This window comes from Kitasatospora sp. NPDC036755 (assembly GCF_040636595.1).
GTDB lineage: Bacteria > Actinomycetota > Actinomycetes > Streptomycetales > Streptomycetaceae > Kitasatospora.
In genome coordinates, this window is record NZ_JBEZUT010000007.1 from 1 (window position 1) to 54,592 (window position 54,592).

At 73.6% G+C, this 54,592-nt stretch carries 42 protein-coding genes; 27 read left to right on the forward strand and 15 right to left on the reverse strand.

The window, feature by feature from the left end; all coding sequences use genetic code 11:
• Window positions 1-312: 312 nt before the first annotated feature.
• Window positions 313-2,508, reverse strand: coding sequence for a RecQ family ATP-dependent DNA helicase (locus AB0E96_RS02195; protein ID WP_359817441.1), 2,196 nt, complete (start codon window positions 2,506-2,508; stop codon window positions 313-315).
• A 228-nt stretch (window positions 2,509-2,736) separates the two neighbouring features.
• Here AB0E96_RS02195 and AB0E96_RS02200 point away from each other — a divergent pair, with 228 nt between their 5' ends.
• Window positions 2,737-4,302, forward strand: a complete 1,566-nt coding sequence (locus tag AB0E96_RS02200; protein ID WP_359817443.1) for a DUF4192 domain-containing protein — start codon at window positions 2,737-2,739, stop codon at window positions 4,300-4,302.
• A 34-nt stretch (window positions 4,303-4,336) separates the two neighbouring features.
• On the opposite strand, the gene AB0E96_RS02205 is transcribed toward AB0E96_RS02200, so the two are convergent.
• Window positions 4,337-5,650: an alpha/beta fold hydrolase gene (locus AB0E96_RS02205; protein WP_359817445.1), complete on the reverse strand. Its 1,314-nt coding sequence runs from the start codon at window positions 5,648-5,650 to the stop codon at window positions 4,337-4,339.
• A 769-nt stretch (window positions 5,651-6,419) separates the two neighbouring features.
• On the opposite strand from AB0E96_RS02205, the gene AB0E96_RS02210 reads away from it, so the two are divergent.
• From AB0E96_RS02210 to AB0E96_RS02245, 8 genes are all read left to right on the forward strand, one after another.
• Window positions 6,420-8,543 carry a glycogen debranching N-terminal domain-containing protein gene (locus AB0E96_RS02210; RefSeq protein WP_359817511.1) on the forward strand — a complete coding sequence of 708 codons (2,124 nt, stop codon included), beginning with the start codon at window positions 6,420-6,422 and terminating at the stop codon, window positions 8,541-8,543.
• A 183-nt stretch (window positions 8,544-8,726) separates the two neighbouring features.
• On the forward strand, window positions 8,727-9,485 hold the full coding sequence (locus AB0E96_RS02215; protein ID WP_359817447.1) for an NUDIX domain-containing protein: 759 nt from the start codon (window positions 8,727-8,729) through the stop codon (window positions 9,483-9,485).
• A 235-nt stretch (window positions 9,486-9,720) separates the two neighbouring features.
• Window positions 9,721-9,999 (forward strand): hypothetical protein, encoded by a 279-nt coding sequence (locus AB0E96_RS02220; RefSeq protein ID WP_359817449.1) that lies wholly within the window; start codon window positions 9,721-9,723, stop codon window positions 9,997-9,999.
• Window positions 10,000-10,388: 389 nt separating this feature from the next.
• Window positions 10,389-12,110: an ATP-binding cassette domain-containing protein gene (locus AB0E96_RS02225; protein WP_359817451.1), complete on the forward strand. Its 1,722-nt coding sequence runs from the start codon at window positions 10,389-10,391 to the stop codon at window positions 12,108-12,110.
• Window positions 12,111-12,113: 3 nt separating this feature from the next.
• Complete coding sequence (locus tag AB0E96_RS02230) at window positions 12,114-13,022, forward strand: hypothetical protein (RefSeq protein ID WP_359817453.1); 909 nt, start codon at window positions 12,114-12,116, stop codon at window positions 13,020-13,022.
• Between the two features lie 187 nt (window positions 13,023-13,209).
• On the forward strand, window positions 13,210-14,142 hold the full coding sequence (locus tag AB0E96_RS02235) for a FadR/GntR family transcriptional regulator (protein WP_359817455.1): 933 nt from the start codon (window positions 13,210-13,212) through the stop codon (window positions 14,140-14,142).
• A gap of 520 nt (window positions 14,143-14,662) precedes the next feature.
• Entirely contained in the window at window positions 14,663-16,303 is a 1,641-nt protein-coding gene (locus tag AB0E96_RS02240; protein WP_359817457.1) for an RNA polymerase sigma factor, read from the forward strand.
• Between the two features lie 258 nt (window positions 16,304-16,561).
• Complete coding sequence (locus AB0E96_RS02245; protein WP_359817459.1) at window positions 16,562-17,503, forward strand: serine protease; 942 nt, start codon at window positions 16,562-16,564, stop codon at window positions 17,501-17,503.
• Window positions 17,504-17,793: 290 nt separating this feature from the next.
• Here the strand turns inward: AB0E96_RS02245 and AB0E96_RS02250 are convergent, their stop codons facing one another.
• Entirely contained in the window at window positions 17,794-18,024 is a 231-nt protein-coding gene (locus AB0E96_RS02250; protein WP_355269382.1) for a hypothetical protein, read from the reverse strand.
• A 538-nt stretch (window positions 18,025-18,562) separates the two neighbouring features.
• On the opposite strand from AB0E96_RS02250, the gene AB0E96_RS02255 reads away from it, so the two are divergent.
• The 6 genes from AB0E96_RS02255 to AB0E96_RS02280 all read left to right on the forward strand — a co-directional run bounded on the left by AB0E96_RS02255 (window position 18,563) and on the right by AB0E96_RS02280 (window position 25,808).
• On the forward strand, window positions 18,563-20,674 hold the full coding sequence (locus tag AB0E96_RS02255) for a DNA topoisomerase IV subunit B (RefSeq protein ID WP_359817461.1): 2,112 nt from the start codon (window positions 18,563-18,565) through the stop codon (window positions 20,672-20,674).
• Between the two features lie 178 nt (window positions 20,675-20,852).
• Window positions 20,853-21,338, forward strand: a complete 486-nt coding sequence (locus tag AB0E96_RS02260) for a DUF1453 domain-containing protein (protein ID WP_359817463.1) — start codon at window positions 20,853-20,855, stop codon at window positions 21,336-21,338.
• Between the two features lie 93 nt (window positions 21,339-21,431).
• On the forward strand, window positions 21,432-22,565 hold the full coding sequence (locus tag AB0E96_RS02265) for a histidine kinase (protein ID WP_359817513.1): 1,134 nt from the start codon (window positions 21,432-21,434) through the stop codon (window positions 22,563-22,565).
• The gene (locus tag AB0E96_RS02270) at window positions 22,562-23,287 is read left to right on the forward strand and encodes a response regulator transcription factor (RefSeq protein WP_359817465.1); all 726 of its coding nucleotides are present in this window, start codon (window positions 22,562-22,564) and stop codon (window positions 23,285-23,287) included. The genes AB0E96_RS02265 and AB0E96_RS02270 overlap by 4 nt, the downstream gene beginning before the upstream one ends.
• A 320-nt stretch (window positions 23,288-23,607) precedes the next feature.
• Complete coding sequence (locus AB0E96_RS02275) at window positions 23,608-24,039, forward strand: DUF485 domain-containing protein (RefSeq protein WP_359817467.1); 432 nt, start codon at window positions 23,608-23,610, stop codon at window positions 24,037-24,039.
• A complete protein-coding gene (locus AB0E96_RS02280; RefSeq protein WP_359817468.1) occupies window positions 24,036-25,808 on the forward strand; it encodes a cation acetate symporter in 1,773 nt (590 codons plus the stop codon). Before AB0E96_RS02275 ends, AB0E96_RS02280 begins: the two co-directional genes overlap by 4 nt.
• Before the next feature lie 132 nt (window positions 25,809-25,940).
• On the opposite strand, the gene AB0E96_RS02285 is transcribed toward AB0E96_RS02280, so the two are convergent.
• Entirely contained in the window at window positions 25,941-26,627 is a 687-nt protein-coding gene (locus tag AB0E96_RS02285; RefSeq protein ID WP_359817470.1) for a response regulator, read from the reverse strand.
• Complete coding sequence (locus AB0E96_RS02290; RefSeq protein WP_359817472.1) at window positions 26,627-28,222, reverse strand: sensor histidine kinase; 1,596 nt, start codon at window positions 28,220-28,222, stop codon at window positions 26,627-26,629. Before AB0E96_RS02290 ends, AB0E96_RS02285 begins: the two co-directional genes overlap by 1 nt.
• A 248-nt stretch (window positions 28,223-28,470) precedes the next feature.
• Between AB0E96_RS02290 and AB0E96_RS02295 the strand changes: the two genes are divergently transcribed.
• From AB0E96_RS02295 to AB0E96_RS02305, 3 genes are read left to right on the forward strand one after another with little or no spacing between them, the layout of a single operon-like run.
• Window positions 28,471-29,280 carry an ABC transporter ATP-binding protein gene (locus AB0E96_RS02295; protein WP_359817474.1) on the forward strand — a complete coding sequence of 270 codons (810 nt, stop codon included), beginning with the start codon at window positions 28,471-28,473 and terminating at the stop codon, window positions 29,278-29,280.
• A 40-nt stretch (window positions 29,281-29,320) separates the two neighbouring features.
• Window positions 29,321-30,199, forward strand: coding sequence for an ABC transporter permease (locus AB0E96_RS02300; RefSeq protein WP_359817515.1), 879 nt, complete (start codon window positions 29,321-29,323; stop codon window positions 30,197-30,199).
• Between the two features lie 40 nt (window positions 30,200-30,239).
• Window positions 30,240-31,301 carry an ABC transporter substrate-binding protein gene (locus AB0E96_RS02305; protein WP_359817476.1) on the forward strand — a complete coding sequence of 354 codons (1,062 nt, stop codon included), beginning with the start codon at window positions 30,240-30,242 and terminating at the stop codon, window positions 31,299-31,301.
• A gap of 70 nt (window positions 31,302-31,371) precedes the next feature.
• On the opposite strand, the gene AB0E96_RS02310 is transcribed toward AB0E96_RS02305, so the two are convergent.
• The 6 genes from AB0E96_RS02310 to AB0E96_RS02335 form a co-directional block, all read right to left on the reverse strand.
• Window positions 31,372-32,274 carry a sucrase ferredoxin gene (locus tag AB0E96_RS02310; RefSeq protein ID WP_359817478.1) on the reverse strand — a complete coding sequence of 301 codons (903 nt, stop codon included), beginning with the start codon at window positions 32,272-32,274 and terminating at the stop codon, window positions 31,372-31,374.
• Between the two features lie 37 nt (window positions 32,275-32,311).
• Window positions 32,312-33,055, reverse strand: a complete 744-nt coding sequence (locus AB0E96_RS02315; protein WP_359817480.1) for a hypothetical protein — start codon at window positions 33,053-33,055, stop codon at window positions 32,312-32,314.
• Window positions 33,052-34,068: a hypothetical protein gene (locus AB0E96_RS02320; protein WP_359817482.1), complete on the reverse strand. Its 1,017-nt coding sequence runs from the start codon at window positions 34,066-34,068 to the stop codon at window positions 33,052-33,054. The genes AB0E96_RS02315 and AB0E96_RS02320 overlap by 4 nt, the downstream gene beginning before the upstream one ends.
• Before the next feature lie 12 nt (window positions 34,069-34,080).
• The gene (locus AB0E96_RS02325) at window positions 34,081-35,346 is read right to left on the reverse strand and encodes a hypothetical protein (RefSeq protein ID WP_359817484.1); all 1,266 of its coding nucleotides are present in this window, start codon (window positions 35,344-35,346) and stop codon (window positions 34,081-34,083) included.
• Between the two features lie 29 nt (window positions 35,347-35,375).
• Window positions 35,376-35,669 (reverse strand): type VII secretion target, encoded by a 294-nt coding sequence (locus tag AB0E96_RS02330; RefSeq protein WP_359817486.1) that lies wholly within the window; start codon window positions 35,667-35,669, stop codon window positions 35,376-35,378.
• Window positions 35,670-35,859: 190 nt separating this feature from the next.
• On the reverse strand, window positions 35,860-38,310 hold the full coding sequence (locus AB0E96_RS02335) for a DNA topoisomerase IV subunit A (protein WP_359817488.1): 2,451 nt from the start codon (window positions 38,308-38,310) through the stop codon (window positions 35,860-35,862).
• 296 nt (window positions 38,311-38,606) lie between these two features.
• Here AB0E96_RS02335 and AB0E96_RS02340 point away from each other — a divergent pair, with 296 nt between their 5' ends.
• The 3 genes from AB0E96_RS02340 to AB0E96_RS02350 all read left to right on the forward strand — a co-directional run bounded on the left by AB0E96_RS02340 (window position 38,607) and on the right by AB0E96_RS02350 (window position 42,864).
• On the forward strand, window positions 38,607-39,956 hold the full coding sequence (locus AB0E96_RS02340; protein ID WP_359817490.1) for a pitrilysin family protein: 1,350 nt from the start codon (window positions 38,607-38,609) through the stop codon (window positions 39,954-39,956).
• Window positions 39,957-39,976: 20 nt separating this feature from the next.
• On the forward strand, window positions 39,977-41,341 hold the full coding sequence (locus AB0E96_RS02345; protein ID WP_359817517.1) for a pitrilysin family protein: 1,365 nt from the start codon (window positions 39,977-39,979) through the stop codon (window positions 41,339-41,341).
• A 329-nt stretch (window positions 41,342-41,670) separates the two neighbouring features.
• The gene (locus AB0E96_RS02350) at window positions 41,671-42,864 is read left to right on the forward strand and encodes an RtcB family protein (RefSeq protein WP_359817492.1); all 1,194 of its coding nucleotides are present in this window, start codon (window positions 41,671-41,673) and stop codon (window positions 42,862-42,864) included.
• 110 nt (window positions 42,865-42,974) lie between these two features.
• Here AB0E96_RS02350 and AB0E96_RS02355 read toward each other — a convergent pair whose 3' ends face one another.
• Complete coding sequence (locus AB0E96_RS02355) at window positions 42,975-43,256, reverse strand: HPr family phosphocarrier protein (RefSeq protein ID WP_359817494.1); 282 nt, start codon at window positions 43,254-43,256, stop codon at window positions 42,975-42,977.
• Between the two features lie 228 nt (window positions 43,257-43,484).
• Between AB0E96_RS02355 and AB0E96_RS02360 the strand changes: the two genes are divergently transcribed.
• The 4 genes from AB0E96_RS02360 (at window position 43,485) to AB0E96_RS02375 (ending at window position 48,942) form a co-directional block, all read left to right on the forward strand.
• Window positions 43,485-46,301, forward strand: a complete 2,817-nt coding sequence (locus tag AB0E96_RS02360; RefSeq protein ID WP_359817496.1) for a GNAT family N-acetyltransferase — start codon at window positions 43,485-43,487, stop codon at window positions 46,299-46,301.
• 91 nt (window positions 46,302-46,392) lie between these two features.
• Window positions 46,393-46,992, forward strand: a complete 600-nt coding sequence (locus AB0E96_RS02365) for a DUF5998 family protein (RefSeq protein WP_359817498.1) — start codon at window positions 46,393-46,395, stop codon at window positions 46,990-46,992.
• Between the two features lie 44 nt (window positions 46,993-47,036).
• On the forward strand, window positions 47,037-48,224 hold the full coding sequence (locus tag AB0E96_RS02370) for a nucleotide pyrophosphatase/phosphodiesterase family protein (protein WP_359817500.1): 1,188 nt from the start codon (window positions 47,037-47,039) through the stop codon (window positions 48,222-48,224).
• 61 nt (window positions 48,225-48,285) lie between these two features.
• Window positions 48,286-48,942, forward strand: coding sequence for a thymidine kinase (locus AB0E96_RS02375; RefSeq protein WP_359817502.1), 657 nt, complete (start codon window positions 48,286-48,288; stop codon window positions 48,940-48,942).
• A 76-nt stretch (window positions 48,943-49,018) separates the two neighbouring features.
• Here the strand turns inward: AB0E96_RS02375 and AB0E96_RS02380 are convergent, their stop codons facing one another.
• A complete protein-coding gene (locus tag AB0E96_RS02380) occupies window positions 49,019-49,762 on the reverse strand; it encodes a VOC family protein (RefSeq protein WP_359817519.1) in 744 nt (247 codons plus the stop codon).
• A gap of 238 nt (window positions 49,763-50,000) precedes the next feature.
• Between AB0E96_RS02380 and AB0E96_RS02385 the strand changes: the two genes are divergently transcribed.
• Window positions 50,001-50,879 carry a sulfurtransferase gene (locus AB0E96_RS02385; protein WP_359817504.1) on the forward strand — a complete coding sequence of 293 codons (879 nt, stop codon included), beginning with the start codon at window positions 50,001-50,003 and terminating at the stop codon, window positions 50,877-50,879.
• A 63-nt stretch (window positions 50,880-50,942) separates the two neighbouring features.
• Here the strand turns inward: AB0E96_RS02385 and sepH are convergent, their stop codons facing one another.
• Window positions 50,943-52,025: a septation protein SepH gene (sepH, locus tag AB0E96_RS02390; RefSeq protein ID WP_359817505.1), complete on the reverse strand. Its 1,083-nt coding sequence runs from the start codon at window positions 52,023-52,025 to the stop codon at window positions 50,943-50,945.
• Window positions 52,026-52,543: 518 nt separating this feature from the next.
• Between sepH and AB0E96_RS02395 the strand changes: the two genes are divergently transcribed.
• The gene (locus tag AB0E96_RS02395; RefSeq protein ID WP_359817507.1) at window positions 52,544-53,422 is read left to right on the forward strand and encodes a hypothetical protein; all 879 of its coding nucleotides are present in this window, start codon (window positions 52,544-52,546) and stop codon (window positions 53,420-53,422) included.
• Window positions 53,423-53,512: 90 nt separating this feature from the next.
• Here AB0E96_RS02395 and AB0E96_RS02400 read toward each other — a convergent pair.
• The coding region (locus tag AB0E96_RS02400; RefSeq protein WP_359817509.1) for an IS4 family transposase at window positions 53,513-54,592 on the reverse strand (1,080 nt) is incomplete at its 5' end.

Consider the following 54,592-nt stretch of genomic DNA (forward strand, 5'->3'; position numbering starts at 1 on the left):
CCAGCAGGGCCGGCGAGATACCGGGACGCCCCAGATCCGCGTACATCTCCTCGAACTCACCCGAGACGAAGTCCTCGTCGTTGAACAACGGACCCAACGCGTCCCGCACCCGCATCTCGTCCGTCCCCCGCGGATGAACCCTGCGAGCCAACACCACGGTCTCCACCGGAATCCCCGACACCCCACCAGGACGCAGCACAGCCCACCCCCACAGACAGCCAACCCACCCCAACCAGCAGGAACCTACCGCCCCCACACCCACCCCGAACGACTTCGCCAGCAGAGTCCCTTCGACGGCTTCCCGTCGTCCTGTCACCCCTGCACGGCGAGCACCAGCGGCAGGACCGCGCTCGCCCCCGCCCGCCGCAGCAGCCGGGCGGCGACGGTGACCGTCCAGCCCGAGTCGACGAGGTCGTCCACCAGCAGCACCGGCCCGCCCGCGGCGGCCACCGCCTGCTCCACCTCCGGCGGCAGGACCAGTGCGCCGGCCAGCGAGTGCAGCCGCTGGGCGCTGTTGCTGCGGGCGCCGTGCGGGGGCAGTCCGCCGGCGTACTCGATCCGGCCGAGCAGCGGCATCCGCCCGATCTCGGCGATCCGCGCGCCGAGGCTGCCGACCAGCCGGGGCCTGGTCGAGGAGGCCATCGTCACCACGCCGACCGGCCGCTCCAGCCGGGTGCCCTCCGTCGTCGCGGGCCCGGCCCAGCCGCCCGGACCGCGGGCCCAGTCGGCGAGCACCGCCACCAGGGCGTCCACCGCCTCGCCGGGCACCGGCACGTCCGGCGCCTGCTCGGCGAGCAGGGTGCGCAGCCGGTTGCCCCAGCCGATGTCGGACAGCCGGCCGAGCGCCCGGCCGGTCTCCGCCTGCTCGCCCGCCGGGATCCGGCCCTTGAGCGGCACTCCGAGCGAGTCCATCCCGGTCGGCCAGAGCCGACGGGGTTCGAAGGTCACGCCGGGGCGGCCGAGGGCGGCCCGGGCGGCCGCCAGCGTCTCGTCGGTGACGTCCGGAGTGTGCCGCGGCCCCGCGCAGTTGTCGCACCGGCCGCACGGCACGGCCTGCTCGTCGTCGAGCTGGCGGCGCAGGAACTCCATCCGGCAGTCGGTGCCGGCCGCATAGTCGCGCATCGCCCGCTGCTCCGCCTCCCGGGAGGCGGCGACCTTGGCGTAGCGGGCGGTGTCGTACTCCCAGCTCTGGCCGGTGGCCGTCCAGCCGCCCTTCACCCGGCGGACGGCGCCGTCCACGTCGAGAACCTTGAGCATCGTCTCCAGCCGGGCCCGGCGCAGGTCCACCCGGGGCTCCAGGGCGGCGGTGGAGAGCGGCCGGCCGGCCTCGGCCAGCGCGTCGATGGTGCGGCGCACCTGCTCCTCCGGGGGGAAGGCCAGGGAGGCGAAGTAGCGCCAGATCGCCTCGTCCTCGCGGCCGGGCAGCAGCAGCACCTCGGCCCGGTCCACTCCGCGCCCGGCGCGGCCGACCTGCTGGTAGTAGGCGATCGGCGAGCTGGGCGAGCCGAGGTGCACCACGAAGCCGAGGTCCGGCTTGTCGAAGCCCATGCCGAGCGCGGAGGTGGCGACCAGCGCCTTGACCCGGTTGGCCAGCAGGTCGGCCTCGGCGGTGCGCCGCTCGGCGTCCTCGGTGCGACCGGAGTAGGAGGCCACCGTGAAGCCGCGCTCGCGCAGGAAGGCCGTCACCTCCTCGGTGGCGGCCACCGTCAGGGTGTAGACGATGCCCGAGCCGGGGAGCCGGTCGAGGTGGTCGGCCAGCCAGGCGAGGCGGTGCGCCGGGTCCGGCAGGGAGAGCACGCCCAGGGTGAGGCTCTCCCGGTCGAGCGGTCCGCGCAGCACCAGGGCGTGCTCGTCGGTGGCGCCGGTGCCGAGCTGCTCGGCGACGTCCGCGGTGACCCGCGCGTTGGCGGTGGCGGTGGTGGCCAGCACCGGGACGCCGGCCGGCAGGTCCGCGAGCATGGTGCGCAGCCGGCGGTAGTCGGGCCGGAAGTCGTGCCCCCAGTCCGAGATGCAGTGGGCCTCGTCGACCACCAGCAGGCCGGTGGAGGCGGCGAGCTCGGGCAGCACCTGGTCGCGGAAGTCCGGGTTGTTCAGCCGCTCGGGGCTGACCAGCAGGATGTCGACCTTCCCGGTGGCGACCTCCTCCTGGACCGCGGCCCACTCGTCGGTGTTGGCCGAGTTGATGGTGCGGGCGTGGATGCCGGCCCGGCCGGCCGATTCGACCTGGTTGCGCATCAGGGCGAGCAGCGGCGAGACGATCACCGTCGGGCCGGCGCCGCGGGCCCGGAGCAGGGCGGTCGCGATGAAGTAGACCGCGGACTTCCCCCAGCCGGTGCGCTGGACGACCAGCGCGCGGCGGCGGTCGACCACGAGGGCCTCGATGGCCGTCCACTGGTCCTCGCGCAGGGTGGCTCCGGGGCCCGCGAGCTCGCGCAGGACGGCCTCGGCCCGCGCCCGGACCTCGGCGCGGTCGGCGGTGGCGGTGGTGTGGATGTCGGGCTGCTGCATGGCGTCCATGTAACCCCGTACCGCCGACAAGCGACGAATGTGGGGCAGGGGAGGCGAGGGAAGATGAGGTGTATCTCATCTGCTCATCCGCTGAACGGCAGTCAAAACTTACCCGCAGGAGGGCGTGTCGCCTGCTCCGAATGAGTGAAGGGAAATTCGGGGGCGGAGTTATCCACAGAAAAAATTCGTTTCCGGTGCCGCCCGCGGATTGCGTCCACTCTTGCGGCCATGAACGCGATGAACAACGAACACGTCATTCTGTCCCTCGGCCCGGCCTCCGACCACCGGCAGGTCGTCATGCGCGGTCCGGCCGACATGGCCGAGCTGCTTCCGTACTTCCTGGGCTTCTACCCGGACGACAGCATCGTCGCGGTGGGGCTCCACGGCCCCGGCCTGCACCAGGGCGGGGTGATCCGGGCGGACCTGCCGCGGTCGTCCTCGCAGTGGCCGGTCGCGGCGGAGGAGACGGCCGCCCTGCTGATCGCACTCTCCGAGCGGCACGGGGCCCGGCCGCTCCAGGTGCTCCTCTACCTCTGCCAGGATCCCGCCGCGGCCCACGCCCCGCCGGTGGTGGACGGGCTGCGGCCGCTGGCGGAGGCCCTCCGGGCGGCCTTCGGGCGCCGGGGTGTGGCCGTCAAGGAGTCGCTGTGCGTCTCGGGCGGCCGCTGGTGGTCGTTCCTCTGCCGCGGCGACGGGTGCTGCGAAGCGGCGGGCAATCCGGTGCGGCGCAGCCCCGAACCCGGTCCGGCGGCGGCCGCCGCGACGGTGGCAGGCCTGGTGCCGCGCGGCAGCCGGAAGGCGATCATCGGCGGGTTGGACCCGGTCGGTCCGCCGGAGGACGCCGTCCAGCGCGAGGCGCTCGCCCGGGCCGAGGCCGTGGACGCGCTCGCCAGGGAGCAGCGCATCGCCCTGCTCGACCAGGCCGTCGCCGAGTTCCGGGCGGGAGCCAGGGAGCTCGATCCGGACCGGACGGCCCAGCTGCTGCTCGCCCTGCGGGACCGTCTGGTGCGGGACCGCGGCGTCGAGTACGCCCGGCCCGCCGAGCTGGCCCCGGCCGAGCGCCTCTGGCGCTTCCTCGCCCGGCGGGCCGTGCCTCCGTACGACGGCTGTGCGGTGGCCCCGCTCACCCTGCTGGCCTGGACGTCCTGGGTCGCCGGGGACACCGCGACGGCCCGGGTGGTGCTCGGGCACGTCCTGCGGCTCGCCCCCGGCTACCTGCTGGCCGATCTGCTCTACGAGTCGCTCAACGACGGCATGACGCCCCAGGGCCTGTTGGCCGCCGTCGAGGCCCAACGGCGGCGGCGCGAGGAGCCCGGCGCAGCGGCGGCCCCGGCCGACGGACCGCGGCCTCCGGCGGGTGGAGCGCCGAGCACCGAGGTGCCGTCGCCCGTCGAGGGGGCGTCCCCTCGTGCCGAAGCGGATCCCGGGCCCGATCGCCCGGGGGCGAGCGCGGCCCCGGGCGATCGGCCCGGACGGTCGCCCGGTGGCCGGCGGCGCCGGCGGGGCGGTCGTCGGAAGGCTTCCTCCGCGGCGTCGGCGCCCGCCGATCCGGGTCCCGGTGACGCCTCCGGCTCCGGAGGCCGGGAGCCGGAGGGCGGCGGGGCCGGGGCGGTGGCCCTGCTGCCGGCGCCGGGAAGGGCCGCTGCACCCGGGCACACCCGGGCGGCCGGGGAGTGGCCCGTCCGGGGCCTGCGGCTCGGCCGGGCCACGGCGGGTGCGCACGCTGCCCGCACCGGCCTCCACCGCTGCCGGGGCGTCCGGCGGGCGGAGAGAGGAGGGCACCGTGCGCACTGAGCGGCTTCGCGCCCCGGCGCCGGCCGGCGGGCCGCTACGCCTCGCCGTGCGCCATCCTGATCAGGCGGTCCAGCACCGCGCGGCCGCTCACCCGGAGGCCGTCGTGCTCCCACTCGTTGGTGATCCAGGTCCGCAGGCCGCGCACCGCGCGGGCGGTCTCCAGCGAGTCCGCGGTGTCCACGTACATGTCGTCGTGGTAGACCGCCGCCACGACCGGCACGGTGTTGGCGGCCAGCCGCGTCCGGTCGTACAGGTCGGGCCAGTCGGCGCGGGCGGCGAGCAGGTCCGCCGCCTCCTTCAGCGGGCGCAGCGCCGGGTCGGTGTCGAACATCCAGGGGTAGATCATCTCCCCGGTGAACAGCACCGGCGCGTCGGACTCCAGCGCGGCCCGGGCGTCGAACTGCGGGAACTCCTTGCGGACCCGCTCGGCCGCCCAGGCGGTGCCGCCTTGGTCCACCGACCGCTGGCCGTAGATCGACTCGTGCAGCACCGCGTACAGCGGGCCGCCCGCGAAGGAGAGCTGGGCCTGGGCGCCGGCCAGGAAGGTGTCGGAGAGCTCCGGCCCGGCCGCGCCCTCCACCCAGGCCTCCTCCAGCAGGTAGTGCAGCGTGCCGGAGCCGGCGCCGGCTCCGAGCAGCATGCCGAGGGCCTGGAACGCCTCGACGGTGAGCAGCCCGCCGTCCGGCAGGGGCGCGGGGGAGTCGGCGAGGTGTGCCGCGATCCGGCGCACCGCCTGGACGTCCTGCGGGAACCGGGCGTAGTGGCCCTCGTTCTTGCGGACCACCCGCGGGTAGGCGGCGCGGTAGACGTCGTCGGCCGAGCTGCCGAGTCCGGCCAGGCCACCGGTGATGAAGGCCTCGGTCAGGCCCTCGGGGGCGATGGAGAGGTAGGTGAGGGTGCAGAAGCCGCCGAAGCTCTGGCCGAGCACGCTCCAGCGCCGGTCGGCGCCGAGCAGCCGTTCGCGGATCAGCTCGGCGTCCCGGACGATCGAGTCCGCGCGGAAGTGGGCCAGGTAGTCCGCCTGCTCCTGCGGACCGCCGCGGCGGGCGAGGGTCTGCCGGGTCGCGGGGGTGGACCGCCCGGTGCCGCGCTGGTCGAGCAGGAGCACCCGGTAGTCGTCCAGGGCGCGATCCAGCCAGGAGTCCCGGCCGAGCGGTCGGGCGGCCTTGCCGCCCGGCCCGCCCTGGAGGAAGACCAGCCAGGGCAGGTCGTCCCGCTCGCGGCCTGCGGCCACCACTTCGCGGGCGTACACCTCGATCTGCTCGCCCTGCGGGGCGGCGTGGTCGAGCGGCAGCTGGAACACGTGGTCGGTCGTGACAATCCCGGGCAGCCGGCTGATGGCGGACATGCAACTCCTCGGTCTCTGCTGGTCACAGCGATGGCGTCGCGGTTCACGGGTCCACCGGGTGCGGGGGCCGCGACCCCCGCACCGTATCCTGGCGGCGGTCGAGCGCCGGTTCGAGCGTCCCACCCGCCAGACCTGACGCCCGACCTCGGCCGACGCCCGGCCCGAGCCGGTCCACCGCGGCGGTCCGTGGGCGGGTACGGACCCGGGGCGGACGGTGACGCCCGCGGCGAGGCCCCGGTGACGCTCCGACGGAAGCAGGCCGACGGAAGCGGTCCGGCCGCCCGGCAGCGCGGCTCCGACCAGCGGCGCAGCGGTGGTGCGTGACCTGGCGGCGGTGCGAGGCGTTCACCCCGGGGGCCTGCGCCCGGTCCGGGCGGGTCGATCGCCGGGCGGCACGGACCCGGCCGCCCGGGTCCGGCAGCGGCCGGCGGTCGTGCGCGGCACCACGGCCGGTCGCCGTCACGGGGCCGGGTGATCCGGCAGGCGGGGGCCGAGGGGGCAGGGCGTCACCGGTATGACGGGGCGCCGGACCTGACGGCGTGCCGGGCCCGGTGACGGGCCCCGGAACGAAGGCGCGGCGCGCCGGTACCGGCCCGGTACCGAGCACCGCATGGCACGGCCCGCCACCGGGTACGGCCAGACACGGCACACCCGCCGACGGGACAGGCCCGTCGGTCCGGCACCATCAGCACGCGATCGAGCACGCTCGCGGCCCACCGGCCTGACCCGGCCACCGGACCGCCGAGGGGAGGAGAGTCCGGTGACCGCCATGAGGCCACCACAGGCCATGCCGGCCGAGAGCGTGGTCGGCGCGCCGCCCAGGCCCGTGGGCCGTCCCGACCAGGTCCCGCCGGCGGGGCCCGCGGGCGCACCGCTCGGCCCCGGTCGAGCCGCGGCCCCGCCACGCCCGCAGCCGCCTGCCGTCCACCACGCGGTGATCTGCGTCAACGCCCCGGCGATGGCCGCGTCCGGCCCCGACGGCCAGCTGCGAGGCCACGGACTGCACGGCTTCTACCGCAACGGCGTCCGAGTGCTAGCCAGGATGGAGCTGCGGTTGGGCGGCATGGAGCCGCTGCCGCTCCAGGGCACCTTGACCAGCACCGCCCAGGCACGCTTCCTCGGCGCCGTCCGCCTCCCCGGCGACCTCGACCCGGATCCGGCGCTGACCGTCGAGCGGCTGCGGCATGCCGACGGCGTGGAGACGGTGCTCGTGCGCAACACCGGTCCGCGGCCCGCACGGCTGCCACTGGAGATAGCCCTCGGCACCGACCTCGGCCCGGTCGCCGAGATTGCCGCCGGGCACCGCCAGCCCGACCTGCCGGGCCAGGTGCAGTCCGCCGGACTGCGTTGGACGGGGCCGGTGCACAGCGCCGTGGTCAGCGCCCAGCCCTCCCCGCACGCCGTCCTGGCCGGTGCCGGAGTGCTCCGCTGGGACTTGGAGGTCCAGCCCGGCACCCGCTGGTCGGTCGAGCTGCACACCGCGTTGGAGAGCGCCACCGGTGGCCCGCGCCCGCCGGGCGGCCGCGGCGCCGGCGTCCCGCTGCCCTGGTCCGAGCCGGAGGTCCGCAGCGACGACACCCGGGCGGCTCCGCTGGTCTCCCGCTCGCTGGACGCCCTCGGCGGGCTGCTGTTCGCCGACCCGGACCGCCCGACCGACCTCTACCCGGCCTCCGGAGCGCCCTGGCGCTTCGGCCTGGCCCCGGCCGACGCGCTCTGGGCCGCCCGGCTGACCCTGCCGCTCGGCACCCGGCTGGCGGCCGGCACCCTCCGGGCGCTGGCCCGCCGCCAGCAGCTCGCCGCCCCCGGTCGCACCGAGGGCCTGCTGCCCGGCGCCCTGCGCCACGGCGGCCCGGAGCTGCCGCCCACCTGCACCGCCACCGAGGCCACCCTGCTGTTCGTCACGGTGCTGGCCGAGGCCTGGCGCTGGGGCCTGCCCCCGGCGGAGGTCGCCGAGCTGCTCCCGGCCGTCGAGCGGGCCCTGGCGGCCCTGCGAGAGGGTTTGGTCGACGGCTTCGTCACCGACCTGAGCCGCCCGGCCGAGGAACGCTCCGCCCACCCGGTCGCCGCCCGCGCCGAGGTCCAGGCACAGGCCCACCGCGCCGCCCTGCACGGGGCCGAGCTGCTGGAGGCCTTCGGGCGACCGGGCGCGGCGGAGTGGACGGGCTGGGCCGCCGCGCTGCGCGGGCGCTTCCGCGAGCGGTTCTGGGTCGACGACCTGTCCGGTGGTCGACCCGCGGCCGGGCTGGCGCCGGGCGGCCAACCGCTGCCCGCCGTCGCCTCCTCCCTGGTGCACCTGCTGGACACCGGGCTCGCCGTCGACGGCGGCCGGCACGAGAGCCTGCTGGACCGCGACCAGACCCGGCTGCTCGCCCAGCGCCTGGTCGCGCCCGAGCTGGACAGCGGTTGGGGCCTGCGCACACTGAGCGCGAAGTCCCCCCGCTTCAATCCGCTGGGCCACCGCGGCGGAGCGGTGCGGGTCCACGAGACGGCCCTGGCGGTCGCCGGACTGGCCGAGGCCGGACACGAGAACGAGGCCGGCACCCTGATGGAGGGCCTGCTCGCGGCGAGTGCCCACTTCGAGGGGCGGCTGCCGGAGATGTACGCGGGGGAGCAGCGCACCTCCGGCTGCCCACCGGTGCCGCACCCCGCGGCCTGCCGCCCGGCGGCGGTCTCCGCGGCCGGCGCCGTGCACGCGGTGTTCGCCCTGGCCGGAGTCCGGCCCGATGTCCCGGGCGGTCGGGTGCTGGTCCGCCCGGCCAGCACCGCGCCACTCGGCGAGCTGGAACTGACCGGTCTGCGGGTGGCGGGCGAGCCCTTCTCCGTCCGGGTGAGCCGGATCGGCGTGGCGATGGTGGAGGAGGCGTCCACGGACCTGCAACTCGTCGCCCGCTGAGCCCGCCCGCCGCCCGTCCGCACCCCGGGGCCGGTGACACCGGGTCACCGGCCCCGCGCCTGCCCGGTCCCGGGCCCGGGCGGCCCCGCGCGCACCACGCCGGGCCCGGAGAGGGCCGTCGGCACTGCACCGTCCACGTACGGGCCTGTGCTTATCGTCAGAGAGACGACTATGATCGTCATCATGTCGCGTTACGATCCGTCGGCCTTCCCCCCGTTCGCTGTCACGGTTGACCTGGTGGTGCTGACGGTGCGCGACCACTCGCTCTGCGCCCTGCTGGTCAGACGAGGCGAACCTCCGTTCCAGGGGTACTGGGCGCTGCCCGGCGGCTTCGTCCGCCCGGACGAGGGACTGGCCGAGGCCGCCTCCCGCGAGCTGGCCGAGGAGACCGGCCTGCGCGCCCACACCGCCCCCGGCCACGACGCGGTGGGCCCCGGCGCGGCCGGCGCCCACCATGAGCAGCTCGCCACCTACGGCCACCCGCAGCGCGACCCCCGGATGCGCGTGGTCAGTGTCGCCTACCTGGTGCTGGCCCCCGACCTGCCGACGCCCCGGGCCGGCGGCGACGCCAGCAGTGCCCGCTGGGCCCCGGTCGGCGAACTCCTCGGAGAGAACCCGGCCGACGGCGTCCCGCTCGCCTTCGACCACGGCCTGATCCTCGCCGACGGTGTGGAACGCGCCCGCTCCAAGATCGAGTACTCCTCCCTCGCCACCGCCTTCTGCCCGACCGAGTTCACCGTCGGCGAGCTGCGTCGGGTCTACGAGGCGGTCTGGGGCGTGGTGCTGGACCCGCGGAACTTCCACCGCAAGGTCACCGGCACCCCCGGCTTCCTGCTTCCCTCGGGCGGTACGACGACCCGTCAGGGCGGTCGTCCGGCCCAGCTTTTCACCGCCGGCGGCGCGACCGACCTCAACCCGCCCATGCTGCGCCCGGAGTCCTGAGCCCCGTCGGAGCTCCGTAGCGGTGCCCATGCCCGTACCCGTGCCCATGCCCGTACCCGTGCCCATGCCCGTGCCCGTGCCTGTGCCCGCGCCGGACCCGTGGCGCCCGCGTCCGGGTGCGGTCCCGGGCAGCCGAATGGCTCGGCCTGGCTGCGTCCCCGGGGGCGGCGGCGCAGAGTGTCGGTGGACGCTCCGGCCGCCGGGCCGGAGGCCTTCCGGCCCTGGGAGCCCCGCGATGGCCATCGAGGACTGTGCCGAGCAGCGAACCCTCATCGAGGCGCTGGCAGCCGACTACCGGAGCCTGGACGAGACCACCACCGCCACGGAGAAGGAGCTGGCCGCCCTGCAGGCCGCCCGGGCGGCACCCGAGGCGATCGCCGCCGTGGAGGAACGGCTGGCCGCGGAACGGGAGAGGCTGGGCGAGATCACGGTCGAGGGCCGGGCCGCCGTCGACGGGTTCCGCGCGGTGTGCGGCGGCGAGCGGCTCCCGCCGCCGCCCTGGCCTTCTCGGTGACGGCTGCACCCCTCCACCTTTACCGAACACGGCGCTCCGTCCGGCCGGAGCCGCCGGGACTGCCGAAACCCCCGAAGCCCGCGGGCACCATCAGTACATCGGCCCCACCGGCACCACCAGCCTCATCAGCCCCACCGGAACCACCAGCCCCACCGGTGTGACCGGTGCGTCAGAGCCCCGGAGCGGGCCGGTCGGCCGTGAATCGCAGGATCGGATTGTCCCCTGATCGGGTGAGGTGGGCAGCCAGCGGGCCCGCGCCGTTCCCGTAATGCCCGGAATAGCAGTCGCCGCCCCCTAATGTGCTGGCGCGGAGCCGAGCGGGTGCATGCCCGTCCGTCAGGGGTGCTCCGCGTGGAGCAGGTCGGCCGAGGGCATGGGAGCAGCCAGCGATGATCCAGATCACCGGACTGACCAAGGTCTATCGCAAGGGCGCTCCGCCCGCGGTGCTCGACCTGACCTTCGATGCCCGGCCCGGCACGGTGACCGCGCTGCTCGGCGCCGAGGGGGCGGGCAAGTCGACGGCACTGCGGCTGATGCTGGAACTCGAACGCGGCCAGGGCGTCACGCTCTTCGGCGGACGCCCGTACCGTCGGCTGCGCCACCCCGAGCGCGAGGTCGGGGTGCTGCTGACCGGCGCCGGGGGTGCAGCCGTGGCCGGACATCCGGGCCGCAAGGCGCGCAGCCACCTGCGGATGCTCGCCGCGGCCGTCGGCGTCCCGGCCCGGCGGGCCGACGAACTGCTGGAGCAGACCCGGCTGGCCGCCGTCGCCGGGCAGCGGCTGCGCACCTTCTCGCCGGGCATGCACCGTCGCCTCGCCCTGGCCTCCGCCCTGCTCGCGGACCCCGGCGCACTGCTGCTGGACGGTCCCGCCGACGGGCTGTCGCCGCGCAACGTCGAGTGGTTCCACTCCTTCCTGCGCTCCTTCGGAGCCGCCGGCGGAACGGTCCTCGTGACCACCCGCACTCCGCAGGAGGCCTCCCAACTCGCCGACCGGGTGGTCACCCTGGACCGCGGGCGGTTGGTGGCCGACCAGCCGGTCGCTGAGTTCCGGCGGACCAGGCTCAGCCCCGAAGTCGCCGTCCGGGGGCCGCAGATGGCGCGGTTGGCGGACCTGCTGGTCAGCCAGGGCGCGGACGTCCGGCGGGACGGCAGCGTCGGTCTCGCGGTGGCCGGCATCGACCGCACCGAGATCGGCGAACTCGCCTACCGCCACGGGATCCTGCTGCACGAACTGGCCGACCGGGTGGTCGAGCAGCCGGCGCCGCGAGTCGTCCTGCCGACCGGCTCGGGCCGCTCCGGCCGCCTCCGCCTCCACGCGGACGCCGAGTCGGGGCCGAGCCCGCAGTCGGCCGAGGAGCCCGCCGAGGTGCCGGCCGACGAGCCGATCCGGAGGTCGAGCCCGCCACCGGCCACCGATCGCACCCCCGAACCGATCACCGGGCCCGCCCCGGTCGAAGCCGCGAAGGCCCCGGTCGAGTTCACGGTGCCCCCGCCCCCGGCCGAACCCGCCACCACCGCCACCGCCACCGCCACCGCGACCGCCACCGCCTCCGCCGCCACCGCGACCGCCTCCAGCCCCGAACCCACCGTCTCCGCCCCCGGGGCCACCACCACCCCGAGGCGCGGCGCTCCCCGTCGCCGGGAGGACGGTTCCCTGCCCACCCGCGCCCTGCCCGCCGTGGCCGTCGCCGCCGCCCTTCCCGCCGCCGCACTGCCCGTCCTCAGCGCACCCGGTCGCCGCCCCGAGCCCGGCCGTCGCCCCGAGCCCGGTCGCCGCCCCGAACCCGCGGGCCGCCGCTCGGAGCCGACCGCGGGGACCGGGCCCGACGAGAGCGCCGAAGCCGGCCCCACCGTGTCCGTCGAGCGGCTCTTCCGGGACGAACCGGTCCCGGCGCGTCCGCTGACACCCGTCCGGGTCCGGCCGCTGGGCCGCAGGGGGAGCGCCGACGACCTGCGCACCGACGACACCGTCCGGCTCCGCCGTTCCGCCTCGGGTGCCACCGCCGTCCGGGCCGTGGCCGCCCAGGCCCCTGCCGCCCCGGCGCCGGCCGCCGCCCTCCCCGCAGCCCCGGCCATCTCCGCCACCCCCGACGACCACCGGAGCGAGTGAACCGTGCGTGTCCTGGCCTACGAGCTGCGCCGCCTGCGCGGCCTGCGATCCACCTGGCTGCTGCTCGCCGCCGTGCTGCTCGGCGACGCCGTCGTGGCCGCCGTGCCGGCGAGCCAGGCCCCGGACGGTCTGCTGTCCGCCCCGGCCGGGGTGCGGCTGCTGACCGCCGCCGTCCCGCTGAGCCCGCTGCCCTTCGCCGCGCTCGGCGCCGGGGTGCTGGGCGCGCTCTCGTACGGGCACGAGGTGCGCCACCCGGGGCTGCCGGCCTCGCAGGTGTCGTACCTGCGCCGGCTGCGGCTGCTGCTGGCCAAGCTGTTGGTGGTCGGGCCGGTGGCGGCGCTGCTGGCGTCGGCCACGCTGTTGCTCGACGCGGTGGTCGTGCACCTGGCGTTGCCGGACGGCGTCACCGTGGCGGCCTGGTCGGATCCGGCCGCGCTGTCGGACCGGGTGTCCGAGCTGGTGACCGGTGCCGGGATGTCGGGGCTGTCCGACCTGCCGGGGGTGTTCGCCCCGCTCGGGCTGTCGGCCGGCCACGGGGTGCCCGCCGCGCTGCTGGCCTTCGTCCTGCTCACCGTGGTGGCCGGCTGGACCGGGGTGCTGACCGCTTCGCTGACCCGCAGTGCCGCGGCCGGGGTGCTGCTGCTGTGCGCGCTGCCGCCGCTCCTGGAGTCCGGCGTCGCCCTGCTGCTGCGCCACACCGGCAGGCCGTGGCCGACCCGGGCGGCCGAGCTCCTGCCCTTCCAGTCCGGGATCGAGTGGGCCTACGGCTGGGTGTACGGCGGCGGTGCGCACGAAGCGGCGGCCGGGAGCGCGGCGTTGAGCGATCCGGCGCTGCTCGCGGCGGTCGCGGCCCCCGCGGCGCTCCTGCTGCTCGCGGCCCTGCTGGTCCAGGCCCGCCGCCGCGCGCTGTAGCCGTGCCCTGTGGCGGCGTCATGGGGCGGGCCCGGTAGGTGCGCCCCCAGGGGCCCGCCCGTGCAGGGCTCGAGGCTCTCCGGGCGGGGCGTGTCCGGGACTTCCAAGATCGACCAGCAGTGACCGTATTGCACTTTTCGCCCTGATAAGAAGTCAATTATCCAGTCACCGTCGATCACCCTTTCGTGTGCTTTTCACGAGAATTCTCAAGCCACGCCCGCCTATCGCCGACAAAGGAGGCGTGAGTACCCTTGCGCACCCCACCATGACCCCCGCCCGTTCCACCGAAGGGCCCATCCACGGTCCCGGCGACCTGGACCGCTTCTCGTACGCCGACCGGCCGACCCCGCCGGCGCCCCGCTGGGAGGGCGCCGAGTCCGACATCGCCAGGGTCGGCCGCAAGACCACCAGCAGCCGAGGCCGCGGTCTGCACGGCCAGCTGGTCCAGCAGCTCGGCCAGATGATCGTCTCCGGCGACCTCGGCGCCGACCGTCCGCTGGTGCCGGAGGAGATCGGCCAGCGGTTCGAGGTCTCCCGCACCGTCGTCCGCGAGTCGCTGCGCGTGCTGGAGGCCAAGGGCCTGGTCAGCGCCCGGCCGAACGTCGGCACTCGGGTCCGCCCGGTCGGCGACTGGAACCTGCTGGACCCGGACATCATCGAGTGGCGCGCCTTCGGCCCGCAGCGGGACGAGCAGCGCCGGGAACTCTTCGAGCTCCGCTGGGCGATCGAGCCGCTGGCGGCCCGGCTCGCCGCCGGCCACGGCCGGGAGGACGTCCAGCAGCGGCTGGTCGAGCTGGTCGAGATCATGGGCCACGCCGCCTCCCAGGCCGACCTCTCGACGTACACCCGGGCCGATGCCGAGCTGCACGGTCTGATCCTCCAGATGGCCGGCAACCGGATGCTGGAGCACCTGTCCGGGATCGTCGCCTGCGCGCTGCAGGTCTCGGGCGGTCCGGCCATCTCCTGCGAGCGGCCCGCCGAATCCTCGGTGGGCCTGCACGCCCGGCTGGTGGACGCGTTGGGCGCCGGCGACGGCACCGCGGGCGAGGCCGCGATGCGGGCCCTGCTCACCGTCCATCCCGAGATCGAGCCGTCCGTCCCCGCGCCCAGGGAGCACTGAACGGGCTGTTCTCACGAGCGGAGGCGCCGGATGGCGGCGGTCCGCTCCGCCAGGGCCCTCCGGCCGCACCGCGCGGCGCAGCCGGAGGGCCTCCGCATGCCGTCGCCCGGCGGTAGGCCCGCGAAGGGGTCCGTGAGGGGGTTCGCCCTCGATGGGGCGGCCGGTGAAGGCGCCGGCGGGAGTCGACCTCATCATTCGCTCTGCTCATGACAACAATTCGCCCTGGGAGTGCGCGATGATGGAAGCGGCCCCGGGTCGCGGGCGCCGGTGGTGTGACCCGCGACACGAAGGCCATGCGTAACACTTGACGAGTAGCAGCGATGTGTCCTGAGCGGAAGCAGCTCCGGAATACTCCAACATGTCAGAATGCTGTGTTGGTCCGCGGCGCTGCTGCCGTCCTGCAAACCCAGTCCTCAAGCCCGAGTCGGTCGGAATCGACACCGCGCGCCCGACGCGCGATCTCCTTCCCCGCCCGCTTGGGCGGCCGGTACGGGTTCGAGTCCACTCATCGTCCGAGAGGTTGTTCGTGTCGGCCAGCACATCCCGTTCACTTCCCCCCGAGATCGCCGAGTCCGCGGCTCTGCTGGCGCTCATCGAGCGGGGCAAGGCCCAGGGGCAGATCGCCGGTGACGACGTGCGCCAGGCGTTCGAGGCGGACCAGATCCCGGTCACCAAGTGGAAGAACGTCATGCGCAGCCTCAACCAGGTGCTGATTGAGGAGGGGGTGGACCTCATGGTCAGCGCGGCCGAACCGGCCGGCGCCAAGCGCAAGAGCGTTGCTGCCAAGAGCCCCACCAAGCGCACCGCCACCAAGGCTGTCACCACCCGGACCCCGGCCGCCTCGTCGGCCCCGACCAAGCCGCCCGTGCGGATCGCCCCCGGCGCTCCCGTCGCGGCTCCGGCCGTCGCCGCCGCCGCGGCCCCGGCCCCCACCGTCTCCGCCGAGATCACCGGCGTCGCCGGCACCGAGGTGAAGGCGGTTCCCGCCAAGAAGGCCGCTCCGGCCAAGAAGGCCGCCGCCAAGAAGACCGCGGCGCCTGCCAAGAAGACCGCCGCCAAGAAGACTGCCGCCGGCAAGAACGCCAAGGGCGACGAGGAGCTGCTCGGCGAGGAGGAGCTGCTCGAGGACGCCGCTCTGCCCGGTGAGAAGACCGAGGCCGAAGGCACTGGTCCGGAGGAGGAGTCGGAGGGCTTCGTCCTCTCCGACGACGACGAGGACGACGCGCCGGCCCAGCAGGTCGCCGTCGCCGGCGCCACCGCCGACCCGGTCAAGGACTACCTGAAGCAGATCGGCAAGGTCCCGCTGCTCAACGCCGAGCAGGAGGTCGAGCTCGCCAAGCGCATCGAGGCCGGCCTGTTCGCCGAGGACAAGCTCTCGGCCGCCGACAAGCTCGCCCCGAAGCTCAAGCGCGAGCTGGAGATCATCGCCGAGGACGGCCGCCGGGCCAAGAACCACCTGCTGGAGGCCAACCTCCGCCTGGTGGTCTCGCTGGCCAAGCGCTACACCGGTCGCGGCATGCTCTTCCTGGACCTCATCCAGGAGGGCAACCTCGGTCTGATCCGTGCGGTCGAGAAGTTCGACTACACCAAGGGCTACAAGTTCTCGACCTACGCCACCTGGTGGATCCGCCAGGCGATCACCCGCGCCATGGCCGACCAGGCCCGCACCATCCGCATCCCGGTGCACATGGTCGAGGTCATCAACAAGCTGGCCCGCGTCCAGCGCCAGATGCTCCAGGACCTGGGCCGCGAGCCCACCCCGGAGGAGCTGGCCAAGGAACTCGACATGACCCCCGAGAAGGTCATCGAGGTCCAGAAGTACGGCCGCGAGCCGATCTCGCTGCACACCCCGCTGGGCGAGGACGGCGACAGCGAGTTCGGTGACCTGATCGAGGACTCCGAGGCGGTTGTCCCGGCCGACGCGGTCTCCTTCACCCTGCTCCAGGAGCAGCTGCACTCGGTGCTGGACACCCTGTCCGAGCGCGAGGCGGGCGTGGTCTCGATGCGCTTCGGCCTGACCGACGGCCAGCCGAAGACGCTGGACGAGATCGGCAAGGTGTACGGGGTCACCCGTGAGCGCATCCGCCAGATCGAGTCGAAGACCATGTCGAAGCTGCGCCACCCGTCGCGTTCCCAGGTGCTGCGCGACTACCTGGACTGATCGACCGGCTGTACCGATCGACGCACGTCGTTCCACGCGAAGGCCCGGAGCCGCACGGCTCCGGGCCTTCGCGGCTGTCCGGGCCCGGGCGGCGGCCCGCCCGCGACCTGGGACCGGCCCGCCCGCGGCCCGGTCCCGTCAGCGTCCGGGTGGCGGATGTCCCTCGTCCGGGTGGCGGCGCGGCGGGAAGGGGTCGCACCGTGTAGTCGTTCACCTACGCTGTGCCGGTTGCCTGCTTCCGAGCCTCCTGGAGTCACGGTGCCGACCGAGCCGGACCGCACAGACCTGCCGACGCCCACCCCGTTCCCGGTCGGCCCCGCCGGCCCCGCAGACCCCGCCGGTCCGGCCTGCTCGGCGGATCCGGCCGCCGGTCGGTCCGGCCGCCGGGGCAGGGCCGCCGTGCTGGCGCTGCTCGCCGCCGTGCCGGTCCCGCTGGTCGCCCTCGGTACCGCGGCGCCGGCCGAGGCGCAGCGCCGGGTGGTCGGCGGCGCGGCGGCCAGCACCAAGGACCACCCGTGGATCGTGGCGCTGTCCAGTCGCCAGCAGTTCGGCAGCGGCCGTTCCGGCCAGTTCTGCGGGGGCGCGCTGGTCACCCCGACCAAGGTGGTGACGGCCGCGCACTGCTTCTACGACGAGGCCAAGGGCCGGGTGGACCGGCCAGGCCTCAAGGTGGTCGTCGGCCGGGACGACATGCGCGGCACGGCCGGCCGCGAGGTCGGGGTGCGGTCGGTCTGGATCCACCCCGACTACTCCTTCACCGCCAACATGAACGACGTCGCGGTGATCACCCTTGCCGAGTCCCAGGGTGCCCGGCCGGTGGTCGAGCTGGTCGGGCAGGGCGAGACGGCGCCGTACGCGGCCGGGACGACGACGCAGGTGTACGGCTGGGGCGACACCACCGGGCGGGGCGACTACTCGCCCGTGCTGCGCGGGGTCTCCGTGCCGATCGTGCCGGACCGGACCTGCGCGCAGGCCTATCCCGGCGGGCAGGACGGGAAGTTCGACGCCCGGGGCATGGTCTGCGCGGGCGAGGAGCGGGGCGGCAAGGACGCCTGCCAGGGCGACAGCGGCGGCCCGATGGTCGTCGACGGCCGGCTGGTGGGCCTGGTGTCCTGGGGCACGGGCTGTGCCGAGGCGGCCCACCCGGGCGTCTACACCAGGGTCTCCTCGGTCGCGGACGCGGTGCGCTCGGAGCTGTGAACGCCTCCGCGTGCGGTGCGGGCCCCGGGCCGCGGTGCGTTCGGCGCTGCGGCGACCGCGTCGGGTGAGCGCCCGGTCACCTACTGGGGCCGGGTCCTGACGCAGCGTCGGCCGGGACGGCTGTGGCGGACGGGTCTTCGCCGGGCCCGGGAAAGCGTGCCGGGGTACGTGCCGGGGTACAGCAGAGCCGGGCGATCGGCCCCGAGGGGGTCGTTCGCCCGGCCCACCGGTCGCGCGCGGTGCGCGACCGGACACAGCTCGAAGCCGTCTGCTGGTCTTGGTGCCCGGGATCAGCGCTCGTCGTCGGAGGCCGTCGCGGTGGTCGTGGTGAGACGGCCGCTCTCGTCCTGTATCTCCACGGCGATCTTCTTGAGCTCGGGCTCGAACTTCCGGCCGTGGTGGGCACAGAAGAGCAGCTCTCCGCCGCTGGCGAGTACGACGCGCAGGTAGGCCTGGGCGCCGCAGCGGTCGCAGCGGTCAGCCGCGGTGAGCGGGCTCGCAGGGGTCAGAACAGTAGTCACGTCGCCTCTTCTCTAGCTCGACGAGCTGTCGTACCAGGGTCAACATCCAACCAGGCCGAAAACGTTCCCGCTCGTGGCTTTTCTTCTCTGAGGATTCTGCTGTGTTGATGAGGACGTGCCCCGGGCGCCGGTGGTTCATGCCTGCCGGAAACCGGGATCCGCCCGTCGCTCGAACGCCCGATCGGGATCGGGTGCGAGGTCCGCGTAGCATAATCCTCTGCCGGGTTGGAGCATAAGCCCCGTCCCGGGCCCCGGTAGCCTGCATAACGGCAGTTCCGGAGCCTGCGCCCGGCCCCACGATCCGCCAGGACCGGTGGTACCGGGAGGAGATGGCGCCCCCGGGGCTCGTACCCGGGTGCGGTGCTTGTTCGCGCAGCGCGTACAAGCTGCGCGGGACCGGCCCGTCGTGCTGCGCACCCACCGCAGGGGTTCGGGCACGCAGGGCGACGGATGTCGGTGCGGCGTGCTGCACTGGCGTTTGGTCCGGATGCGTCCGGATGTGACCGATGAGACAGATCTTCACCGAGGAGTGTGCCGCGTGAGTGCCGAAACGACCGTGCCGTCCGCGCTGCTGGCCGGCGACGACGGTTCCAACTACACCGCGCGGCACCTGCTCGTCCTGGAGGGCCTGGAGGCGGTCCGCAAGCGCCCCGGCATGTACATCGGCTCGACCGACAGCCGCGGTCTGATGCACTGCCTCTGGGAGATCATCGACAACTCCGTCGACGAGGCGCTCGGCGGCTACTGCGACCGCATCGACGTGGTGCTGCACCCCGACTCCTCCGTCGAGGTCCGGGACAACGGGCGCGGCATCCCGGTCGACGTCGAGCCCAAGACCGGGCTGTCCGGCGTCGAGGTCGTGATGACCAAGCTGCACGCCGGCGGCAAGTTCGGTGGCGGCTCGTACGCGGCCTCCGGCGGTCTGCACGGCGTCGGCGCCTCGGTCGTCAACGCGCTCTCCGCCCGCCTCGACGTCGAGGTCGACCGCAGTGGGCACACCCACGCGATCAGCTTCCGCCGCGGCACCCCCGGCATCTTCACCGAGACCAGCCCGGACGCGCCCTTCGAGCCCGGCAACGGCCTGACCAGGACGCGCAAGGTGCCGAAGGCCCGCACCGGCACCCGGATCCGCTACTGGGCCGACCGGCAGATCTTCCTCAAGGACGCCAGGCTCTCCCTGGAGACGCTGCACAGCCGCGCCCGGCAGACCGCCTTCCTGGTCCCCGGCCTGACCATCGTGGTGCGTGACGAGCGGCTCACCGAGAGCGAGAAGATCGAGGAGTCGGTCTTCCGCTACGACGGCGGCATCGCCGAGTTCTGCGAGTTCCTGGCCCCGGACAAGCCGGTCTGCGACGTGCTGCGGCTGCGCGGCGAGGGCACCTTCAAGGAGACCGTGCCGGTCCTGGACGACCTCGGCCACATGACCCCCACCGAGGTGACGCGCCACCTCGGGGTGGACATCGCGCTGCGCTGGGGCGCCGGCTACGACACCACCCTGCGCTCCTTCGTCAACATCATCGCCACCCCCAAGGGCGGCACCCACGTCACCGGCTTCGAGCGCTCGCTGGCCAAGACCGTCAACGAGGCGCTGCGGGCGGGCAAGCTGCTGCGCGTCGCCGAGGACGACATCACCAAGGACGACGCCACCGAGGGCCTCACCGCGGTGGTCACCGTCCGGCTCGCCGAGCCGCAGTTCGAGGGCCAGACCAAGGAGGTGCTCGGCACCTCGGCGGCCAACCGGATCGTCGCCGCCGTCGTCGCCAAGGAGCTCAAGGCCTTCCTCACCTCGACCAAGAAGGACCAGAAGCTCCAGGCCCGGGCCGTGCTGGACAAGGTCGTCGCGGCCGCCCGCACCCGGGTCGCCGCCCGCCAGCACAAGGAGGCCCAGCGCCGCAAGACCGCGCTGGAGACCAGCTCGCTGCCCGCCAAGCTGGCCGACTGCCGCAGCGACGACGTCGACCGCAGCGAACTCTTCATCGTCGAGGGCGACTCCGCGCTCGGCACCGCCAAACTCGCCCGCAACTCCGAGTTCCAGGCGCTGCTGCCGATCCGCGGCAAGATCCTCAACGTGCAGAAGGCCTCGGTGAGCGACATGCTCAAGAACGCCGAGTGCGCCGCGATCATCCAGGTGATAGGGGCCGGCTCCGGCCGCACCTTCGACATCGACCAGGCCCGCTACGGCCGCGTCATCTTCATGGCCGACGCCGATGTCGACGGCTCGCACATCCGCACCCTGCTGCTCACCCTCTTCCACCGCTACATGCGCCCGATGGTCGAGCAGGGCCGGGTCTTCGCCGCCGTGCCCCCGCTGCACCGGATCGAGCTCACCAACCCCAAGCGCGGCCAGGAGAAGTACCACTACACCTACTCCGACGCCGAACTGCGCTCCACGCTCCTGGAGTTCCAGCGCAAGAACATGCGCTGGAAGGACCCGGTGCAGCGCTACAAGGGCCTGGGCGAGATGGACGCCGACCAGCTGGCCGAGACCACCATGGACCCGCGCCACCGCACGCTGCGCCGGATCAACCTGGGCGACCTGGAGCAGGCCGAGAAGATCTTCGACCTGCTGATGGGCAACGACGTCGCCCCGCGCAAGGAGTTCATCGTGGACTCGGCGGCCACCCTGGACCGCTCCCGCATCGACGCCTGACGCGGGCGCCCCGCACAGGCCGGGGCGCCCCGCCCGCGCGGGCCCTCCACCCACGGGTGGAGGGCCCGCGCGTTCGCGTTCCACCCGGGGTCCACCCCGGCTCCGATCAGCGGGAACCGGCGGATCCGTAGCGTCGGAGAGGTCGGCAACACCCCTCTCCTCGGAACGGAGCCCTCCGATGACCACCTTCGTCAACCTGCTCGTCGTCGCCGCGGCGCTGGTCCTGGTCGCCCGGCGCCAGATGCGGGCGCAGCGCCTGGACTCCGAGCGCCGCTTCTGGCTGCTGCCGCTGATACTGGGCGTGCTCGCGCTGCGGGACCCGCAGATCATCGACCACCAGCACACCGCGCTGTCGGTGGCCCTACTGGCCGCCGGGCTGGTCGCGGTGCTCGGGATGGGTTCGGTCTGGGGCTGGACGGTGCGCCTCTGGCGGGCCGCCGACGGCTCGGTCATGGCCAAGGGCACCAAGGCCACGGTGGCCGCCTGGATCGGGATGATCGCCATCCGGATCGGCCTGTTCGGGATCGGTGCGGCACTGCACGTCCACCAGTCCGGCAGCTCCCTGATGCTCGGCATGGCGGTCCTGCTGCTGGTCCGCTCGCTCGTGGTGAACTGGAGGGCCCGGGCGCTGGAGCCCTCGGGGCCCACGGCCGTCCTGCACTGAACCGCCGCCGCACCGTCCTGATCGACCGCCGTGAGCACCGAGGAGGCACCCGTGGCCGGGTGGTACTGGACCCGCTGGCCGTCCCGCGAGGGGATGGAGCGCGAGGCCGAGAGCCGGCCGAGACGGGCCCTCACGGTGCTCGGCCGGATCGTCCTGGTGGCCACCGTCACCTGGGGGACCCTGGCCGACGGCCGGTTCGCCGGCTGGGCGGAGGCGTCCGCGGTGGCCGGACTGGTCGCCGCCTTCGGGTTCTGCGCGGCCTGGCTGCACGCCACCCGGGCGCAGCGCCCGCTGCCCGCATACCTGCTGACCGGCGCGGTGCTCGGCGCCGCCTGGCTGGCCAACGCCGGGCGGGCGACCCTGCTCGCCGACGTGCTCTGGTACGGCCTGGCGGTGATGGCCCTGGTCCGGATGCCGCCCGCGCCCGCGCTGATCACGGCGGCGGTCTCACTGGCCTCGTACACGGCGGTGACCACGTCGAGCTGGCTCAGCATCGCGGCCACCGTCGGTGGGATCTCCCTGCTCGGCTACCTGCTGCGGCTGGACATCGAGGCGCGCGGCACCTCCCGCCGGCTGCTCGCCCAGGAGCGGGCCGCCCGGGCCGCCGAGGCGGAGAGCGCGGCGCTCGCCGAACGGGCCAGGATCGCCCGGGAGATCCACGACGTGCTCGCCCACAGCCTCTCCGCGCAGCTCGTCCACCTGGAGGCGGCCCGGCTGATGCTGGACGCCGGGACGGACCGCGGGCAGATCCGCGAACGGGTCGTCGCCGCCCGGCGGATGGCGCAGGACGGGCTGGCCGAGACCCGGCAGGCGCTGTCCGCGCTGCGCGGGGAGCTCACCCCGGTCGGGGACTTCCTGGTCGAGCTGACCGGGCGGGAGCGGGCCGCGCTCACCGTCACCGGGACGCCCCGGCCGCTCGCCGCCGAGGCCGCCCTCGCGGTGCGGCGCACCGCGCAGGAGGCGGTGACCAACGTCCGCAAGCACGCGCCCGGCGCCCGCTGCGCCGTCGAACTGCGCTACCTGGACGGGGCGGTGGAGCTGGAGGTGCGCAACACCCGCCCGCCGCGCGGCCCGTCCGCGGGCGGGTCGTCGCCGGAGGAGTTGGCCGCCAGCGGCAGCGGGTACGGTCTGCTGGGAATGCGCGAACGCGCGGAACTGCTCGGCGGCACGCTGGTGGCGGGCCCGGAGGACGGAGGGTGGCGCGTGCTGCTGCGGGTGCCGGAATGACGGGTTCCGGAGTGACGGGTGCCGGAACGGCGGGCCCGGGGGTGACCAGGGTGCTGGTCGCGGACGACCAGACGGTGGTGCGCGAGGGGATCGTGATGCTGCTGGGGCTGCTGCCCGGCATCGAGGTGGTCGGTGCCGCGGGGGACGGGGAGGAGGCCGTCGACCTGGTGGAGCGTCATCACCCGGACGTGGTGCTGATGGATCTGCGGATGCCGCGCTGCGACGGCGTCGAGGCGACGAGGCGGATCCGCGCGGCGCACCCGGAGACCGAGGTCGTGGTGCTCACCACCTTCGCGGACGACGATTCGCTGTTCCCGGCGCTCCAGGCCGGGGCGCGCGGCTACCTCACCAAGGACGCGGGCGCCGAGGAGATCGCCAGGGCCATCGCGGACGTCCGGTCGGGCGCCGCGGGGCTCTCCCCGCAGGTCCAACTTCGGTTGCTGAAAAGGCTTTCGGAGCAGCCGGGAGGCTCCGGTCCGGTGGCCGGCCGGCCCGTCGCCCGGCCGGGGGAGCTGCCGGACGGGCTGACCGTGCGGGAGGCCGAGGTGCTGGCGCTGATCGCCGAGGGGCTGTCCAACGCCGAGATCGCGCAACGGCTGTTCGTCAGCCAGGCCACGGTGAAGACCCACATCAACAATCTGTTCGCCAAGACCGCGGTGCGGGACCGGGCCCAGGCGGTCGCCTACGCCTTCCGACACGGAATCACCAGGACGCAGCAGTAGTCCGATGAGTGTCTGTCGGATGATCGATCACCTCATCGAGTGAACGTATCTGCGATGGTCAGGGGGGCTGTCCTAGGGCCGCCATCATGGTTCGGGTCAGAACATCCGGCCGTCCAGGAGCAGCAGTGCCACAGCAGCAGACGAGCAGTCCCGGACCGGGACAGCAATTCGACTGGTGGGCCGCTGCGGCCGCCGGTACCCCCGTTGAGTCCGCCGAGCCATCGGCTGCGCACCGCCGGTCGGCGGTACCGGCGCAGTCGGGCCCCGACCGCACGGACCACGTCCGTACGGCCCAGTCGACAGAGGCCGTCGCCGGGTCAGTGGCCGTCGGCGCACCGGTCCACGGGGCCGCCGTCGAGCCGTTCGCCCAGAGCACCCCCGCCGACGCCGCGGCCCCGGCCGCACCGCCCGCGCCACTCGACGAGGAACCGGTCGCCGACCGCACCGAGGTCTACCGGGCGGTCCAGGTCAGCGAGACGTTCCGGCAGATCCGCCGCAGCTACCGGACCTTCGTCTTCCCGATCACCGGCGCCTTCCTCGCCTGGTACCTGCTGTACGTCGCCGCCCAGGCCGGAGCCCCCGACCTGATGCGCAGGACGGTGGCCGGCCCGCTCAACGTGGCCTGGCTGCTCGGGCTGCTGCAGTTCGCCTCGACCTTCCTGCTCACCTGGCTCTACGCCCGCAACTCCAGGACCAAGCGCGACCGCGCCGCCCTGGGTCTGCGCTGGGACACCCAGGACCAACTGCGATGACGACCCTGATGCTCACCGTGCCCACCGACGCGGCCCGGGCCGCCGTGCGGACCGTGGTGTCGACCGCCACCCCGCCGCCGGTCGCCCCCACCGGCGACCACCACTCGCTCGCCATCGCGCTGTTCGCCGTCGTCGTCCTGGTCACCCTCGGGGTCACCCTCTGGGTCGGCCGCCAGGGCAACGCCGCCGAGGACTTCTTCGCCGGCGGCCGCGACTTCACCCCGCTGCAGAACGGCTTCGCGCTCTCCGGGGACTACCTCTCCGCAGCCTCCTTCCTGGGCGTCGCCGGGCTGATCGCGCTCTACGGGTACGACGGCGTGCTCTACAGCATCGGCTTCCTGGTCGCCTGGCTGGTCGTGCTGATGCTGGTCGCCGAACTCGTCCGCAACGCCGGGCGGTACACCCTCGCCGACGTGCTCGCGCTGCGGCTGCGCCGCCGCAAGGTGCGCGCCGCGGCCGGCGGCGCCAGCGTCGTGGTCACCCTGCTCTACCTGGTGGCCCAGATGGTCGGCGCCGGATCGCTGGTCGCCCTGCTGCTCGGCACCGGCAGCCCGCACGCCCGCACCTGGACGATCATCGCGGTCGGCGCCCTGATGATCGTCTACGTCACCATCGGCGGGATGCGGGCCACCACCTGGATCCAGATCATCAAGGCGTTCCTGCTGACCGGCGGTTCGGTCCTGCTGACGGTGCTGCTGGTGGTCCGCTTCCACGGGGACCTCGCCGAGCTGATGCGCCAGGCCGCCGACCACAGCGGCGCCGGGCACCGCTACCTGGAGCCCGGGCTCAAGTACGGCGGCAGCCTCACCAGCCGACTGGACTTCGTCAGCCTCGGCCTGGCCCTGGTGCTCGGCACCGCGGGCCTGCCGCACATCCTGTCCCGCTTCTACACCGTGCCCACCGCGCGAGCCGCCCGCCGCTCCACGATGTGGGCGATCGGCCTGGTCGGCAGCTTCTACCTGATGGCCATCGTGCTCGGCCTCGGCGCCACCGCGCTGATCGGCTCGGCCGAGGTGCACCGTGCCAACTCGGCCGGGAACACCGCGGTTCCGCTGCTCGCCCTGGTGCTCGGCGGCGGAAACGGCAGCACCGGCGGGGTGGTGCTGTTCGCCCTGATCTCGGCGATCGCCTTCGCCACCATCCTCGCCGTGGTCGCCGGACTGACGCTGGCCTCCTCGGCGGCCTTCGCCCACGACGTCTGGGCCGGCGCCTGGCGTGCCCGGCCCGGGCGCGAGTCGGCGAAGGACGCCCGGGGGCGTCGCCGCCGGGGCGAGGGCGTCCCGGCCTCCCGCGCGGCCGAGGAGCCGGTGTCCGAGGTCAGCGAGCAGCAGGAGGTGGTGGTCGCCCGGATCGCCGCCGCCGGGATCGGTGCGACGGCGATCGTGATCAGCCTCTTCGCCCAGCAGCTGAACGTCGCCTTCCTGGTCGGCCTGGCCTTCGCCGTCGCCGCCTCCTCCAACCTGCCGGTGCTGCTGTACAGCCTGTTCTGGTCGCGGTTCACCGCCCGCGGCGCGGTCTGGGCGGTGTACGGCGGGCTGATCCCGGCGATCGTGCTGGTGTTCTTCTCGCCGGTGGTGTCCGGTTCCGCCGAGGCGCTCTTCCCCGGCCTCGACTTCCACTGGTTCCCGCTGGAGAACCCGGGCATCGTCTCCATCCCGCTCGGCTTCCTGGCGGGCTGGATCGGGACGGTCACGTCGTCCGAGCCCGCCGACCCGGACCGGTTCGCCGAGCTGGAGGTACGTGCCCTGACCGGTGCGGGCGCGGCCTGAGCCGTCGCGCCCGGGGAACCCCGGCGGGCCTGGGGCCGCCGGGGTTCCCCCCTGTCCGGGGCCGGGCCGAAGCCGGGGACTCGGGCCCGACGGTCCCCGGGCGGCCGCTCAGGCGTTCAGGCGTCCTGGCGTTCAGGCCCGGGCCGCCAGCCCGTAGCGGTGCTCCGGGCGGCCGGTGTCGCCGTACCGCAGGGTCAGCCGCAGCCGGCTGTCCCGCTCCAGCTGCTTGAGGTAGCGCTGGGCGGTGGAGCGGCTCAGCCCGGTGGCGTCGGCGACCTCCTGGGCGGACAGCGGTCGGCCGGCCCGGCGCAGCACCCCCATCACCAGGTCGGTGGTGGGCGCCGAGTGGCCCTTGGGGAGCGCCCCGGCCGGGGCGGTGGCGCTGCGCAGGGTCGCGAACAGCCGGTCCACCTCCTCCTGGCCGGCCTCCCTGGCCGGGGCGGCGAGCGCGTGCCGCAGCTGCGCGTACGCGACCAGCTTGTCCCGCAGCCCGGCGAAGGTGAACGGCTTGACCAGGTACTGGAGCGCGCCGTGCTGCATCGCGGCATGCACCGTCGACACGTCCCGGGCGGCGGTCACCATCATCACGTCGCAGGCCACCTGGCGGTCCCGCAGCCGTCGCACCAGGGCCAGGCCGGTCTCGTCCGGCAGGTGGTGGTCGAGCAGCAGCAGGTCCACCGGTCGGCGCTCCAGGGCGGCCAGCGCCTCCCCGGCAGAGTGCGCGGTGCCGGTCACCCGGAACCCCGGGACCTTGGCCACGTACGCGGCGTGCACGTCCGCGACCCGGAAGTCGTCGTCCACCACGAGTACGTCGATCATCACGCCTCCGCGAGCTGAGTGGTGAGCAGGGCCTCGGGCAGCTCGACGGTGAACCGGGCGCCGCCGAGCGGCCCGGCGTCGAGCACGATCCGGCCGCCGGTCCGCTCGACCAGCCGCCGCACCATCGCGAGCCCCAGCCCGCGCGGACGGTGCGCGGGCGCGTCCTTGCTGGTCCACCCCTCTTCGAAGACCTGCTCGCGCAGCTCCTCCGGCACGCCCGGGCCGCTGTCCGCGACCTGCAGCAGCAGGGTCGCACCGGCCGCCGCCAGGCTCACCTCCACCCGGCCCCCGCCGCCGGCCGCCAGTGCGTCCACCGCGTTGTCGATCAGGTTGCCGAGCACCGTCACCAGGGCCCGGGTGTCCACCACCGCGTCCGGCAGGTGGGCCGCCGGGGCCAGCGCCAGCCGCACCCCGCGCTCGCCGGCCACCGCGCTCTTGCCCGCCAGCAGCGCCGCCACGTGCGGGTCCTGGACCTGCTCGGCGATCCGCGCGGCGACCACGGCGTGCGAGCCGGACTGCTCCGAGATGAACGCCACCGCCTGCTCGTGACGGCCCAGCTCCAGCAGGCCCAGCAGGGTGTGCATCCGGTTGGCGTGCTCGTGGTCCTGGGCCCGCAGCGCCTCGGTCAGGCTGCGGGTGGTGTCCAGCTCGCGGACCAGCGACTCCAGTTCGGTGCGGTCCCGAAGGGTCACCACCGCTCCGCCCTCGGGCGTGGCCGTCCGGTTCACCACCAGCACCCGGTCGTCCCGGACGGCCGGCAGGTCGGAGCCGGCGATCCGCCCGGCGAGCACGTCCGCCAGCCGGCCCGGGGGCAGCACCGCGCCGATCGGGCGGCCGGTGCAGTCCTCGGGCAGGCCGAGCAGCCGCAGCGCCTCGTCGTTCGCCAGCCGGATCCGGCCGTGTTCGTCCAGCGCCACCATGCCCTCGCGGATGCCGTGCAGCATCGCCTCCCGCTCCACCAACAGCGCCGAGATGTCGGCCAGCGCGATGTTGTGGGTGCGGCGTTTGAGCCGGCGGGCCAGGAGGAGGGTGGCGAGCGTCCCGGCGGCCAGGCCGGCGCCCGCGCACAGCAGGATGCCGGTGAGCATCTTCAGGAGCCGGCGGCGGATCGAGTCGTCGCTGATGCCGACCGAGACCTCGCCGACGATCCGGCCGTCCGCCGTCCGCAGCGGCACCTTGCCGCGGGCGGTGCGGCCCAGGGTGCCCTGCTGGATGGCGGTGACGCTGCGGCCGCTGAGGGCGGGCTCCGGGTCGGTGCTGACCCGCTGGCCGATCCGGCCCGGGTCGGTGTGCGAGAGCCGGATGCCGTCCAGGTCGGTGACCACCACGAAGCTGGCGCCGGTGGCCAGCCGGATCTGCTCGGCGTTGCGCTGGGCGGCCACCACGTCCCGGCCGGCGGCGGCCCGGGCGATGCTCTCGTCGGTGGCGGTGGCCTGGGCGATCGACAGCGCCCGCTGCATCGCGTCGTGGTCCAGCTCGCTGCTGACCGGGGCGAGGAACAGCCCGGCCGTCACGGCGGTGACACCGACGGTGACGACGGTCTGGCTCAGCAGCAGTTGGGCGAAGACCCGGCGGGGCCGGCGGGAGCGCTTCATCCGGGCCTCCTCTCGGCGGCTGCGGGGTGGTTCGGTGGGGCGGGACAGGTGGGGGCGGGAAGGGCGGGGGTCGGGAAACCCTATGTTTCCGCCGGGTTTCCGTCAGCCGCGTCCCCGCAGTTGTAGCGGAAGCAGAACGAGCAGAACACCCCTCTATGCGGAGAAGTCGCACTACGCGGAGAAGGCTCCCGCCGGGGCCGGGCCCGCTCCTACCTTTCCGGGGCAGGCACAGACCCGGGAGGATCGGTATGAGTACTACCCCGGCGATCGAGCTGACCGGCGCGACGAAACGGTTCCGCACCCCTTCGGGGGCGCTGCACACCGCCGTCCGCGACCTCGATCTGACCGTCGCCCAAGGCGAGTTCGTCGCCGTCGTCGGGCCCACCGGCTGCGGCAAGTCCACCACGCTGACCCTGGTCAGCGGCCTGGAGGAGCCCACCGAGGGCGAGGTCCTGGTGTACGGCGAGCCCGTGCGCGGGATCGACCCCAAGGTCGGGTTCGTCTTCCAGCAGGACGCCGTCTTCCCGTGGCGCACCGTGCTGTCCAACGTGATGGCCGGTCCGCGTTTCCGGGGCGTTCCCGCGGCGGAGGCCAGGGAGCGGGCCCGGGACTGGCTCGGCCGGGTCGGCCTGGCCGCCTTCGAGGACCGCTACCCGCACCAGCTGTCCGGCGGCATGCGCAAGCGCGTCGCGCTCGCCCAGACCTTCGTCAACGACCCGGCGATCCTGCTGATGGACGAGCCGTTCTCGGCGCTGGACGTGCAGACCCGGGCCCTGATGTCGGACCAGCTGCTGGAGCTGTGGGCCGGCACCGGCTCCTCCGTCGTCTTCGTCACCCACGACCTGGACGAGGCCATCGCGCTCGCCGACCGGGTCGTCGTCATGACGGCCGGCCCGGCCACCGTCAAGGAGGTCTTCACCGTGGACCTGCCGCGCCCGCGCACCGTGGAGGCCGTCCGGCTGGAACCGAGGTTCGTCGAGCTGTACCGCGAGATCTGGGCCTCGCTCGGCGAAGAGGTGCGCATCACCCGGGAGAGAGGAGCGGGTCGTGCCGCTTGAGACCACGTCCGAGTCCGAGTCCGAGTCCGGAGCCGGTTCCGTGCCCGGCGCCGCGCCGGCGTCAGCACGGGACGGCGCCGGGAAGCCGGGGGCCGTCCCGACGAGGACCGAGGCCCGCGAACGGGCCGCCCGCAACCGGAGGCTGGGCGTCCACGGCGCCCGGGTCGCGGTGCTGGTCGCCTTCCTCGGGCTCTGGGAGGTCTGTGCCCGTACGGATGTCATCGACCCGTTCAACTTCTCCCAGCCGTCGAGGATCTGGGACCAGATCTGGCAGTGGATCACCCACGGCACCGCGCAGGGCTCGCTCGGCGAGCAGATCGGCTACACCCTCTACGAGGCCCTCACCGGCTGGGTGATCGGCGTCGTCGGCGGTGTGCTGCTGGGCATCGCGCTCGGCCGGATCCGCTTCCTGGCCGACGTGTTCGGGCCGTACATCAAGGTGCTCAACGCCATCCCGCGGATCGTGCTCGCGCCGATCTTCCTGATCTGGTTCGGCCTGGGCCCGGCCTCCAAGGTCGCCTCCGCGGTGGTGCTGGTGTTCTTCCCGGTGTTCTTCAACGCCTTCCAGGGCGCCCGCGAGGTGGACCGCAACCTCGTCGCCAACGCCCGCATCCTGGGCGCCGACAACCGCAAGGTCACCCTCCAGGTGGTCATCCCCGCCGCCACCACCTGGATCTTCACCAGCCTGCACGTCAGCTTCGGCTTCGCGTTGATCGGCGCCATCGTCGGCGAGTACATCGGCGCCACCAAGGGCCTCGGCCTGCTCGTCGCGGCAGCCCAGGGCACGTTCAACGCGGCCGGCGTGTACGCGGCCATGACCATCCTCGCCGTCGTCGCGCTGCTCACCGAGGGGCTGCTGACCTTCGCCGAGAAGAAGCTGTTCCGCTGGAAGCCCGCCGACGCGGGCGACGGCCGCTGAACTCCCCCCCCGCCAGTACCGAGAAGAGAGGCCCCCACCCATGCGCAGAACAGCCGCGGCCGCCCTCGCCGCCGTCCTGCTCCTCCCGCTCTCCGCTTGTGCCAACGACGCCGCCACCGCCGGCCACGGCGCGGTGGCCGCCCCCGCCGGGCAGCAGGTCGACGGGCCCAAGGTCAAGATCATGGTCGGCGGTCTGGACAAGGTCATCTACCTGCCCGCGATGCTCACCCAGCGGCTCGGCTACTTCGCCGAGTCCGGCGTCAACGTCGAGCTGATGACCGAGCCGGCCGGCGTCAACGCCACCACCGCGCTGCTCGCCGGCGACGTCCAGGGCGCCGTCGGCTTCTACGACCACACCATCGACCTCCAGGCCAAGGGCAAGAAGGTCGAATCCGTGGTGCAGTTCGCCCAGGCGCCCGGGGAGGTCGAGGTGGTCTCCACCAAGCAGGCCGACGCGATCGCGTCCGGCGCCGACTTCAAGGGGAAGAAGCTCGGCGTCACCAGCATCGGCTCCTCGACCGACTTCCTCACCAAGTACCTCGCGGTCAAGAACGGCACCGCCGTCAGCGAGTTCAGCCCGATCGCGGTCGGCGCCGGTCAGACCTTCATCGCCGCGCTCCAGCAGGGCAGCATCGACGCCGGGATGACCACCGACCCGACCGTCGCCGCCGTCCTGGACAAGGGCCTCGGCAAGGTCCTCTACGACATGCGCACCCCCGAGGGCTCGCGCGCGGCGCTCGGCGGGCTGTACCCGTCCTCGTCGCTGTACATGAACACCGACTGGGTGGAGAAGAACCGGGACACCACCCAGAAGCTCGCCGACGCCTTCGTGAAGACCCTGAAGTGGATGTCCACCCACAGCCCCGAGGAGATCGCCGCGAAGATGCCCGCCGACTACGCGCAGGGCGGCGCCGAGCAGTACGCGGCGGCGATCAAGGCGACCCTGCCGATGTTCACCACGGACGGCGTGATGCCGGCCGACGGGCCGAAGACCGTGCTCTCGGTGCTCGCAGCCTTCCACCCGGACGTGAAGGGCAAGGAGGGGTCGATCGACCTGGCGAAGACGTACACCACGGAGTTCGTCGCCAAGGCCGCGGGCTGAGCGGCCCCGCGCGCCGACGGTCCCGCGCCCACCCCCACGGGCGCGGGGCCGCCGTCCCCGGCCCGCGGGTTCAGAGCCCCCGGACCGACAGCACGTCCATCCGCGACGGCGTCCCCGCCGCCTTGCCGCAGCTCTCCGGACGGGCCGGCTCGCTCACCGACTCGATCACGTCCACCTCCCAGGACCGCCCGTCCCGGTGCAGCACCGTCACCAGCCAGCGGCCCTCGCCGTCCGGCCGCTGGACGAGCGTCAGCACGTCCACCCCGGTCTCGCCGGTGGCCAGCCGCACCGCGTGCTCGGCCGCCTGCCCCGGCCGCTCCCAGCCGGAGCAGCCGCGCGACCACTCCGGCACCGTGTGCCCGGCCGCCGTCGCCGCCAGCACCTCCTTGGCGGTCTCCGGCGTCAGCCGCCCGTACGCGTAGCCGTACGGCAGCACCAGCATCGTGGGGGAGAAGCGGTGCCCGCCCAGGTGGGTCACCTCCCACACCTCGCTGTGCCCGGCCGCCGCCAGCTCCGCGGCGAGCGGGCGGCCCAGCAACGCGCAGCAGCGGTCCCGCCGGCCGTTGGTGCACACCAGGGCCACCGGGCCGCCGACGTGCTCCGCCCCGAAACCGGTGTGGTCACCGGCGCCCAGCGCCCCGAAGTCCAGCCCCAGCAGCTCCGCCGGATCCGCCACCGCCGCCCGGCGCACCCAGCCGCGGGCCGGCACCGTGTGCGCCACCAGCACCTCGTGGCGCGCGGTCGGCAGACAGTCGGCGTGCCGCCCGGGCCGCCTGATCAGCGCCACGCGTACGCCCGTCCCGGCCACGGCCGCCTCCAGCGCCCGCCCGACCTCCGCGTCCAGATGGCTCTCGCCCAGCGCCTTCGCGCCCCACGGCCCGTTCTGCTCCACCAGCAGCCAGGTGGCCGCCACCGCGGCCGTCGCGGTCAGCGGCTCCGAAAGTTCACGCGACACGGTCGCACAAGTGCTCACCCCGGCAAGGCTACCCTCGGCCGATCACCCCACCCGATCATCCGAACGCGGCCTTCACCCGTTGGGCCATCTCCTCGTCCACCGTGTCGTACATCGGCGCGGAGAGGGTCGGGAGGTCGGCGAACTCCAGGTGGATGCTGCGGACGACGTCCGCGAACAGCTCCGAGTACAGCTCCCAGTCCTCCGGGCAGGGAGTGCTCAGCTCCAGCGAGAGCAACTCGACCTCGTTCGGCAGCGGCAGGTGCACCTGGATCACCGAAGTGGTCAGCACCCCGTCGACGAGCGACAGCGACAGGCCGTCCAACGGGGCCGTCCCGTCCTCCAGCGCGGTCGCCACGGCGTCGATCACCGCGACCGCCCGCCCGGCGGGCAGCTCGACCGCCGTCACCTCCGCCTCCGGACGGGACCGGGCCAGCCGGGTGAGCAGGAAGTCGACGGCACCCGGGTAGTCCGTACCGACCAGGGGGCACACCGTGGCCGTGATCGTGGCCGTGCTCGGACGTCCGTCCACGTCCACCAGACACATCCCGGCGTGGATCACCCCGGCCTCGGCCATCGACGGGATCAGCTCGGCCAGCGCCACCGCCCAGCGCAGCCGCGGCTCCTCGGACCGGGAGGCCAGCACCTCGCAGACCAGCTCCCAGAGCTCCTCGGCCACCTCGTCGGCGGTGCCCAGCACCGGGATCTCGTGAAAGGCGGGCGGGACGACGAAGCGGATCTGGAGCCGGGCGTCTGCGGAGGCCGTCGGGATGCCGGACATCGGGCCTTCTCCGGAGGTCATGACGGCTTGCGGATCCGGTTGCGGACGTCCAGCCAGGACGGCGGGACGGGGACCGGGACTCCGTACGCGCGGGCTTCGATGAGCAGGTCGAGGTAGGCGTTGGCGCGGTCGTGCATTCCGGAACGGTGCCAGGTCCGGTACGACTTCAGAGCCGGCAGGGCCGCGCACACAGCGATGGCCATCAGTCCGATGGCGGCCGATTGGAACTGTTGGGCGCGCTCGATGTGAGAGGGATCGTGGCCGATGGAGAAGACGGTCACGGCCGTGATCAGAGCCAGGATCGAGACCGACCTCCACGCGAGGTGCCAGTGACGGCAGCGCCGCAGGGTGGTGAGCAGTCCCCGGACGGCCTCCTCGTTGAGGAAGTCAAGGCCGTACGGAGCGCCGATCTCATGTGCCCGGCCGGCCAGTGCCCAGTGGCGCGTGAGTGCGGCGGTCGGCAGCACCGGAAGCTTCGGGTCGATGACGGCGTCTGTCGGCCACCACGAGCCGGGCTGTGTGGGAGCGGTGGGCGGGGGTGCAGCGGAGGGGTACGAGGCAGGGGCGGCTGGTGTTTGCGGAGCGGCCGCAGCGCCCTGCTCCCACGAAGCCCGATCAGCGTCGGCTCCCCACTCGGTGGGAATCTGGAACCTCAGCCCGGCACGCCGGGCCTGGGTCAGCAGACCGATGTACGCGGTGAAGTGTACGGAGGCGCTGTTCTTCACCGAGCTGTGGTTCATGCCCCGCAACCACAATGCGATTCCGGTCGGAACCCCGAGAATCGCTGCTGCCCAGTTGCCGGTGACCAGGGAGACCACGATTCCACCGATGACGAGGAGGGCGGCAGCCTCGCCGTGCCAGTCCTGCTGCCCCTGCTTCCGCATGTGCTTGATCACCACGTTGCGGGCCACGTCGTCGTTCAGCAGCGTGACGCCGTAAAGTGTCTCGGCCCGCCGTGCCGCCTCGGCCACCTCGGGCATGGCGGCGAGCTGACCGCCCGAGACGGGGAGGGTCACATGAAGGTCCTTGGCCATGGGTCTCTCCTCTCAGCCGACGGCGTTCAGGAACGGCGCGGGCGCCGGTCGGTACAGGGTCTTCGGAAGCGGTCCCGGGGCCTCGATGTGTGACTCCCGGGCCTTCTCCTTCTGCTCGTCCTGGTAGAAGCCGTTGGCGATCCCGCCTGCCTTGTTCGTGATCGTCACCACGCGGGGATCCACCTCGATGCCCGCCGCCTTCTTGAGCCCGCCGACGATGGCGTTGGTCGATATGGGATTCGCGGTCTTCTCCAGCAGGCCCGCACCGGCGGCCGAGGTGCGTTCGGCGGCACCGGCCCCTTCGGCCGCCACTGAGGTCTTGAGGTTCCTGATCGGCGCCTTGATGACCTTGTTGACGACTCCGACGCCCTGGACCTTCGTGATCGATTTGCCGGCGGTGGCGAAGCCCTTGATGGCGCCCCAACCGGGGATCACGCCGAGCCCGTCCAGTCCGATTTTCGCCCAGGAAATGTCCATACCGCGGTTCTTGCCGACCCAGTGTCCGGCCACCGCGGCAGCGCTGGTCAGCACGGCTGCGGCACCCAGCACCGGGCCGATCCCGGGGACCACCAGTGCCGCGATCGCCAGCCCGGCCGAGATCTTGGACAGGTCGTCCGCATGCTCGACCAGGAAGTCCACCGACTTCTGCCACGCGTGCTCCACCTTGTCCAGCATCCGCTTGAGGAAGCTCGGGTCCGGCGGGTGGTGCCGGGAGGCCTCCATGATGGCCCTGGCGGCCGCCTCGGCCTTGGTCTTGTGGTCCGCCAGCTGTTTGTGGCCGTTCGCGACCAGTTCGTCCAGCTGGTGCACGAGTTGCTGCTGGGCCTGGAGTTTGGCCTCGAAGTCGGCCTTGGCCTTCGCCTGGGCCGCCGTGTCGGTGGACTGCGCGGAGGCGTCGAGGGACTTGCCCGCGGCGTCGCACTGGACGTTCATGTCGCTCAGTCGGGAGCGGAGTTCGACGGCCTGGGCCTCCATCGTCCGGCCGGAGGCGAGCAGCCCGGTGAGCTGGGTGTGCCAGGCCTTGAGGGCCCGGGAGCAGGCGGCCATCGATTCGTGGCCCTGGGTGAGGTACTTGGGCAGTTCGCCGAGCTTGCCGGCGAAGTTGCGGGCGGCTTCGCCCTGCCAGGCGCTGCCCTCGGAGCCGAGGTCGGCGAGGGCGTGCCGCAGTTCCTCCAGTTCGCGGGCGACGGCGTCGACGTCCGTGTACATCTTGGCGATGGCCGGGAGGTCCCCCGGGGCCGGGCAGAAGCCGAGGCCCGGCCAGTTCCTGTCACTCATGGTGGAAAGTCAGTCCCCTGCTGGTCGGCTCAGGTCGCGCCGAATCCCTTGGCGGTGCCCTGCTCGTTCTCCCCGTAGTTCTTGAGCGTTGCGTCCAGGCCCTCGCGCAGGCCGTGGGCGAGCTTGGCCATCCGGCCGATGCCGCCGTGCCAGTGGTCCTCGAAGCCCTTGCACGCCGCGTCGAGCCGTGCGGTGCCCAGCTGTTTGCCCTTGCCGAGGTTCTCGAGGCTCTCGGCAACCGCCCCCATGCGGGTGCCGCATTCGTCGAGCTGTTTGGACACCGTTCTCATCCGGTCCATGTCGATCTTGAATTGATCGTCCAACTCCCCGTCCCCCCAAGGATGGTGATGCCGCGTTGGAGCACCTGTTCGGTGAACCTAACCCATGGGTGGGCAAAGTTCCGGCGGTGCCCGGGAATTGGGGATCGCTCCTCCGCATTCCCGGTCGGACGGGCACGAAAAAGCGGAGGGGCACCGGACGGTGTCCGGTGCCCCTCCGCTCAGGCGGGAGCCGTTACGCCGGGCCGGCGACCACCGCGAGCGGGGTGGTGACCGGGGTGCCGGAGCCGTCGCGGCGCGGGTCGCGCTCGGGCAGGTCGACCGGGGCGCCCTTGGCGGTGGCGGCGCGGGCCGGGGCGGCGCCGACCCAGGCGAAGACCAGGGCGTCCTCGCCGCGCAGGAAGCGCTGGCAGCGCACGCCGCCGGTGGCGCGGCCCTTGCGCGGGTACTGCTCGAACGGGGTGACCTTCCAGGAGGTCTGCTCGCCGCCGGACAGCGTGCCGGAGGCCGTGGCCACCGAGACCACCACCGCGTCGGCCGCCGGGTCCACCGCGGTGAAGGACAGCACCCGCGCGCCGTCCGACAGCTTGATGCCCGCCATGCCGCCCGCCGGGCGGCCCTGCGGGCGGACCTGGCCCGCCGGGTAGCGCAGCAGCTGGGCGTCCGAGGTGACGAAGACCAGGTCCTCCTCGCCGGTGCGCAGTTCGACCGCGCCCACCAGCTCGTCACCCTCCTTGAGGGCGATCACCTCGAACTCGTCCTTGTTCGCGGGCCACTCCGGCACCACCCGCTTCACCACGCCCTGCACGGTGCCCAGCGCCAGGCCCGGCGAGGACTCGTCCAGGGTGGTCAGCGCCAGGACCCGCTCCCCGTCCTCCAGCCGCAGGAACTCGCCCACGGCGGCCCCGCCCGCGAGCGTCGGCGACGGCGTCGGCGGCAGTGCCGGCAGGTCGATCACCGGCAGTCGCAGCACCCGGCCCGCGGACGTCACCACGCCCACGTCCGCCCGGGCCGTCGCGTGCACCGCCGACACGATCACGTCGTGCTTCGCTCGCTTGTCGGACACCTCGAACGGTTCGCCGTCCGCCGTCCGCGCCAGCAGCCCCGTCGAGGACAGCAGCACCCGGCACGGGTCGTCCGCGACCTCCAGGGGCACCGACAGCGCCGCCGAGGGCACCGCGCCGGCCTCCAGCAGCACCGTGCGCCGCTCGGTGCCGAACTGCTTGGACACCGCGCCCAGTTCGGAGGACACGACGCTGCGCAGCTTGGTGTCCGACTCCAGGATCTCGGTCAGGTCCGCGATCTCCGAGGTCAGCTTCTCCTTCTCCTGCTCCAGCTCCACCCGGTCGAAGCGGGTCAGCCGCCGCAGCGGGGTGTCCAGGATGTACGCGGTCTGCGTCTCCGACAGCGAGAAGTGCTCCATCAGGCGTTCCTTCGCCTGCTGCGCGTTGTCACTCGACCGGATGATCGCGATGACCTCGTCGATGTCGAGCAGGGCCACCAGCAGGCCCTCGACGAGGTGCAGGCGCTCCTCGCGCTTGCGGCGGCGGAAGTCGCTGCGCCGGCGCACCACGGTGAAGCGGTGGTCGACGTAGACCTCCAGCAGCTCCTTGAGCCCCAGTGTCAGCGGCTGCCCGTCCACGAGCGCCACGTTGTTGATGCCGAAGGTCTCCTCCATCGGCGTCAGCTTGTACAGCTGCTCCAGCAGCGCCTCCGGCACGAAGCCGTTCTTCACCTCGATGACCAGGCGCAGCCCGTGCTCGCGGTCGGTCAGGTCCTTGACGTCCGCGATGCCCTGGAGCTTCTTCGCGTTGACCAGGTCCTTGATCTTCGAGATGACCTTCTCCGGGCCGACGTTGTACGGCAGCTCGGTGACCACGATGCCCTTGCGGCGGGCCGTCACCGCCTCCACCGTCGTGGTCGCCCGGATCTTGAACGTGCCGCGGCCGGACTCGTACGCGTCCCGGATGCCCGACAGGCCCACGATCCGCCCGCCGGTCGGCAGGTCCGGACCGGGCACGAACCGCATCAGCGTGTCCAGGTCCGCGTTGGGGTGCTTGATCAGGTGCCGGGCCGCGGCCACCACCTCGGACAGGTTGTGCGGCGGCATGTTCGTCGCCATGCCCACCGCGATGCCCGTCGCGCCGTTCACCAGCAGGTTCGGGAACGCGGCCGGCAGCGCCAGCGGCTCCTGCTCGCTGCCGTCGTAGTTGGGGCCGAAGTCGACGGTGTCCTCGTGGATCGACTCCACCATCGCCATCGAGGCGGCCGTCAGCCGCGACTCGGTGTAGCGCATCGCGGCCGGCGGGTCGTCGTTGCCCAGCGAACCGAAGTTGCCGTGCCCGTCGATCAGCGGCAGCCGCATCGAGAACGGCTGCGCCATGCGCACGACCGAGTCGTAGATGGACGCGTCGCCGTGCGGGTGCAGCCGGCCCATCACCTCGCCCACCACGCGGGCGCACTTGACGTGCGCGCGCTCCGGGCGCAGGCCCATCTCGTTGGCCTGGTACAGGATCCGGCGGTGCACCGGCTTCAGGCCGTCCCGTGCGTCGGGCAGCGCACGCGAGTAGATCACCGAGTAGGCGTACTCCAGGAAGGAGCCCTGCATCTCGTCCACGACGTCGACGTCGAGGATCCGCTCCTCGAAGTCTCCGGGCGGCGGGGTCTGCGAACTGCGGCGGGCCATCGCGGCGGGGCTCCCTTACGTGTCGCTGGCTGTGTCTCGGTCGGACGCCGAACCGCCGGGGGCGGTCGTCGGCCGTCTCCGCGCCCTCCTGCCACCGGACCCGTCAACCGGGCGCCGTCGACAGGGCGCGGCGCCCCCATTGTGGACCCTCGCGCCGACAGTCCCGGTCAGCGGCCCTCTTCCGCCCCTGGCGAACGCCCCCGTCCGCGCGGACACGAACGCGGCTCCCGGACGTTGCACCACAATGGGGGACGCCACACGAACCCCGACATCGACGACGGGAAGGACCCGAGCGCATGGCCAACCCGGCCCCCGCCTCCAGCCGAGGCATCGCCATCACCGAGCACCGCCTGGCCAACGGCCTGCGTGTCGTCCTCTCCGAGGACCACCTGACCCCGGTCGCCGCCGTCTGCCTCTGGTACGACGTGGGCTCCCGGCACGAGGTCAAGGGCCGCACCGGCCTCGCCCACCTCTTCGAGCACCTGATGTTCCAGGGCTCGGCCAACGTCTCCAACAACGGGCACTTCGAGCTCGTCCAGGGCGCCGGCGGCTCGCTCAACGGCACCACCAGCTTCGAGCGCACCAACTACTTCGAGACCATGCCCGCCCACCAGCTGGAGCTCGCCCTCTGGCTGGAGGCCGACCGGATGGGCTCGCTGCTCTCCGCGCTCGACGAGACGTCCATGGAGAACCAGCGCGACGTCGTCAAGAACGAGCGCCGCCAGCGCTACGACAACGTCCCGTACGGCACCGCCTTCGAGAAGCTCACGGCCCTGTCGTTCCCCGACGGCCACCCGTACCACCACACCCCGATCGGGTCGATGGCCGACCTCGACGCGGCCACCCTGGAGGACGCCCGCACGTTCTTCCGGACGTACTACGCGCCCAACAACGCCGTCCTCTCCATCGTCGGCGACATCGACCCCGAGCAGACCGTCGCCTGGGTCGAGAAGTACTTCGGCTCCATCCCGGCGCACGACGGCAAGCAGCCCCCGCGCTCGGGCGAACTCCCCGAGACCATCGGCCGGGAGATCCGCGAGGAGATCCACGAGGACGTCCCCTCCCGCGCCCTGATGGCGGCCTACCGCCTGCCGCACGACGGCACCCGCGAGGCCGACGCCGCCGACCTCGCGCTCACCATCCTCGGCAGCGGAGAGTCCAGCCGTCTCTACAACCGGCTGGTGCGCCGCGACCGCACCGCCGTCGCCGCCGGCTTCGGCCTGCTGCGGCTGGCCGGCGCCCCCAGCCTGGGCTGGCTCGACGTGAAGACCTCCGGTGACGCCACCATCGAGCAGATCGGCACCGCCGTCGACGAGGAGCTCGCCCGCTTCGCCGCCGAGGGCCCCACCGCCGAGGAGCTCGAACGCGCGCAGGCCCAGATCGAGCGTGAGTGGCTCGACCGGCTCACCACCGTCGCCGGCCGGGCCGACGAACTGTGCCGCTACGCCGTCCTGTTCGGCGACCCCAAGCTGCTCAACGACGCCCTCCCCAAGGTCCTCGACGTGACCGCCGAGGAGGTCCAGGCCGTCGCCAAGGCCCGGATCCACCCCGACAACCGGGCCGTCCTCGCCTACGAGCCGACCGCCGCCGCCGAGACCGACGCCGACTCCGACGCCGCTTCCGAAGAGGAGGGTGCCGCCGTATGAGCACCGACTACGTCCCCGCCATGACCTTCCACCCGCAGCCCCGGCCGGGCACGCCCAGCCCGTGGGACTTCCCCGCCCCCGAGCGGGCCGCCCTCGGCAACGGCGTCACCGTGCTGCACTGCCACCGGCCCGGCCAGCAGCTGGTCGCCGTCGAGGTCCTGCTCGACGCCCCGCTCGCCGCCGAGCCGGAGGGCCTCGACGGCATCGCCGGCATCCTCGCCCGGGCCTTCAGCGAGGGTACCGACACCCTCAGCGCCGAGGAGTTCGCCGCGGAGCTGGAGCGGGCCGGCGCGACCCTCGACGCCCACGCCGACCACCCGTGCATCCGGATCTCCCTGGAGGTCCCCGCCTCCCGGCTCCAGCGCGGTCTGGCCCTGCTCGCGGACGCCCTGCGCGCTCCCGCCCTGCCCGAGGCGGAGATCGAGCGCCTGGTCGCCAACCGGCTGGACGAGATCGTCCACGAGCAGGCCAACCCCGCCCGGCGCGCCGCCAAGGCCCTGTACGCCGAGCTCTTCGACGCCGCCGACCGGCTCTCCCGGCCGCGCGCCGGCACCGCCGACACCGTCAAGTCGATCGACCGCGCGGCCGTCAAGGCCTTCTACGACGCCCACGTGCGTCCCGCGACCAGCACCGTGGTGGTGGTCGGCGACCTCACCGGCGTCGACCTGCCCGCGCTGCTGGAGAGCACGCTCGGCGCCTGGACCGGGACGGCGGCCGAGCCGTCCGTCCACGCGCCGGTCACCGGCGACGACCGCGGCCGCGTCGTCATCGTGGACCGCCCCGGCTCCGTCCAGACCCAGCTGCTGATCGGCCGGATCGGGCCCGACCGCCACGACCCGCTCTGGGCCGCCCAGATCCTCGGCACCTACTGCCTCGGCGGCACCCTCACCTCCCGCCTCGACCGCGTCCTGCGCGAGGAGAAGGGCTACACCTACGGCGTGCGGGCCTTCGCGCAGCCGCTGCGCTCGGCCGCCGACGGCAGCGGACGGGCGATGCTCGCCATCAGCGGCTCGGTGGACACCGCCTCCACCGCCCCCGCGCTGGCCGACACCTGGACCATCCTGCGCACCCTCGCCGCCGAGGGCCTCACCGACGCCGAGCGCGACGAGGCCGTGCAGTTCCTGGTCGGCGTCGCCCCGCTGAAGTACGAGACCGCGGGTTCGGTCGCCGGCACCCTGGCGGACCAGGTCGAGCAGTACCTGCCGGACGACTACCAGGCCGAGGTCTACCGGCAGCTCGCCGAACTGCCCACCGCCGCGGCCACCGCAGCGGTCGTCGCGGCCTTCCCGCCGGACCGCCTGGTCGCCGTCCTGGTCGGTGACGCCGCCGTGATCGGGGACGACGTGCGGGCGCTCGGCATCGGCGAGGTCACCGTCGTCGGCTGACGCCTGCCGAGGGTCCGTCCGGCCCGGTGGAGCACCCGCTCCGCCGGGCCGGACGCGTTGTTAAATCCGTTGCGGGCCGTACGCGTTCCATGGATAGATGTTCCCCGGCGCACGGTACGTGCGAACTGCGACGAGGGAAGGGAGGCGGTCACCATGCGGGTCGAGCGATTCATACGACGACGCTCCCCAAGGCCGTATTCCCCCTGTGCCGTCGCCCCGGGCGCCTGAGCGCCTGAGCGCTTCCTCCTGAACTTCCCCGAGCCGCGCCGGGATTCCTCGCGCGGCAGCTTCCTCACGTGAACTTCCCGACCTCTGGAGGTCGATCGACCATGACGTACACCGAGGTGCCCGGCGTCCGGGTGCCGATCCGGATGTGGACCGACCCCGCGACGGTCGAGGGCCAGGCCCTCCAGCAGCTGCGCAACATCAGTTCCCTGCCGTGGCTGCACGGCCTCGCCGTGATGCCCGACGTCCACCTGGGCAAGGGCGCCACCGTCGGCTCCGTCATCGCCATGAAGGACGCCGTCTGCCCGGCGGCGGTCGGCGTCGACATCGGCTGCGGGATGAGCGCGGTGAAGACCTCGCTCACCGCCGAGGACCTCCCGGACGACCTCTCCGGCCTGCGCCGCGAGATCGAGCGGGCGATCCCGGTCGGCCGCGGCCTGCACACCGACCCGGTCGACCCGGCCGGGCTGTACGGCTTCCGGGCGGCGGGTTGGGACGACTTCTGGCAGCGCTTCGACGGCATCGCGGAGGACGTCAAGTGGCGCCGCGAGCGGGCGATGCAGCAGATGGCCACGCTCGGCGGAGGAAATCACTTCATAGAACTGTGCATTGATACGACCGGCGCGGTCTGGTTGATGCTGCACTCCGGCTCCCGCAACATCGGCAAGGAGCTGGCGGAGCACCACATGGGCATCGCCCGCTCACTGCCGCACAACCAGGGCCTGATAGACCAGGACTTGGCCGTCTTCCTGGCGAAGACCCCGGAGATGGCGGCCTACCGCCAGGACCTCTTCTGGGCGCAGGAGTACGCCAAGAACAACCGCGCGGTGATGATGGCGCTCTTCCAGGGCGTCGTCCGGCGGGAGTTCACCAAGGCGGAGGTCACCTTCGACGAGGTCATCAGCTGCCACCACAACTACGTGGCGGAGGAGCGGTACGACGGTGTCGACGTGCTGGTGACGCGCAAGGGCGCGATCCGGGCCGGCTCCGGGGACCTCGGGATCATCCCCGGGTCGATGGGGACGGGTTCCTACATCGTCCGCGGCCTGGGCAACGCGGCGTCGTTCAACTCCGCCTCGCACGGGGCCGGCCGCAAGATGAGCCGCAACGCCGCGAAGAAGCGCTTCACCACCCAGGACCTGGTCGAGCAGACCAAGGGCGTGGAGTGCCGCAAGGACGGCGGCGTGGTGGACGAGATCCCGGGCGCCTACAAGAACATCGAGAAGGTCATCGAGCAGCAGAAGGACCTCGTCGAGGTGGTCGCGCACCTCAAGCAGGTCGTCTGCGTCAAGGGCTGAGTCGTCTGCGTCAAGGGCTGACCGGGCCGGCCGTGCCCGGGCGCGGCCGGAAAACCGATCGGGGTGCCGCCGGAGATCCGGCGGCACCCCGATCGGGTGGCTGCGAGGCGTCAGACGGCGGCGGGGAGCTCGTCGAGGCCCTCGGAGACGAGCTTGGCCAGGCGGTCGAGGGCGTCGTCGGCGTTCTCGGCGTCGGAGGCGAGGATGACCTCGTCGCCGCCCTGGGCGCCCAGGCCGAGGAGGCCGAGCATGGAGGCGGCGTTGACCGGGTTGCCGCCCGGCTTGGCGATGGTGATCGGCACGCCGGTGGCCGTGACGGCCCGGACGAAGACGGAGGCGGGACGGGCGTGCAGGCCCTCGGCCCAACCGATGGTGACGCGGCGCTCAGCCATGAGACGTGCCTTTCCGGTGAAGCTGGTCACGGCCGTGCTCAGGGGGAGCGGGGGAAGCGGCCATGTTGTCTAGACCAGTGTTGCACGCAGGCGACCCCTGGGAACCGCCGCGTTCAGGACTTGTGATTGTTTCTTTTCGGGGCATAAACCCCGGTCGATCGCCCTGTCCACCCTGCCGTGAGCACGCGGCAGACGCCATTCGGCTCGCCGCCGGATAACCTGACGAATGTGGAAGACCCCGCGGTGGCGAGCCCCGAGCAACCCGACTATCCGCAGCACTGGGAAGCGGACATCCTGCTGCGTGACGGAGGTACGGCCCGGATCCGGCCGATCACGCCCGCCGACGCCGGACGGCTCGTGGAGTTCTACGAGCAGGTGTCGGACCAGTCCAAGTACTTCCGGTTCTTCGCCCCCTACCCGCGGCTCTCCGACAGGGACGTCCGCCGCTTCACCCACCACGACTTCGTGAACCGGGTCGGCCTCGCGGTGGTGGTCCGGGACCGCTTCATCGCCACCGTCCGCTACGACCGGATCGACGCCGAGGGCCGCCCTTCCGAAACCGGCACCGAGGCCGAGGTCGCCTTCCTGGTGCAGGACGCCCACCAGGGCCGCGGCGTGGCCTCCGCCCTGCTGGAGCACATCGCGGCGGTCGCGCAGGAGCGCGGCATCCGCCGCTTCCAGGCCGAGGTGCTGCCGGAGAACCGCAAGATGGTGAAGGTCTTCACCGACGCCGGCTACACCCAGCGCCGCAGCTTCGCCGACGGCGTGGTGCACCTGGAGTTCGACCTCGAACAGACCGACCGCTCGCTCGCCGTGATGCGCGCCCGCGAGCACCGCGCCGAGGCGCGCTCGGTGCAACGGCTGCTGACCCCGCGCTCGGTGGCGGTGATCGGGGTCTCCCGCACCCCGCAGACCGTCGGCCGGGCCATCCTGCGCGACCTGCTGGGGGACGACGCCCGGGACGACCGCCCGGTGTACGCGGTGAACCGCAACGCCGCGCCCGGCACCGAGCTGGACGGCGTCCCGGTCCACCGTTCGATTCTGGACATTCCCGGACCGGTGGACCTCGCGGTGATCGCCGTCCCCGAGGGCGCCGTCCCGGCCGCCGTCGCCGAGTGCGGCGCCCACGGGGTGCAGGGCCTGGTGGTGGTCACCGCCGGTTACGCGGAGACCGGTCCGGAGGGCCGGGACCGGCAGCGCGCCCTGGTCCGCCAGGCCCGCGCGGCCGGCATGCGGGTGATCGGCCCGAACGCCTTCGGCCTGATCAACACCGACCCGCAGCGCCCGCTGAACGCCTCGCTCGCCCCGCGGCTGCCCGGCCGCGGCGGCTTCGGGATCTTCTGCCAGTCCGGCGCGATCGGCGTGGCCCTGCTGGAGTCCGCCCACAAGCGGGGCCTCGGCGTCTCCTCGTTCGCCTCGGTCGGCAACCGCTCGGACGTCTCCGGGAACGACTTCCTCCAGTACTGGGCGGAGGACGAGGCGACCCAGGTGGTGCTGCTGTACCTGGAGTCCTTCGGCAACCCGCGCAAGTTCACCCGGATCGCCCGCCGGCTGGCCGCCGTCAAGCCGGTCGTGGTCGTCAAGGGCGCCCGGCACACCGGCAGCCTGCCGCCCGGCCACGCCGTCCCCGCCACCGCCACCGGCCTGCGCGACGCCACCGTGGACGCGCTGTTCGAACAGGCGGGCGTCACCCGGGTGTCGACCATCACCGAGCTGTACGACACCGGTGAGCTGCTGGCCCAACAGCCGCTGCCACCGGGGAACCGGGTGGCCGTGGTCGGCAACTCCGACTCGCTCGGCCTGCTCACCTACGACGCCCTGCTGAGCGCCGGCCTGCGCCCGTGCACACCCGTCGACCTCACCACCGCCGCGACCGGAGAGAACTTCCGGATCGCCCTGGACGTGGCGCTCTCCGACCCGGCCGTGGACGCGGTGATCGCCGTCGCGATCCCGCCGATCGGCACCTCCGCCCACGCCTTCATGGGCGGCCGGCTGACGGGTGAGGACGACCCCGCGATGGGCTCGGACGACCCGGAGATGGCCGCCGCCCTGCTCGACGCCGGTCTCCGCGCCCGGGAGCTGGGCAAGCCGCTGCTGCTCACCCACCTGGCACTGACCGACCTGCCGGCCCGGCTGCGCCCCGGCGGCATCCCCGCGTACGCCGCGCCCGAGCGGGCCGTGAACGCCCTCACCCACGCCGTGCACTACGCGCAGTGGCGCCGCGGCACGGCCGAGGCGGAGGAGACGGCGCGCGTCCCCGAGCTGGACCGGATCGACGAGCCCGGCGCCCGCCGGCTGGTGGAGGCGGCGCTGAGCACCCGGGCGGCGGTCGCCGCGCGCACCCAGCCCGGCGGCGCCCGGATCACCCTGCCCGAGGCCGAGGCGCAGGAGCTGCTGGCCCGCTACGGGATCGACGTCTCGCCGGTGATGCCGGCGCCGGACGAGCGGACGGCCGTCGAGGCGGCCACCGCGCTCGGCTACCCGGTGGCCCTCAAGGCGACCGCCCCGCACCTGCGCCACCGCCCCGACCTGGGCAGCGTCCGGCTGGACCTGCCGGACGAGGCGGTCCTGCGCCGTGCCCACCGGGAGCTGGACGCGCTGCTCGGCGGCGCCGCGCAGGCCGAACTGGTGGTCCAGCGGATGGCGCCGCGCGGCGTGGACACCGTGATCGCCGCGACGGTGGACCCGGCGGTCGGCGCGATCCTGTCCTTCGGGCTGGCCGGCGCACCGGCCGAACTGCTGGGCGACACGGCGCACCGGCTGGTTCCGGCCACCGACCAGGACGTCGCCGGGCTGATCCGGGAGGTGCGGGCGGCGCCGCTGCTGTTCGGCTGGCGCGGCGCCGAGGCGGTGGACACCGACGCGCTGGAGGAGCTGCTGCTGCGGGTGTCGCAACTGGTGGACGACGTTCCGGAGATCGCCTCGGTGGATCTCGAACCGGTGGTCGTGGCCCCGCACGGACTGGCGATCCTGGGGGCGCGGGTCCGGGTCGCACCCCTGCCGGTCCGCAGCGATCTGGGCCCGCGCGCCATGAGCACGCTGTAACCTTCCTTGGTTGCGCCCTGCCCGGGCGCTGTTGTCCGAAGCTCGGCGCCGCGCCGCCCGCTTCGTCGGCGGACCATGCCAGGATGGAGATATGGCGAAGACCGGTACCACCACCACTCAGGACCTGCGCTCGGCGATCGAGCGCAGCGGCTACTACCCGGCCCTGGTGTCCGAGGCGGTCGAGTCCGCGGTGGGCCCGGAGCCGATCAGCTCCTACCTGGTGCACCAGGAGACGACTTTCGACGCCAACGAGGTGCGCCGGCACGTGACGGTGCTGGTGCTCACCCCGACCCGGTTCGTGGTGAGCCACACCGACGAGCAGTCCGGGGCGGAGGGCAGCCCGGCGGTGCCGTTCGCGACGACCTCGACGGAGAGCGTCCGGCTGGACCGGATCGGCTCGGTCGTGGTCAGCCGGATGGTGGCGAACCCGGAGACGTACACCCCGGGCACCCTGCCGCGCGAGGTGGTGCTGACGATCGGCTGGGGCGCGGTGCAGCGCCTGGACCTGGAGCCGGCCGGCTGCTCGGACCCGAACTGCGAGGCCGACCACGGCTACACCGGTTCGGCGACGGCCGACGACCTCTCCCTGCGGGTGAGCGAGGCCGGTGACGGCCCGGAGACGGTGGCCCAGGCGCTGGTGTTCGCCCGGGCGCTGTCCGACGCGACGATCAGCAACAGCCCACGGGTCTGAGCTCCGCCGCTTCCGACCGACCGCACCGCTACGAATCCGGTTCCATGTCCTTCGTTCCTGCCGACGGCTACGACGCCTTCGAGATCCTTGACCCGGCCACGGCCCCCGCGCCTCCCTACGGCAGCGGCTCGCTGTCCGACCTGCTGCCCTCGGTGGCGGCGGGACTGGGCGTCCCCGGGTTCACCGCGACGCTCCCGATCGCCCCGGCGGACCGGGTGGTGGTGTTCCTGGTCGACGGCCTGGGCTGGGAGCTGCTGCTGCGCCACCCCGAGTACGCGCCGTTCCTGTCCTCGCTGGTGGGCAGTTCGATGGGCGGCAGCGGCCGTCCGCTGACCGCGGGTTTCCCGTCCACCACCGCGACCTCGCTGGCCTCGGTCGGCACCGGCACTCCGCCGGGCCTGCACGGCCTGGCCGGGTACACGGTGGCGGTGCCGGGCGCCGGGTACCTGATGAACCAGCTGCGCTGGCAGCCGCCGACGGAGCCGCACGCCTGGCAGCCGTACCCGACGGTGTTCGAGCGCGCCCACCAGGCCGGGGTGGCGACCGCGCAGGTCTCCTCCCCGCTGTTCGCCCAGACGCCGCTGACCAGGGTGGCGCTGTCCGGCGGCACCTTCCTCGGCCGCACCACCGGCGAGGAGCGGATGGACCTGGCGGCCTCCTGGCTGGCCGAGCACGACCGGGCGCTGGTGTACACCTACGTCAGCGAGCTGGACGGCGCGGGCCACCGCTTCGGGGTGGACTCGGACGAGTGGCGGATGACGCTGGACGCGGTGGACCGGCTGGCCCGCCGGCTGGCCTCGCAGCTGCCGCCGCGCTCGGCGATGTATGTCACGGCCGACCACGGCATGATCGACGTCGCTCCGGAGGACCGGATCGACTTCGACGAGGACTGGGAGCTGGGCGCCGGCGTCGCGCTGCTCGGCGGCGAGGGCCGGGCCCGGCACGTGTACGCGGTGCCGGGGGCCGCGGCCGACGTGCACACGGTCTGGAGCGAGGTGCTGGGCGACCGGATGTGGGTGGCCACCCGGGACCAGGCGATCGCGGCGGGCTGGTTCGGCCCGGCCGTGGACGAGCGGGTGTACGCCCGGATCGGCGACGTCGTCGCCGCGGCGCGCGACGACATCGCGATCGTGGCCTCCCGCAACGAGCCCGGCGAGTCCGCGATGATCGGTCTGCACGGTTCGATGACCCCGGTCGAGCAGTTCGTGCCGTTGCTCGAAGCCCGCGGCTGAGCCGCTCGCTCGGCTCTTCTGTGCCCGAACTCCCCTGATGTGAAAGGCCCTTGCTCCACCCATGGCTGAACTGGTGTTCTTCTCGGGCACGATGGACTGCGGCAAGTCGACGCTGGCGCTGCAGATGGACCACAACCACACCGCGCGCGGTCGGCAGGGCGTGATCCTCACCCGCAACGACCGGGCGGGCGCGGCGACGATCTCCAGCCGGCTGGGGCTGCGCGCCGACGCGGTCGAGGTGACGGACGACTTCGACTTCCACGCGCACGTGGTGCACCGGCTCTCGGCCGGCGGCCGGGTGGACTACCTGATCTGCGACGAGGCCCAGTTCTTCGCCGCCGAGCAGGTCGACCAGCTGGCCCGGGTGGTGGACGAACTGGACATCGACGTCTACACCTTCGGCATCACCACCGACTTCCGCACCCGGCTTTTCCCCGGCTCGCAGCGGCTGATCGAGCTGGCCGACCGGGTCGAGGTGCTCCAGGTCGAGGCGCTGTGCTGGTGCGGCGCGCGGGCCACCCACAACGCCCGGACGGTCGGCGGGGTGATGGTGGTGGAGGGCGCCCAGGTGGTGATCGGCGACATCTCGGTGGCCCGGGACGAGGTGGGCTACGAGGTGCTGTGCCGCCGCCACCACCGCCGCCGGATGACCGCCGCGACGGCGCGCGCCTCGGTGCTCTCCCCGGACGTGCTGCCCTTCGAGGAGCAGCAGGCCTGAGGGCCCGGTCGGCTCCGGGGCCGCACCTCAGGGTTTCAGTGCCGCCCTCCGGGCCCCGGGGCCGGGCCTCCGGAGCCTAGGGCAGCACCTCCAGGACGGAGAAGTGCCCGCCCTGCGGGTCGGCGAGCCGGGCGGCGCGGCCGCGGGCGGTGTCGTGCGGTTCGACCAGGACCCGGCCGCCGAGTTCGACGGCGTGCCGGGAGGTCAGCGCGGCGTCGCTGACCACGAAGTGGGTGCGCCAGCGCGGCGGGTGGCCGCGCAGTTCGGCGCGGTGCCGGATGCCGGCGACCGGCCGCCCCCGCACCAGCAGCGCGGTCTCGTCCGCGGCGGAGCGGACCGGGCGGTCGAGCACGGCGGAGTAGAAGGCGGCCGCGCCCTCCGCGTCGGGGGTGAGCAGTTCGGCCCAGGCCGGGGCGCCCGGTTCGCGGCCGGCCTCCCGGCCGAGGTGCTCCTCGCCCTGCCAGAGGCCGAAGACCGCGCCGGAGACGTCGGCGGCGATGGCCATCCGTCCGGCGCGCTCGGCCTGGAGGGGCCCGACGGCGACCGTCCCGCCGCACTCGCGGACCAGCTGGGCGGTGCGGTCGGCGTCGTCCACGGCGAAGTAGGTGGTCCACTGCACCGGGAAGCCGGTGGCGGTGGAGACGCCGAGGCCGGCCACCGGCTCCCCGTCGAGCTCGGCCCGGACGTAGTCGCCGAGCTGGCCGGGCCCCGGCGTGTACGTCCAGCCGAGCAGGGCGCCGTAGAAGGCGCGGGCGCCTGGCAGGTCGTCGGTCAGCAGGCTGACCCAGCAGGGCGTGCCCTGGGCCAGTCGGAGTTCCACCGCGGGCAATGCGGGCCTCCTCGTGGGTGGTTGGCGCACGGAAATCCTCGCGCCGCGAGGGTGATGCTTCCACCCTGGCGGGCGCCCAACCCTCGGGCCGCGCGGGAAATCCGGCAAAGACCCCACAAAGAGCGGCGGTTCGGGCGTGTCGCGACGGATTCCGTCGGTTTCCGCCGGTCGGACCGCGGTGGGGCCGGATGCCCTTCCTCCGGGGCCGTGCTGCGCGACAATGGCCGCCATGACCACCACCTACAACGACGGTTCCCCGCTGATCTCCGCGGAAGGCCTGCGGGAGGCGCTGGCCTCCGAGCTGCCGCCGGTGCTGCTGGACGTGCGCTACCAGCTGGTCGGTGCCGCGCCGGGCGGCCCGACCGCGGCCGAGGAGTACCGGGCCGGTCACCTGCCCGGTGCCCACTTCGTCGAGCTGGACCGGGACCTCGCGGCCGCGCCCGGGGCCCCGGGCCGGGGCGGGCGCCACCCGTTGCCGGACCCGGAGGAGTTCGGCGCGGCGATGCGCCGCTTCGGGGTGAGCGCCGGGCGCCCGGTCGTGGTGTACGACGGCGCCGCCTCGATGGCGGCGGCCCGGGCCTGGTGGCTGCTGCGCTGGGCCGGGCACCGGGACGTCCGGGTGCTGGACGGCGGCTTCGCGGCCTGGCGGGAGGCCGGGCTGCCGGTGACGGCCGAGCAACCGGAGCCGGGGGAGGGCGACTTCGAGCCGGTGCCGGGGCAGCTGCCGACGGTGGACGCGGACGGTGCCGCGGCCTGGGCGCGCGGCGGCCTGCTGCTGGACGCCCGGTCCGGGGAGCGCTACCGGGGCGAGACCGAGCCGGTGGATCCGCGGGCCGGGCACATCCCGGGCGCGGTCTCGGCGCCGACGGCCGGGAACGTGGGCCCGGACGGCCGGTTCCGGCCGGCCGCCGAGCTAGCTGCCCGGTTCCGGGAGCTGGGCGCGGGGGAGCGGGAGACGGCGGTGTACTGCGGCTCGGGCGTGACGGCGGCGCACCAGATCCTGGCGCTGGAGGTGGCGGGACTGCCGGCCGTGCTGTACCCGGGCTCGTGGAGCGAGTGGTCGAGCGACGAGGCGCGGCCGGTGGCGGTCACCGGACAGCCGGGCTGATCGCCGGGGTGCGCGGAAGGGGCGGGAGGCCCGGCCTCCCGCCCCTTCCGCGCACGGCGTTCGCTACTCCTGCTTCTTGCGCCGGCTGCCGAAGACGATCTCGTCCCAGCTGGGCACGGTGGCCCGGCGCCCGGGCCGGACGCCGTCGGCCTCGGCCTGCCGGTCGGTGGTGCCGACCAGGCGCTCGCGGTGCGGGGCGACGGCGCGCGGCATCAGGATGTCGGCGTAGGCGGAGCCCGCGCCGACCGCGGGGGCGGCGGCCGCCGCGGCGGACTCCTCGCCCTCCTCGGAGATCTCGGCGGGCACCGGCTCGACCGGGGCGGGGGCGCCGACGGCGAGGTCGCCGCGGAAGGCCGGGACCACGTCGAGCAGGCTGGTCAGCGAGTCCCGGGACTCGGCCGTGGCCTCCCGCGACTCGCGGACCTCGCGCGCCGACATGATGCGGTCGGCCGAGGGCCGGTCGATCATCGGGCGGGGCGGCCGGTCCTGGGGGAGCCGCGCGATCCGCGGGATGAACGGGAAGACCGACTCCTCCTCGCGCTCGACGTTCTCGCCGATCAGCGCGCGGGCCTCGTCGTCGTTGGGCTGGACCAGGCGCCGGGGCGGGTCGTACGTCCAGGAGGCGCTGCGGCCCTCGCCGTCGGCCCGGTAGGAGAGGATGACCTCCCAGGTGCCGTCGTCGCGCCGCCAGGAGTCCCAGCGCTCGGTGTCCTTCTCGGCGCCGCGCAGCGCGAGCCGCTCGGCCACGGCCTCGCCGAGCTGGGGGCCGGGGGACTCGCCGTTGCGGCGGATGGCGGTCTTGCGGGCGCGCTCGGCCATGAAGGCGCGTTCGGCGAGCACAGGGCCCTCGAAGCGGCGGACGCGGTCGACGGAGATCCCGGCGGCCTGGGCGACCTCCTCGGCGGAGGCACCGGCTCGTATCCGGGCCTGGATGTCCCGGGGGCGCAGGTGGCTCTCGACCTCGATCTCGATCTGGCCGAGGCGCGGCCGGTCGCCGCGGATGGCGGCGCGCAACCGCTCGTCGATGGGAAGGGTGTACTCCGTGCTGTCGGCAGCCTTGAGCACCAGCCGTGTGCCGTCGTTGCTGACGGCCACAACCCGCAGTTCGGGCACGGTTACCTCCCGGGTGGTGCCTGCCGACGTCACCTGCGTCGCTGCTCCCGTACTGAGTGTGGCCTGCCCACTCGCGACTGGCCACAACCTTGCTGAGTTCCCCGGCGTGTCGGGCTTACGCCCGTGCACGCCGCTGTGGCACGGTTGCCTTTTTGCCACGCCATCCGTCGACGTCGCGCCTGGGTGTCCCGGCCGTCCTCGCACGCGCAGTGAACGCGACGATCCGGGACGGGCGTCGCCGTGCGTGCCCGCTCCGTGGCTCCTCGTCAAGCTACCGGTGTAGACGTAGTCGACAAGTCGACCCAAGGCTCGGGCTTTACGAACAGTACTCCATTCGTGGCATCCAGAGGGGCGGCTCGCCGCTCAAGTCTCCCGCGATTCACGGGAATCTCAAGAGCGCGCTCCCCCGATGGCGGACCGCCGCCGGATGAACGGTGATCATCTTCACACAATCCGGGCGCCGAGAACCGCATTTTCGTCCCTTGTGTCCTTCTTTGGGCAAGATGGAGTCTCTTGTACGAAGAACAGTCGCGTGGACCAGAGGGATGTTGATGCCGGAGCGGAGCGCCGTCGAGGAGGGCGGAAAGGCCAAGGAGGAGCGCAGGCGCATCGATCTGAGTGTGGCTCAGGTCGCGGCGAGTGCGCTGGCCACGGTGGTGGGTGCGCTGTTGGCCTCCGAACTGGGCGTGTACGGCACGATCCTGGGCGCCGCGGTGGTGAGCATCGGGGCGACCACCGGCGGCGCGGTGTTCCAGCACATCTTCAAACGGACCGGCGAGCAGCTGCGCGAAGCGGTGGACCGGGGGCCGAACCAGACCGCCAACACCCTGCGCCAGGTGCCGGTGGAGGCCGAGCCGTCCGGGACGCGGACGCAGCCGCCGGTGATCACCTCGGAGTGGAACGAACCGCAGGTCGTCCGGGCGCGTCGGCGGTGGGGCTGGAAGACGTACGCGGCGGTGTCCGGGCTGGTCTTCGTGCTGGCGATGACGCCGATCCTGGCGTTCGAACTGGCCACCGGGCAGCCGGTGTCGGCGACGGTCAAGGGCGGCTCCGGCAACGGCACGTCCTTCGGCGGCTCGGTGACGCCCAAGTCCGCCCCGCCGAAGGACGCCCCGGCGGACCGGCCGTCGCCGGGCGGCAAGCAGGGGCAGGACACCGTGCCGTCCGGCGGGGCCTCGGCTCCGGCGACCACCCGGCCGAGCCGGGAGCCGGGCGGCACGCCGAGCACCGGTGCGGGGACGGCCTCGCCCTCGGCGGGCCCGAGCGTGACTCCGACGGCCGGCGCCTCCCCGACGGGCGGCGGCAAGCCCACCGGCGGGGCCTCCCCGCAGCCGCCGGCGCCGAACGACGCGACGGCGAACGAGCCCGCGAGGGAACAGGTGAAGGAACCGGCGAAGGTGCCGCCGGCCGACGGGACGTCCCAGGGGTAGACCCCAGGGCGTGTCTGACAATTCCCGCCGGGCGTGCGACGCCAATTGTCAGACACGCCCTAGGCGCAATGCCGGTGACTTTAAGTGGTGCTACGCGGGGTGATGGTGGGTGCTACGGGTTGTGGTGGTGGCCAGTTGCGGTGCTGGGCCCGTTTGAGGGGCCAGTTGGACATCTTGCGTTTGATGACGCGGGGGCAGGTCCGTTGACGACGCGGGGGTAGTAGCCGTTCGGTGATTTCGGCCAGGGTGCGGGTCAGCGCTCTGGCGAGTGTGCTGGGGGGAAAGCGCCGCCTGGGCGGGGACCTGGCGGCGCACGACCCGCAGGCTGCGGGTGAACGAGAGCCGGTCGACGTCCAGGCCCTCGTTCAGGGCGGCCTGGTGCATCAACTGCCGGATGGCGTGGTGGACGAGCAGGAGACCGTAGACCTCCTGCTCGACACCCCACGGGTACTTCGAGCGCAGGACGAGCCTGGGACCGCGCTGGTGGGTCTTGATCTCGTCCAGCGTGGTCTCGATCTCCCAGCGCTGGACGTAGAGCGCGGCCAGCTCGGCGGCCGGTGCCTCCTTCGGGTCGAGGAGGGTGGTGACCAGCCGGTAGACGACGGCCTCGCCGGTGGAGGCCAGGGTGTACTCGACGACCCGGACGGTCACCGGGTTGCGGCGGCTGCGGCGGTCGGGCTCGGCGTGGACGGTGCTGAGGTAGGAGCCGTCCGGCAGTGCCCGCACGACGGGCAGGTTCGCGCTCTTGCGGACCCGCCACAGCAGGTCCGCCCCGGTGGCACGAGCCTGCTGCCACAGCTCGAAGCCGTAGAAGCCCCGGTCGGCCAGCAGCAGCATCCCCGCTTCCAGGCGGGCGAACAGCCGCCGGGACAGCGTCTGCTCGCTGACCGACAGCGGACCCACCTCGGCGCCGAACACGGCGTGGGTGCCGCACTCGGCCAGCCCCACCACCCTGACCTGCGGGAAAGCACCCGCCCCGCGCCCGGTGCCCGGGCGACCGAAGAACACGTCGTTGGCCTCGGTATCCGCCAGGTCCAAGGTCGTGCCGTCCACCGCCACCACACGCCAGTCCCGGTACCAGGCGCCAGCGGTCTCGGGCACGGCCAGCGGGCGGCACACCCGCGCGAACAGCAACCGCAGCGGCTCGGGTCCCAGACGCCGTCGGGCCCG

Excerpts from the sequence above, each read along its gene's own strand:
- AB0E96_RS02195 (WP_359817441.1), bottom strand. The coding sequence starts at position 2,508 with ATGCAGCAGCCCGACATCCACACCACCGCCACCGCCGACCGCGCCGAG.
- AB0E96_RS02200 (WP_359817443.1), top strand. The coding sequence starts at position 2,737 with ATGAACGCGATGAACAACGAACACGTCATTCTGTCCCTCGGCCCGGCC.
- AB0E96_RS02205 (WP_359817445.1), bottom strand. The coding sequence starts at position 5,650 with ATGTCCGCCATCAGCCGGCTGCCCGGGATTGTCACGACCGACCACGTG.
- AB0E96_RS02210 (WP_359817511.1), top strand. The coding sequence starts at position 6,420 with ATGAGGCCACCACAGGCCATGCCGGCCGAGAGCGTGGTCGGCGCGCCG.
- AB0E96_RS02215 (WP_359817447.1), top strand. The coding sequence starts at position 8,727 with ATGTCGCGTTACGATCCGTCGGCCTTCCCCCCGTTCGCTGTCACGGTT.
- AB0E96_RS02220 (WP_359817449.1), top strand. The coding sequence starts at position 9,721 with ATGGCCATCGAGGACTGTGCCGAGCAGCGAACCCTCATCGAGGCGCTG.
- AB0E96_RS02225 (WP_359817451.1), top strand. The coding sequence starts at position 10,389 with ATGATCCAGATCACCGGACTGACCAAGGTCTATCGCAAGGGCGCTCCG.
- AB0E96_RS02260 (WP_359817463.1), top strand. The coding sequence starts at position 20,853 with ATGACCACCTTCGTCAACCTGCTCGTCGTCGCCGCGGCGCTGGTCCTG.
- AB0E96_RS02265 (WP_359817513.1), top strand. The coding sequence starts at position 21,432 with ATGGAGCGCGAGGCCGAGAGCCGGCCGAGACGGGCCCTCACGGTGCTC.
- AB0E96_RS02270 (WP_359817465.1), top strand. The coding sequence starts at position 22,562 with ATGACGGGTTCCGGAGTGACGGGTGCCGGAACGGCGGGCCCGGGGGTG.
- AB0E96_RS02280 (WP_359817468.1), top strand. The coding sequence starts at position 24,036 with ATGACGACCCTGATGCTCACCGTGCCCACCGACGCGGCCCGGGCCGCC.
- AB0E96_RS02285 (WP_359817470.1), bottom strand. The coding sequence starts at position 26,627 with ATGATCGACGTACTCGTGGTGGACGACGACTTCCGGGTCGCGGACGTG.
- AB0E96_RS02290 (WP_359817472.1), bottom strand. The coding sequence starts at position 28,222 with ATGAAGCGCTCCCGCCGGCCCCGCCGGGTCTTCGCCCAACTGCTGCTG.
- AB0E96_RS02295 (WP_359817474.1), top strand. The coding sequence starts at position 28,471 with ATGAGTACTACCCCGGCGATCGAGCTGACCGGCGCGACGAAACGGTTC.
- AB0E96_RS02305 (WP_359817476.1), top strand. The coding sequence starts at position 30,240 with ATGCGCAGAACAGCCGCGGCCGCCCTCGCCGCCGTCCTGCTCCTCCCG.
- AB0E96_RS02315 (WP_359817480.1), bottom strand. The coding sequence starts at position 33,055 with ATGACCTCCGGAGAAGGCCCGATGTCCGGCATCCCGACGGCCTCCGCA.
- AB0E96_RS02320 (WP_359817482.1), bottom strand. The coding sequence starts at position 34,068 with ATGGCCAAGGACCTTCATGTGACCCTCCCCGTCTCGGGCGGTCAGCTC.
- AB0E96_RS02325 (WP_359817484.1), bottom strand. The coding sequence starts at position 35,346 with ATGAGTGACAGGAACTGGCCGGGCCTCGGCTTCTGCCCGGCCCCGGGG.
- AB0E96_RS02335 (WP_359817488.1), bottom strand. The coding sequence starts at position 38,310 with ATGGCCCGCCGCAGTTCGCAGACCCCGCCGCCCGGAGACTTCGAGGAG.
- AB0E96_RS02340 (WP_359817490.1), top strand. The coding sequence starts at position 38,607 with ATGGCCAACCCGGCCCCCGCCTCCAGCCGAGGCATCGCCATCACCGAG.
- AB0E96_RS02345 (WP_359817517.1), top strand. The coding sequence starts at position 39,977 with ATGACCTTCCACCCGCAGCCCCGGCCGGGCACGCCCAGCCCGTGGGAC.
- AB0E96_RS02350 (WP_359817492.1), top strand. The coding sequence starts at position 41,671 with ATGACGTACACCGAGGTGCCCGGCGTCCGGGTGCCGATCCGGATGTGG.
- AB0E96_RS02355 (WP_359817494.1), bottom strand. The coding sequence starts at position 43,256 with ATGGCTGAGCGCCGCGTCACCATCGGTTGGGCCGAGGGCCTGCACGCC.
- AB0E96_RS02365 (WP_359817498.1), top strand. The coding sequence starts at position 46,393 with ATGGCGAAGACCGGTACCACCACCACTCAGGACCTGCGCTCGGCGATC.
- AB0E96_RS02370 (WP_359817500.1), top strand. The coding sequence starts at position 47,037 with ATGTCCTTCGTTCCTGCCGACGGCTACGACGCCTTCGAGATCCTTGAC.
- AB0E96_RS02375 (WP_359817502.1), top strand. The coding sequence starts at position 48,286 with ATGGCTGAACTGGTGTTCTTCTCGGGCACGATGGACTGCGGCAAGTCG.
- AB0E96_RS02385 (WP_359817504.1), top strand. The coding sequence starts at position 50,001 with ATGACCACCACCTACAACGACGGTTCCCCGCTGATCTCCGCGGAAGGC.
- AB0E96_RS02395 (WP_359817507.1), top strand. The coding sequence starts at position 52,544 with ATGCCGGAGCGGAGCGCCGTCGAGGAGGGCGGAAAGGCCAAGGAGGAG.